Consider the following 57,671-nt stretch of genomic DNA (forward strand, 5'->3'; position numbering starts at 1 on the left):
ACCGATGTTGACGCGCACGCCGTTGACCGAGACGTGGCCATGGTTGACGAACTGACGGGCAGCAAAGACCGTCGGAACGAACTTGGCACGATAGACGATCGCGTCGAGGCGCGATTCCAGCAGGCCGATCAGGTTTTCAGACGTGTCGCCCTTGCGGCGGTCGGCTTCGGCGAAGATCGCGCGGAACTGCTTTTCGCGCAGGTCACCGTAGTAGCCCTTGAGCTTCTGCTTGGCGCGCAGCTGCACACCGAAGTCCGAAAGCTTGCCCTTGCGGCGCTGGCCGTGCTGGCCCGGGCCGTATTCACGGCGGTTCACCGGGGACTTCGGACGGCCCCAGATGTTTTCGCCCATACGGCGGTCAATTTTATACTTGGACGATTCGCGCTTGCTCATCGTATTTCCTTTCAAAGGTTTATGACGGTTTGTTGCCAAACCGCACGAAGGAAACACGCCCTCCTCTGGTCTTTTCTAAGACCTGACAGGATGTTCCGGTTAGCGAACAGGAACGATCCACGGGACATGTCAAATGAAACACCGGGCATTGCTGCCCGGTGCTTGCGGCGGTCTTTAGAGGCCCGTCATGAAAATGTCAACAGCAGCAAACTCCGAAAGCGCCACTATTCCGCCGCCAGCGGTTGGTCGCCCGTGTCGGGTGCGTTGGCGTCGCCCGGCGCCGTCTGGCAGTCCATATCAGGGAAAGCGACGATACGTTTGCCGGAAAAATCGGCGTGCACGACGATAATACCCTGCTCCTCGAAATAGCCAAGCAGGCGGCGGGCGCGGCGGGCGGAATGGGTGCCGTAGGCGCGGGCGATGCGGGCGTCCGACGGACACGGCTCACCGCAGACAGCGGCCTTGGCGAGCATCAGGAAAACGCCCTGCAGGTCGTCGGTGACACCTGAAGACAGCGACAGCGCCGTCGCCCAGGCATCGGTTGCAGCCGTTGTCGCATCGACGCCGGAACGCGAGATTGCCACGCGCCGGCGGAAATCCGGCAGCGCGATCGGCGGCCCCGGCACCCGGCGCATGCGCAGCCTTACCAGAAAATCCTGGTAGAGTACCGAATCGGTACGGAAGGCGGAGGTGGGATCGTCCAGTATCTCGGCCAGCACGCTGGCAAGGCGCTCCTCCCGCTCTTCGGCGGAGACTTCCACCTGGCTCGCCCTCGCCTCGGCTGGCGCGGCTGACGCTGCCGGCGTCGAGCGCGAGAGTTCGGCCAGGATATCGGTCGTCGGCCGCGGCGCCGGCGGGGCGCGGCGCACCAGCGGGCGCTGGAATTCCTCCGGATCGGGCGTGAAGATCAGGTCTTCGACATCCTGCGGCGCATCCGGCAGCGGCATCAGCTTCGGGCTGGAGGAGCGCGCCGAGGTCTCCACCGCACCGATCTGGATCGGCAGCGGGCGGCGCGACAGCGCCGGTCCGAGAGCGACGAAATTGCCGCGCTTCAGATCGCGGAACATCTCGGCCTGGCGCCGGTCCATGCCGAGCAGGTCGGCGGCGCGCGCCATGTCGATATCGAGGAAGGTGCGGCCCATCAGGAAGTTCGAGGCCTCGGCCGCGACGTTCTTGGCGAGCTTGGCAAGCCGCTGCGTCGCGATCACGCCGGCAAGGCCGCGTTTACGCCCGCGGCACATCAGGTTGGTCATCGCGCCGAGCGACATCTTGCGCGCATCTTCCGAGACATCGCCGCCGACCGACGGCGCAAACATCTGCGCCTCGTCGACCACGACGAGAACCGGATACCAGTATTCGCGATCGGCATCGAACATGCCGTTGAGGAAGGCGGCGGCAGCGCGCATCTGGTCTTCGAGATCGAGACCTTCGAGCGTAAGCACGCAGGAAACGCGATGCTGGCGAATGCGGTTGGCGATGCCGGCAAGCTCCGCCTCGGTCCGCTCGCCGTCGACCACGACATGGCCGAACCTGTCGCTAAGCGTGACGAAATCACCCTCGGGATCGATGATGACCTGCTGCACCCATTGCGCCGATTGCTCGAGCAGGCGGCGCAGCAAATGTGACTTGCCCGATCCGGAATTGCCCTGCACGAGCAGACGGGTCGCCAGCAGCTCCTCGATATCGAGCGTCGCCGGGCTGCCGGACGCCAATCCCATATCGATGCCAACCTGCAATGCACATCCTCGCGGCGAAGAGACTCACATGAACGAAGCGCCATTCTTCCGAAACGGCATCGCTCCGTCTATCAAAGAATGCATTGTCTTTCAGGACCAGATTTCACCAACCCACAGGACAATTCCGGGCATCGTCCGAGAAGCTGATCCATCGCCGTGATCGGGCATCTCTTCGCCGAGCTACGCCCTCAAACCGAAGCCCTGCATCAGCCGCCGTGTGGCGAAATCGGGATTGCCCGAGGTGAGCACCGCGAAGTCGAAATTGTCGGGATGTACAGCGTCCGCGACCAGCGGCACCAGCGTGCGGGCGCGCCGCGCGATCGCTTCGGCGGGGTCGAGCCAGTCGACCGGCCAGGGCGCAAGCCGGCGGAAGAGGTTTGCCATGAAAGGATAGTGCGTGCAGGCAAGCACGACGATATCAGTCTTCTGACCGTCCTTCTCGACGAAGCATTGGTCGATTTCGGCAAGCACGGCGTCGTCAGAGACGGCATCACCGCGAATATAGGTCTCTGCCATGCGCGCAAGGTTCTCCGAGCCGACGAGGCGGACATGGCATTGCTGCGCAAAGGACTGGATGAGATCGCGCGTATAGGCCCGCTTGACCGTGCCGGGGGTGGCAAGCACTGAGACGAGGCCGGAGCGCGTACGCTCCGCCGCCGGCTTGATCGCCGGCACTGTGCCGACGAAGGTCATCTGGGGAAAGGCGGCGCGCAGACCGGCACCAACAAGCGTGAAGGCGGTGTTGCAGGCGATGATGCAGACCTCGGGGTCGTGCTCTGCGAGCAACCGGCCGAAAAGCCCGATGATGCGTTCCTTCAGCGCCTGTTCCTCCCAGCCGCCATAGGGAAAGCCGGCATCGTCGGCGACATAGATGAAGCCGCGTTCCGGCATCAGCACGCGTGCCTCGCGCAGGACGGTCAGCCCGCCGATGCCGGAATCGAAGACGAGGACGGGTTTCAGCTCATGCGTCGGCGCTGTCATCTGGCGGTGTTTCCTTGGTCGCGGTCGGGAACCGGCCGCCGCGCGGGCTCTTGCGCGAGAAGCGGTCGAGGGAAGAGATAACGCCGCGCAACACGCTGATTTCCTGCTCCGTGAAGGCCCGGCGGGATAGAACAGCGCGCAGATTGTCGATCATTTTCGGCTTTTTCCCGGCAGGATGGAAATAACCACGCGCGTCGAGCGCCTCTTCCAGCTGGTCGAACAGGCCAAACAGCTGTTCCTTGGTCGAAGGTGTCTGCCCCATCGCCTGGAAGGGCACGGCGCCGAGATCCTCCATGCCGGATTTCATCCATTCATAGGACATCAGCAGCACCGCCTGGGCGATGTTCAGCGACGCAAAGGCCGGATTGACGGGAAAGGTGACGATCTCGTCGGCAAGCGCCACCTCCTCGTTGGTCAGCCCCCAGCGCTCGCGCCCGAAAAGGATGCCGGTGCCCTCGCCGGCGCGGAACCTCGCCCGAAGCGTCTCGGCGGCGATGATGGGCGAGCGCACCGGCTTGTAGCCATCACGCTCGCGTGCCGTCGTCGCATAGACGAAATTGAGGTCGGCGACCGCCTGCTCCAGCGTGTCGTAGACCTTGGTCGCCTCGATCACGTGATCGGCCTTGGAGGCGGTCGCCAGGGCTTTCTCGTTCGGCCAGCCGTCGCGCGGATTGACGAGGCGCAGTTCAGCAAGGCCGAAATTCGCCATGGCGCGCGCCACCATGCCGATATTCTCGCCCATCTGCGGCTCGACCAGTATGATGGCCGGGCCTTCGGCCAGAAGTTGACGCTCGCTGTTCGTGCCTGCCATGGTCTTATCCCTGTTTCGAGCGCGCAATAGCCTCGCCCGGTGCAAACGGCAAGACGTCTGCGTCAGGATAGAGCCTTTCCAGCGCCGAACCGATCATTTCGAGCCCGAGTTTCGCGCCCTCGCGCGACAGCGGCAGGTGCCGGCCTGTTGTCCGCGATGCCTTGCGCTGAATGAGGAAACAGGCCGAGCCGCGCGGCGCTGCATTATCGATCAGCGCCAGATCCGCCGCGATCAGCGTCTTCAGATTGTCGTCAGCGGCCGGCGCGTCATAACTTTTCGCCAGGATACGCGCCCAATAGGTGCAGGACAGGAAGATCGCCAGCGTCTGGCGGATCTGGCCCGGGCGCGTCACCACCGACCAGGACGAGCCGAGCGGCCGCGCCGCCACCGTCACGTCGCGGTAGCAGGCATCGATCGTCTGCGACAGCGCCATCAACTCGAAACCGCTCTTGCCCTCGCCGATCCCGGCAAGCAGGTCGCGCAGCGCCTGGAACCAGCGGGCGAGTGCAGTATCGAGCGCGCCGCGCGTGCGTGTGGGGAAAACGACGAAGGCGACCGCCGTTCCGGCCGCCGCCCCGATCATGGTCTCCCCGATGCGCAGCTTCAACAGATCGAGCGTCAGCACGCCGGTCATGCCGTAGACCAGGCAGAGCACGATCGAGATGAAGAAGGTCATCGTCGCATAGGAAACTTGCAGGAAATAGAAGGCGAGGAAGATGCAGATGGCGGCAACCGGAATGGCAATATCAGGCTCGCCCGACATCATCGTTGCCAGCACGAGGCCGATGGCGATTCCGAACACGGTGCCGAGCGAGCGCGATAGTGCCCTCATCGCCGTATCGCCGCGCGAATTGGTATTGGTGAAGACGAGGAAGGAGGCGAGCACCGCCCAGAACCAGCGCTCGCGCGACAGCAGCAGACCGAAACCCATGGCGATCGCCGAGGCGAGCGTGATCTGCAGCGCCAAGCGCAGCAGGGGATTGGCGAACGAAAAGTCGATCGGCTGAGCTTGCGCCGTATCCATGACGGCATCAATGCCGGAGAAACCGGAGGCCTGCCCCTCGCCGATCGCCTGCGTCAGTTGCTGCCGGGCCTTGCCGAGCCAGAGAAGCGCACGCACGGTCTCGCCCTGCGGCTGGTCCTTGATGGTTTCGGCCATTTCCTCATACCTGCCAAGTTCCACCGCATCCGCCTCGATCACGGCATGCACGAGCGCAAAGGCCGGCGGGCTCTGGAAGCTCAGCACGATCGCGCTCTCGGCAGCAAGATGCGCATCGAAGAGCCGGATCGCCAGCTCCGCGGCGGGATCGGCGGCATCGAAAACCCCGCCAGGCGGGCGCGGAATAAAGGTCTCCGCCATCAGCACCACTTCCTTCAGCCGGTCTTCCAGCTGGCGCAGCTCCTGCCGGTCGGCTTCGCCGATCTCGGCACCGCCGGCAAGGGCGGCGAGCTTGAAGAGGATCTGGTTGATCCGGCCGCGCACACTTTCGAGCGAGCGCAGCAGGTCTCGTCGCCAATCGTCCGGCAACAGCACTGCTCTCACCAGATGGCCGACGAGCACCGAGACGACGGGGCCGATTGCCACCGCCGGCAGCTCGGCAAGGGAAGGCCGGAAATAAGACCCCATGAAATAAGAGGTGAACGCGAACATGCCGATCGCAAAACCGCGCGGCCCAAACACGCGGCCCGCCGATGCGAGCGCGATCACCACCAGGAAGACGAGATCGGAGAGAAAACGCCGATCCTCGAGGCCTGCCGCGATGGCAACAACGCCAAGGCTTGCCACGCAACCGAAGAGCCGCGTCACCAGCTGTCGCGTATTGCCCTTGTCGCGAACCGCCACCCCGCCCTCGATCGACAGCACGATGCCAAGACCGAAGGCCGCCGTCGGCAACGGCAGGATGAACATCTGGATGGCGAGAAGGACTAAAAACGAGAAAACGATCGTCAGCGTCACCCGCGAGGCCATGCGCAGACGCGAAAGCGCCGGATCGTTGGCAAGCAGCCAGTCGCGGAACTGAAAACCGGAAAACAAATGCGAGAGCCCCTCATGCCGCCCAGGGATCAACAGATACCGCCGCAAGAGCGAAAATCAAACTGCCGAGATCGAATCTCGATGCTCTCGAATGTCGCGCGCCTATTGGCCCTTGGCAATCAGCGCCATCGTCGTCTTCAAGGAATCGCGCGCCTGCGTTTCGATATTCTCGGTGACGATATCATCGATGACGGGCTTGCCACCTTCCTCGACCACTTCGAAACGAACGGTCGTATAGTCCTTGGCATCGGGCGCATCCGAGCAAGCGGATTTCTTGAAGCGCACCGTCACCTCGGCCACCCCATCGACCACAGGCGCTGCCGCCATCGTCAGATCCTCCAGCGGACAGGCATCCTGGCCGTTGACGATGACGTCGTAGTCGAAGGGCGATATGCCGTCGTCGTCGATGGCGGGAAACTGCGCAGCCGCCTGGTATTTCGCAACGAAATCGCGGCTGTAGAGATGGTCGAGCCGGCTCGCATCGAAGATGTCGGTCCAGTCGCTGTTGTTGTCGGCCCAGTTGCTCCTGGTCGCCTCCATGATCTCCTTCACGGGAGCGGTAATGTCAGCGGCATCACCGATGCCGCCGGCAGCGTGGCTGATGCCTGAAAAGGCGATAAGGCTTGCGATAACAACGGCGATTGTCTTCATGGTCGAATGTCCGGAGCGGCAGATCGAGGCGGACACTAGAGCATGATGCCGAAAAGTGTGAGCGGTTTTCGGACGACATCATGCTCTATTTCTTTGATTCAGATCCGGATTCAGATTTTAGGCCGAACGGACCTAAAATCATCCGGATCTGGCTAAATTTCAGCGCTTGGCAATGGCGGCAAAAACGCATTGTCGAACCCCTTGCAGCTTTGCGTTCCCGGTTCACAATGCTATAGCGCTCCGGATCATATCACCCACCCGGGACCCCGTCCCCATTCAAGCTCGAACGAGGCAGATACATGAACAAGATCAAGGTCGCCAATCCCGTCGCCGATCTCGACGGCGATGAAATGACGCGCATCATCTGGCAGCTGATCAAGGATAAGCTGATCCATCCGTATCTTGACCTCGACATCGACTATTTCGACCTCTCCGTCGAAAACCGCGACGCCACCAACGACCAGGTCACCGTCGATGCCGCCAACGCCATCAAGAAGTACGGCGTCGGCATCAAGTGCGCGACGATCACGCCGGATGAAGCCCGCGTCAAGGAATTCAACCTCAAGGAAATGTGGAAGAGCCCGAACGGCACGATCCGCAACATTCTCGGCGGCGTCATCTTCCGCGAGCCGATCATCTGCAAGAACGTGCCGCGCCTTGTTCCCGGCTGGACCAAGCCGATTGTCGTCGGCCGCCACGCCTTCGGCGACCAGTACCGCGCCACCGATTTCAAGTTCCCCGGCAAGGGCAAGCTGACGATCAAATTCGTCGGCGAGGACGGCACAGTCATCGAGAAGGAAGTCTTCAACGCACCGGGCGCCGGCGTCGCCATGGCCATGTACAACCTCGACGAATCGATCCGCGAATTCGCTCGTGCCTCGATGATGTACGGCCTGATGCGCAAGTGGCCGGTCTATCTGTCGACCAAGAACACCATCCTCAAGGCCTATGACGGCCGCTTCAAGGACATCTTCGAGGAAGTCTACGAGACCGAATTCAAGGATCAGTTCAAGGAAGCCGGCATCACCTACGAACACCGCCTGATCGACGACATGGTCGCCTCGGCGCTCAAGTGGTCGGGCGGCTACGTCTGGGCCTGCAAGAACTACGACGGCGACGTCCAGTCCGACACCGTCGCCCAGGGCTTCGGCTCGCTCGGCCTGATGACCTCGGTTCTGCTGACACCCGACGGCAAGACGGTCGAAGCCGAAGCCGCTCACGGCACGGTCACCCGTCACTACCGCCAGCATCAGAAGGGCCAGGAAACCTCGACGAACTCGATCGCCTCGATCTTCGCCTGGACCCGCGGCCTGGCGCACCGCGCCAAGCTCGACGACAATGCCGAGCTCGCCCGCTTCGCCTCGACGCTGGAAAAGGTCTGCGTCGACACTGTCGAATCCGGTTTCATGACCAAGGACCTGGCGCTGTTGATCGGCCCCGACCAGCCGTGGCTCTCGACCACCGCCTTCCTCGACAAGATCGATCAGAACCTGCAGAAGGCCATGGCGTAAGCCGGCCTTTCCAAGATAACATCGACGCGGCGGGGATTTCCCCGCCGTTTTCATTTTGGGAGAATGAACCGATGACGGCCATCCTGCGACCGCTTGAATCCTCGGACCGCGCCGCTTGGGAACCCCTATGGGAGGCCTATCAGCGCTTCTACGAAGTGGTCATCCCGCCTGAAACCACGGATCTCACCTGGGCTCGCTTCCACGATCCTGACGAACCGATGCACGCGCTCGGCGCCTTTGACGAAGATGGCCGTCTCGTCGGCATCGTCCATGCCATTTTTCACCGTTCCTGCTGGCTGCCGCAATGGACCTGCTATCTGCAGGATCTCTATGTTGACAACAGCCAGCGCGGGCTCGGGACCGGTGCCGCTTTGATCGAGGCCGTCGCTGACCTCGCCCGCGCAAACGGCGCAGGCAGGCTCTATTGGATGACACACGAAGCGAATGCAACGGCGCGGCGGCTCTACGATAGGATCGCCGAGCGCTCGGGTTTCATCCAATACCGCAAGGCGCTTTGAGGGCCTGGGGTTGCACAAAGGCCCCGCCGCACTATTGATTCCGGGGAACAGCAAGGCAGCAGAAAAACGGGAACACGAGGAGGATCTCATGACTGAAGAACTGGTATTCTATACGAACCCCATGTCGCGCGGCCGCATCGCGCGCTGGATGCTGGAGGAGATCGGCCAGCCCTATCGCACCGAAGTCCTGACCTTCGGCGAAACCATGAAAGCGCCCGAATATCTCCAGGTCAATCCGATGGGCAAGGTACCGGCAATCCGCCACGGCGATACCATCGTCACAGAATGCGCGGCGATCTGCGCCTATCTTGCCGAGACCTTCCCCGAAAAGGCGCTGGCCCCGAGGCCGGAGGAGCGCGCCCGCTATTACCGCTGGATGTTCTTTGCCGCCGGCCCGCTCGAATCGGCGGTGACGATGAAGGCGCTCGGCTTCGAAATTCCGAAGGAACGCCTGCGCATGGCCGGTTGCGGCGGCTTCGGCGACGTCATGAACACGCTCGAAATGGCGGTCTCCGGCTCCACCTACGTCACTGGCGAGCGCTTCACCGCCGCCGACGTCTATGTCGGCTCGCATATCGGCTGGGGCCTCGGTTTCGGCAGCATAGAGAAGCGCCAGGCCTTCGTCGATTATTTCGGCCGCATCAGCGAACGTGAGGCCTACAAGCGCGCAAATGCGCTGGACGACGAGGCCGGCAAGACGATGCAAGCCGCCTGACCGCCAATCCCCGCGCGGCCAGACCGGCGCGCCGGGAATATCAGCCGTCAGACGAGCGGCATGTGAATGTCCGTCAGAAGCTCGGTCGGCGGCACCTCGCGCGGGTTGTTGAGATATTCCTCGAACATGACCCTATCCTTCAGCTGCCGGCCGGATTTCGGCAGCCATTCGGCAAAGAGCCACTGATAGGACTTGGGCATATTGGCATAGGGACCCTTGTGGCGCAGCACTGCATAACCGCCGCCCTCGATCGTGCGCCGCTCGAACGGCGCATCGGCCGGCACGTCGGCAGCGCCGGTGACGCAGGCGATCGAGCGCAACTTTTCGAGCGGCACGATATCGGGATCGTCGAGATAGACGCCGATCATCCGCATGTCGGGCTTGGCGAGGCCGCGGGCGTAAAGCGTGCCGAACAGCGTCTCGAAGGCCTTGTCGATCTGCATGTAGGAACCGGTATGGGCAACGCCGATCAGCTCGATCGGCGCGATCTCACGTATGGTAACGTCTAACATGATTTTGGTCTTTCCGTTAGGTGAGGGCTCATAGGCTGTGTGGCTTCCCTCTTTCCGGTAGCGGGCCGGCGGCATGCCGTAGACCGACTTGAAAATACGATTGAAGGATTGGAGATTGGGATAGCCTGATCGCTTCGCAATTTCACTGACGGCAAGTTCCGTGCGGACGATCTCGCCCGCCGCGTGATGCAGCCTGAGCCGCTTGACGGTGGCCGCCAGCGTCTCGCCGTAAATCGCCCGGTAGATCCTGTGCCAGTGATAGCTCGACATGCAGGCGATTTCGGCAAGGCGCTCCATATCCAGCTCCTCGTCCAAGTGGTCGTGAATATAGGCCGAAACCCGTCTCAGACGGTTTTCATAAAGTGCCCATGCCGTTTCGCCATTCATTTGGGAACCTCGTGCAAATCGATCGGCTTGAGAGAACCATAACCCGATTTGACAAATCCTGCGGACTTGAACCTTCGGCGAATCCTGCGTAGACCGGAATTCCGGCTCGAACCCAAAAGGAATGATAGATGCCGGATTTTTCAACACTAATGATCTTTGCCGCCGCAGCGCTGGTGCTGACGGCCACGCCCGGCCCCGACATGCTGCTGATCGCCTCCCGCAGCATCAGCCAGGGACGCGCTGCCGGTTTCCTGACCTATGCCGGCATCGCGCTCGGCACCTATTGCCACGCCCTTGCCGCAGCCTTTGGGCTGTCACAGCTCTTCATGGCCGTGCCGGCCGCCTATGAAACAGTGCGCTGGGCCGGCTGTTGCTATCTTCTCTATCTCGCCTACAAGACGGTCCGCTCGGAAGGCGCCGCCTTTCAGCCCGCATCGACGCTGAAGCGGCTGTCGGGCCGGCGTATCTTCTTTGCGGGCCTTGCCACCAATCTGCTCAATCCGAAGATGGCGCTCTTCGTCATGGCGCTCTTTCCGCAATTCGTGAATGCGTCAGCCGGATCGCTGACGATGCAGATGCTGATACTCGCAAGCGTCCTGAACGGTATCGGCCTCGTCGTGAATGGCGCCGTGATTTTCCTCGGAAGCACGATCCGTTCGAGACTTCAATCGGCGAGCCGTTTCCCGAAGTTGCCGCAATATATCCTTGCAACGGTCTTCACCGGGCTCGCCTGCCGCCTTGCGTTGCAGCCGCGAAACTGAACATCGAGTGACCACCGTCGTTGAAAACAAAACCGGCTGCGACATCCATGATCTCGCAGCCGGTTTGAATTTCAAACTGTTGTCAGGCGGCAGTTCAGCCGGCAAGTGCCACGGCAACCGCCTCGATCGCTTCATCGGCCTTCGATCCGTCGGGGCCGCCGGCCTGCGCCATGTCGGGGCGGCCGCCGCCGCCCTTGCCGCCGAGGGCGGCAGATGCGATGCGGACGAGGTCGACGGCGCTGTAGCGCTGCACGAGATCCGGTGTCACCGCCACGACAGCACTAGCCTTGCCGTCGTCGGACACGCCGACGAGGGCAACGACGCCGGAACCGATGCTGGTCTTGCCGTCATCGGCAAGACCCTTCAAATCCTTGGGATCGACGCCCGAAATCGCCTTGCCGAGGAACTTGACGCCGGCAACTTCGCGCACGGCATCGACCGAGCCGCCCTGCCCGCCGCCCATGGCGAGTTTGCGCTTGGCGTCAGCCAGTTCCTTTTCGAGCTTGCGGCGCTCGTCCATCAGCGCTTCGACACGCGACAGCACTTCCCCCGGTTGCACCTTCAGCGAGGCAGCAAGCGTCTTCACGCGCTCGTCCTGTTCGGCCAGATATTCGCGCGCCGATTCGCCGGTGACGGCCTCGATACGGCGAACGCCGGCACCGACGGCACTTTCGCCGAGAACGCGGATCAGACCGATCTGGCCGGTGGCCCCGACATGCGTGCCGCCGCAGAGTTCGATCGAATAAGGCTTGCCGGCCTTGGCGCCGCGCACGCCCTCGCCCATCGCCACGACGCGGACTTCATCGCCGTATTTCTCGCCGAACAACGCCATTGCGCCTTCGGCGATCGCATCGTCGACGCTCATCAGCCTCGTGGTAACCGGTGAATTCTGCAACACGATCTCGTTTGCCATAACCTCGACGATCTTCAGCTCCTCGGCCGACATCGGCTTCGGATGCGAAACGTCGAAACGCAGGCGCTCGGGCGCGACCAGCGAACCCTTCTGCGCCACATGGGTGCCGAGCACTTCGCGCAAAGCCTCATGCAGCAGATGCGTTGCCGAGTGATTGGCACGCAGCCGCGAACGGCGGGCATGATCGACCGTCAGCACGACCGCATCGCCGTCCTTGACCACGCCGTCGATGACAGTGCCCTGATGCACGAACAGGCCTTCGCCCCTCTTCTGCGTATCTGAAATCTCGATCTTGCCGTGGTCGGACGAGATCACGCCGGTATCGCCCACCTGGCCGCCGGATTCGCCGTAGAACGGCGTCTGGCTGACGACGATCTGCACCTTGTCGCCGGCCTTGGCCTCGGCAGCGACAGCGCCGTCCTTGACGATTGCCTGCACGACGCCTTCAGCCGTTTCGGTGTCGTAGCCGAGGAATTCGGTGGCACCGTGTCTTTCCTTAAGCTCGAACCAGACGGTTTCCGTCGCCTTCTCGCCGGAACCGGCCCAGTGCGAGCGGGCTTCGGCCTTCTGGCGCTGCATCGCATCGGTGAAACCGGAGATGTCGACGCCGATCTCACGGGCACGCAGTGCATCCTGCGTCAGATCGAGCGGGAAGCCGTAGGTGTCGTAGAGCTTGAAGGCGGTCTCACCATCCAGCATATCGCCCTTGGAAAGATCCGTCGTGGCGTCCGACAGAAGCGACAGGCCGCGTTCCAGCGTCTTGCGGAAGCGGTTTTCCTCGAGCTTCAGCGTTTCCGAGATCAGCGCCTCGGCGCGCACCAGTTCCGGATAGGCGCGGCCCATCTGCTGCACCAGCGTCGGCAGCAGCTTGTAGACCAGCGGTTCCCTAGCGCCGAGCAGCTGTGCATGGCGCATGGCGCGGCGCATGATGCGACGCAGCACATAACCGCGGCCCTCATTCGATGGAAGCACGCCGTCGGCGATCAGGAAGGCCGAGGAGCGCAAGTGGTCGGCGATGACGCGATGGCTGGCGCTGCCTTCCGCCTTGACGCCCATCGTGTCCTCGATGGTGCCGATCAACGTGCGGAAGAGATCGGTGTCGAACACGCTCTGAACGCCCTGCAGAATGCAGGCCATGCGCTCCAGCCCCATGCCGGTATCGATCGACGGGCGGGGCAGCGGGTTGCGAACGCCAGGTTCGGTCTGCTCGAACTGCATGAAGACGAGGTTCCAGAATTCCAGGAACCGGTCACCATCTTCCTCCGGCGAGCCCGGAGGGCCGCCCCAAACATTGTCACCCTGGTCGATGAAGATTTCAGAGCACGGGCCGCAGGGGCCGGTATCGCCCATCTGCCAGAAATTGTCAGAGGTCGGGATGCGGATGATCTTGTCGTCGGAAAAGCCGGCGATCTTCTTCCACAGCGTCGCAGCTTCTTCGTCCTCGGAATAGACGGTCACCAGCAGACGGTTCTTCGGAAGGTCGAAGCCTTCGGTGACCAGCTTCCAGGCAAGCTCGATCGCATTCTCCTTGAAATAGTCGCCGAAGGAGAAGTTGCCGAGCATCTCGAAGAAGGTCAGGTGGCGTGCAGTATAGCCAACATTGTCGAGGTCGTTGTGCTTGCCGCCGGCGCGCACGCATTTCTGCGAAGTCGTCGCCGTCGAATAGGGACGCTTTTCGAGGCCGGTGAAGACGTTCTTGAACTGCACCATGCCAGCATTGGTGAACATCAGCGTCGGGTCGTTGCGCGGCACGAGCGGGCTCGACGGAACGATCTCATGGCCGTTCTTCTTGAAATAGTCGAGGAAGGTCGACCGGATATCGTTCACACCGCTCATGCTATGCCCTTCAATGCTGCCGGAGGCAGGTAAATTTAAATTCATCGGCTTTTAACGTTCGCCCCCGCCACTGTCCAGCAGACAAACAAAACCGGCCGCATTCTCATCAGGAATGCGGCCGGTTGGAACTGTCCGATGAGTTTAAGCGCGAAAATTACATTTCCGCAGCGGCATCGCCATCGCCGTCATCCGGGTCCGGTCCGCCGTTCTGCAGGAAGCGGTCGGCGATCAGGCCGGCATTCTGGCGCAGCGACAGTTCGATCTCGCGGGCGAGATCCGGATTGTCGCGCAGGAAAGTCTTGGCGTTTTCACGGCCCTGGCCGAGACGCTGGCTGTTATAGGAGAACCAGGCACCCGACTTTTCGACGATGCCGGCCTTGACGCCGAGATCGACCAGTTCTCCGGTCTTGGAAACGCCCTCGCCATACATGATGTCGAACTCGACCTGCTTGAAGGGCGGCGCCATCTTGTTTTTGACGACCTTGACGCGGGTCTGGTTGCCGATCACCTCTTCGCGCTCCTTGACCGCGCCGATGCGGCGGATGTCGAGGCGCACGGAGGCATAGAATTTCAGCGCATTGCCGCCTGTCGTCGTTTCCGGCGAACCGAACATGACGCCGATCTTCATGCGGATCTGGTTGATGAAGATCACCATGGTGTTCGACTTCGAAATCGAAGCGGTGAGCTTGCGCAGCGCCTGGCTCATCAGTCGTGCCTGCAGGCCGGGAAGGCTGTCGCCCATCTCGCCTTCGATTTCGGCACGCGGCGTCAGTGCGGCGACCGAGTCGACGACCAGAACGTCGACGGCGCCGGAGCGCACCAGCGTATCGGTGATTTCGAGCGCCTGTTCGCCGGTATCGGGCTGAGAGATCAGAAGGTTCTGCAGGTCGACGCCGAGCTTGCGGGCATAGACGGGATCGAGCGCATGTTCGGCATCGACGAAGGCGCAGATGCCGCCCTTCTTCTGCGCTTCGGCAATCGTCTGCAGTGCAAGCGTCGTCTTACCAGAGCTTTCCGGCCCGTAGATCTCGATGATGCGGCCCCTCGGCAGGCCACCAACGCCGAGTGCAATATCGAGACCAAGCGAGCCGGTCGAGATCGTCTCGATCTCGACAACATTCTCGTTGGAGCCGAGTTTCATGATCGAGCCCTTGCCGAACGACCGCTCTATCTGTGAGAGTGCCGCTTCAAGCGCCTTGCTTTTGTCCACCGATTTGTCCTCTACCAGCCGCAATGAATTCTGAGACATCCGATCCACCTTTAGGTTATTGAAGCCGCTCAAGCAATGTCGAGTTTGTACCCTATTTGTTCCATTTTCGCAATAGGCGATCAAATAATTGAAAGAAAAAGGTAAAACGGCCCGTGTTCTGTATTTGTTTTATCAATGAAAAGCAACGACTTAGGTCTGAAGCTCTGGCACGAGCGGTGCAAGGCGCATCCCATCGATTCGCATTCCGGGCATCAGGAAAGCGGCTCGGATGACGAAAAAGATTCTTGTTCTCGGCGGTGCCCATATCGACCGGCGCGGCCGCATCTCCGGCCAGACGGCGCCTGGCGCCAGCAATCCCGGCACATGGTTCGAGGAGCCGGGCGGCGGTGGCTTCAATGCGGCGCGCAACCTCGCAAGGCTCGGTTTTCAGGTGACGATGATCTCGCCACGCGGCGGCGATCCGATGGGCGAGACGGTTGGAGAAGCTGCCGATTTCGCCGGCATCGACGACCGGCCTTTCGTCTTCCTCGACCGCAAGACGCCGAGCTACACGGCGATCATCGAGAAGGACGGCAATCTGGTGATCGCCCTTGCCGACATGGATCTCTACCGCTTCTTCGTGCCGCGGCGTCTCTCCATCCGCTGGGTGCGGGAGGCCTTCGCCGCCCATGATTTCATCCTCCTCGACGCCAACCTGCCGGAAGAGACGATCGCGGCGATCGTCGCGAAGTCTCGTTCGCTCGCCAAGCCCGTTGCGGCAATCGCCATCTCGCCGGCCAAGGTCGTCAGGCTGAAACCTTGCATCGGGGATATCGACTACCTGTTCCTGAATGAGGCTGAAGCTGCCGCCCTTGCCGGTAAGCGGCCGGAAGAGGCTGCGGGCTGGCCGCCGTTGCTGAATGAAATTGGTATCAGGAACGCCGTCGTCACCCGCGGCCGGCGCGAGCTCGTTGCGCTTTGCGACGGCCGCGCCGTGACGCTGCAGCCGCCGATTGCCGACACCGTAGCCGATGTCACCGGTGCCGGCGATTCCCTTGCGGCCGGCACGCTCGCCGCATTGATATCAGGCCTGCCGCTCGAAGAAGCCGTCCGCCACGGCACTGCGGCCGCCATACTGACCCTGCAGTCGCGGCACGCCGTTAATGAAAATCTGACGCCCGATCTGCTGAATGAGGCGCTTGCCCTTGTTCCCCAGGTCAGAATTCTGCATTGAAGCGGCGAATTAAATAGTTGAGCATGATGTCGACCGAAAACCGCTCACACTTTTCGGCATCATGCTCTGTCGATCACAGGACAAGACCATGACCAAGCCCATCTCCCCTCTTCTGCCGATCGCCTATTCGAAGGAAGTCGCCAGCGCCAAGCAGCGCGGCGCGCCGCTGGTGGCGCTGGAATCGACCATCATCACCCACGGCATGCCCTATCCCGGAAATATCGAGATGGCCCGCAGCGTCGAGGCGATCATTCGCGAACAGGGTGCGGTGCCGGCAACGATCGCCGTCATTCACGGCACGCTGCATATCGGCCTTGAAGCTGCGGAACTGGAGCAACTCGCCAAGGCGACCGACGTGATGAAGGTGTCGCGCGCCGATCTCGCCTTCGCCATCGCCGAGCGCCGCACCGGCGCTACCACGGTCGCGGCGACGATGATTGCGGCGGCGCGCGCCGGCATCCGTGTCTTCGCCACAGGCGGCATCGGCGGCGTGCATCGCGGCGCCGAGGAAAGCTTCGATATCTCAGCCGACCTCGAGGAACTGGCGCGCACCGGCGTCATCGTCGTCTGCGCCGGCGCCAAGGCGATCCTCGATATTCCAAAGACGCTGGAAGTGCTGGAAACCCGCGGCGTGCCGGTCGTCACCTATGAGAGCGAGGAATTCCCCGCCTTCTGGTCGCGCTCCTCGGGCATCCGCAGCCCGCTATCGCTGAACAGCCCGGCCGCCATCGCCAATTTCCAGACGGTGCGCGAGCAGCTCGGCGTCGACGGCGGCATGCTCGTCGCCAATCCGGTACCGGAGGCCGACGAGATCGCGCGCGAGGAGATGGAAATCTATATCGAGCGGGCGCTCGATAGCGCCGAGCGTGATGAAGTGACCGGTAAGGCGGTAACGCCCTATCTTCTCTCGACCATCTTCGATCTGACGGACGGCCAGAGCCTCAAGACCAATATCGCGCTCGTCGAAAATAATGCGCGGCTTGCCGCTGAAATCGCGGTGGCGCTGGGGGAATGAGGACTACCGGCTGCCGACGATGCCAGGCAAGCGCCCCTTCTGCCCTGCCGGGCATCTCCCCCACGGGTGGGGAGATTAGCTGGAAGCACCGGCTTTCTGAACAAATGTCCCTTTCAACTCGGTGAAGCGTTGATGTAATGGCAAGCGTTCGCCCCTCGTGATCTCCCCACCTGTGGGGGAGATGCCCGGCAGGGCAGAGGGGGGCTTGCACGGCACAGCTTCCCCGACAACCATCCCTTCCCTCACCCGTCCAACGTCTCCTTCACCACAACAGCGAGCTGCTTCAGCGAGAAGGGCTTCGGCAGGAAGCCGAATTTCGACTCCGGCGGCAGGTTGCGGGCAAAGGCATCTTCGGCATAGCCGGAGACGAAGATGAATTTCATGTCGGGATAGGTCTTGCGCAGTTCGCGCAGCAGCGTCGGCCCGTCCATTTCGGGCATGACGACGTCGGAGACGACGATGTCCACCTTGCCCTCAAGCTCCTCCATGATGGCGAGAGCCTCGACGCCCGAGCCCGCCTCGTGCACGGTGTAGCCGCGCGTCTCCAGCATGCGCTTGCCGCCACGGCGCACCGCCTCCTCATCTTCGACGAGAAGGATGACGGCCGATCCCGTCAGGTCCTCCGGCTGCTGCGGCGATACCGGCAGCGGCACCACTTCGGCCCCGGCGATAGCGCCGTCGATCGAGCCTGCTTCGGCGGCCACCGCCGGCTCCGGGATGTGGCGCGGCAGGAAGACGCGGAAGGTCGTGCCTTTGCCGACTTCGGATTCCGGCTGGATGTAGCCGCCCGATTGTTTGACGATGCCGTAGACCATGGCGAGCCCAAGGCCGGTGCCCTTGCCCACATCCTTGGTGGTGAAGAACGGCTCGAAGATCTTGTCCATGATCTCGGGCGCGATACCGGTGCCGTTATCCGCGACTTCGATCAGCACCATGTCCTCGGCCGGCATGTAGGAGTAGTTGAAGGCGGAGACCTCGGCGGCAGTCAGATTGCGGGTGCGCAGCGTCAGCGTGCCACCCTCGGGCATAGCGTCGCGCGCATTGACGCAGAGGTTGATCAGCACCTGCTCGAACTGCGAAAGGTCTGTTTTGACAGGCCAGAGGTCGCGGCCATATTGCACGTCGAGCTTGACATTGGTGCCGGAAAGCAGCCGGTCGACCAGCATGCGCAGGTCGCCGACGACATCGGTGAGGTTCAGCACCGAGGGCCGCATCGTCTGCTTGCGCGAGAAGGCGAGCAGTTGGCGCACCAGCACGGCGGCGCGGTTGGCGTTGCGCTTGATCTCTATCAGGTCGGCGAAGCTGGCATCGGCCGGCCGCGCCTGCAGCAGCAGATGGTCGGAGGAAAGCAGGATCGCCGTCAGCACGTTGTTGAAATCATGCGCGATGCCGCCGGCGAGCGTTCCCACCGCATTCATCTTCTGCGTCTGCGCCATCTGCGCTTCCAGCGCCTTCTGCTCGGTCACCTCGACGGCATAGACGATCGCTGCCTCCTCGGGCGCCTCGTCGCTCTGGTCGATGACGGCATTGACGTAGAAGCGGAAATAGCGCGCCTCGTCGGTCGGTGTGCGGGTGTCGAGAGGCGCAATATCGCCCTGCCGGTCCTTGGCCGCCGCCAGCGCCGCGGCAAGCTGTGGCCGATCGCTCTCCTGCACGATGGTTTCAAGATGCGGCGCCTTTTCGAGATCGTCGCGCGAGACGACACCGGAGAACATCTTCAGGAATGGTGCATTGGTGCGCAGGATGCGCCCGTCGCCGTCAACCGAGGCGATTGCCATCGGCGTGTTGTTAAAGAAGCGGGTGAAGCGCATGGCGGCGGCCGAAGCGGACTGGCCGCCGGCATCGCTCTTTTCACGTGCCAGCACGATCGTCCGGCTTTCGCCGGGTGCGCCGTCGCGCATCGAGGTGACGCTGTGGATGATCTGCACGGGCAGGCTCTGGCCATTGCTCTTGCGCAGGTCGAGATCTAGCGTCACGGTCTTCTTCAGGCCGGGTTCGGCCTGCACCGACTGAATCAACGCCAGCCCCTCGCCCGCCACGACGTCGCCGATCGTCATCGAGCCCGGCACGAACTTGGTGAGGTCGAGACCCAGCCACTCGGCAAGCGTCGCATTCAGGTAGAAGATCTCGCCCTTCCTGCCGGCGGAAAAGAACCCAGCCGGCGCATGGTCGAGATAATCGATAGCGTTCTGCAATTCCTTAAAGAAGCGCTCCTGGTCGTCGCGCTCAGTGGTGATGTCGGTGATCTGCCAGATCTGCAGCGGCTGGCCGCCGTTCTCCTCCGGCTGCAGCAGCCGGGCCTTCAGCCGGTACCAATGGGCGCCGGAACTGTTGCTGCCGGGGCCGACGGCACGCAGCAGGCGGAATTCCTCTCGGCCTTCCTTGCCTTCGCGCAAACCGTTGACCAGCCTGTAGAGCGCCTCGTTGGATTCGCGATGGCGCGACAGCAGCGTTTCCAGCGTCTGCACCTCGGTCGCCTTGCGCGCGCCGGTCAGCGCACCATAGGCGGCATTGGCATAGATGATCCGGCCCTTTTCGTCGGTGATCAGCGTTCCGTCGGGATGGCTGTTGAGAAAGGCGCGCGCCAGGCTGTCGGACTGGCGCTGCGGCATCACCTCGATGAAGCCGATGACCGAGGATACAAGGAAGAAGATGCCGACCATGGCGAGCACGCCGAGACCGCCAAGCACGACCTCGTTGTCGAGCGACTTTTTGAAGAAGACGAAGGCGCCGGCGGCAGCGATCAGCACGAGCGCCAGCAGAAGAATGCGCAAGACCGTGCCAGAGCGCCCCCCACGATCCACAAGCGGTGCGTTATAGTCGTCGGCCTGACGCGGTTTCGTCATATATTCCTCACATAAGCCCTCCCGCTTCGTAGCACGAACACGAAGCAGGAATCAGGCACTCTTTCCTTCTTAGCAATTTGCCGCGTCGGCAAAAACACCGCTAGCCGGCAAGACTGCTTGAATTCACAGGCAACAGCGCCATCTGCCCCAGAAGCCCAACGCTGCTGCTCGTGCCCAAGGTCGCCGAGTGCCTGGCAGCGGAACACGAAATCGCGTTCTCCCGTGACTGGACAGTATCGGCGGCCCTTGCCTAAGGAACGGAAAAGTCGTCAATATGTGCCGAATGCGAAATGGAGTGAGTGACTATGTTGGATGATGTTGTCGGAGCTTATGGCAGCCGTTTCCTGCTTGCCGCCGGTGGCGTCGGTCTGGCGCTTCTCCTGCTCATCATCGTGCTCTGGGTGATCCGCAGCCGGGCGCCCTCGCCCTTCGTGCGCGGCGGCCGCAACCGGCAGCCCCGGCTGCAGGTGCTGGATGCCGCAGCCGTCGATGCCCGTCGCCGGCTGGTGCTGGTGCGCCGTGACGACGTCGAACACCTGATCATGATCGGCGGCCCGAGCGATATCGTCATCGAAAGCCGTATCCTGCCCGCAGCGGCCGAACAGCCGGAAAGCGTCAGCGGCACGCAGCAGCCCGCCGAGCAGCGTCCGATATCGGTCGCGCTGCCGGAAACACCGCCGGTCTCTCCACCGCGCCCGCCGGTCGCAGCCCGTGTCGAGCCGGCCGCCGAGCCCACTTTCTCTGCGCCGGTTTCGCCAGAGCCGCGCCCGCGCCCAGAACCACCGGCCCAACCGCCGTCTCAGCCTGCCGTGGCACCGCCGGTGGTCACGAGCCCTCTTCCGGCAGAGCCCGTGACAGCTCCGCTGTCGGCCGAACGCGACAATCCTCTGCGCGCCGTCCCGCCCCAGCCGCGCCCGCAGGAGCGTCCCGCCGCTCCCCCAGCCGCGCAGCCCGCACCGTTTCACGATGCCTCAAGTGCCGCCGAGATCCTCGATGCCGCCCGCCAGCGCGTGCTGCCGCAACAGCGAATCGAACCCGAGGTCTCCGCCCCGCCTGTCCAGGAGATGCCGGCGGCCACACGCGCCGCACCTGGAACGGCCGAAGACGAGGCGGCTGCGCAGTCGGCAGCGGCGATCCGTCATGATTTCCAGCGGGTGCTGGAAGAGGAAATGTCGAACAATCTGACGGCCGAACGCATCGTGCCGGCGCCGGCAAACCAGGCGCCTCGCCAAGCGGTGCCGCAGCCGGCCAACCTGCCACGCCGTGATCCCGAGCTTGCCCCGATCACCGGCGCCGATACCGAGCTGCAGAAGGAAGTCGCCCGCATCTTCGGCGAAATGAGTGTCAATCGCGACAAGTGATGTCGGATTGCTAGAGCGCCCCTCCTTCATCACTAAGTTGCATAAAAGCCGCATTGCCCTGGCTTTCAGCACCCCGAACGGGCTTGGGGGCTCCCTTTCATGCCGATCATTTGTTATCCCTAGGGTTGAAGAGCGTTGGCGCATTCGAGGTTGCACTTTGCCTAAGTAAATACCGGTCTCACTCCAGTTTCACCCGTACTGCCGCAGAGCGATACGCTGGCGGCATGCGAACATGTTCATCGGGTGGTGGCGAGAGACCGGTTTGGCATTGTTACAATGTGCCATGTGCAGCTCCGCTGTCTCAGCTCTTCAGCCGCCCACAACATCGCCACACCGCGCCCGCAAGGGGTTTTCTCATGCACCATCTTGGTGGACTTCCGAACGGAAGACCAAGACGGTATGTGCAATACGCTTCGGGTCCGATGGACCATTATTCCCAAGACAGCTCCCCAGCCTTGGATTGCATGCGGCGGATGCGGAGGCCTGAGAGCCTTCCAATCCAGCGGCAAGATCCGGCTCAACGCCAACGGTCGCAAGCTCGACGCTTGGCTTATCTACAAATGCCTGACCTGCGAAAGGACATGGAACCGGCCAATCATCGAGCGCCGCAATGTTCGCGACATCGACCCTGCAATCCTTGACGCGTTACAATCCAACGATCCCGACTGGATCCGGGCAGAAACCTTCAACCTCGAGGCTCTCCGGCACAAGTCGCAGCGTGTGGACGAGTTTGCTGAATTTGAAATCGCAAAGGAGATTCAGCAGAAAACTGCAGATTGGACGAGATTGGCAATCGAACTGATGGTCCCGTTTCCAACCAGCACACGGCTTGACCGTCTGCTGGCCTCCGAGTTGAAAGTTTCGCGCTCGCGGCTGCAGGCTCTTCATAATCAAGGCATGGTTCTGACAAATCCTCACCCAGCAGACGTGATGCGGCGGCGAATCAAGAATGGCACCCTTATCGTGATCGACCTCGCCATGCAGGCCGATCGAGAGCAATGGTGGAAACCTCTGGCATCAGGGGATCCGCTGTAATCGCGGAAATCCGCGGCCACAACGGCTCGATCCTGGGCCTTTGTGGCTTGTTATCCAACACACCGGGATAAGGATAAACGAAAAAGCGCCACGATCAGATCGCGGCGCCTATTCTGCTTTCATGCCCGCATGAAAACTCTCATTCGTCGCGATAGACCTTTTCGCGGCGTTCGTGACGCTCCTGCGCCTCGATCGACAGTGTCGCGATCGGGCGGGCGTCGAGGCGCTTGAGGCCGATCGGTTCGCCGGTTTCCTCGCAATATCCGTAGGTGCCGTCTTCGATGCGCTGCAGTGCCGCGTCGATCTTCGAAATCAGCTTTCTCTGTCTGTCACGGGCGCGAAGTTCGATCGCCCGGTCTGTTTCCGACGACGCCCGGTCGGCGAGGTCGGGATGGTTTGCGCTTTCCTCGGCCAGATGGTCGAGTGTCTCCCGCGCTTCTCTAAGGATATCATTTCTCCATGCAACCAGCTTCGCCCTGAAGTAGGCACGCTGGTTTACGTTCATGAATTCTTCCTCTTCCGAGGGAACGTAATTGCTAAGATCGATCTTCTCACTCAACGCGATTCTCCTGAAGAACATCTCATCTGGCCGGGTGTATATCCCAAGCGCTAGTCGCGATTCAAGCCAAATACGACAGGTAAACAGATTTTTAAATCTGTCACAGTTTTCGGCTAACAGACTATTTTCTCATCATTATTCCGGCTTGCGTTTTTTGCTTCGCCTTCAAAACGCCGTGTTGTCAGCCGCGTTTTGGCCAGCTGGAGCAGCGCCGACGGTTGACGCCGGCCGATTGCAACCGCTACTGAAAAGGCTCGCTGGATCCTGGATTTGCCCATGACCGTACCCCTGCCTCCGCCCAACCGCATCTATCTCCTGCGCCACGCCGAGGCCGCCTGGGCCGAACCCGGACAGCGCGATTTCGACCGGCCGCTGAACGAAAAGGGTTTTGGCGATGCCGAAATCATCGCCGACAAGGCCGCCGACAAGGGCTACCGTCCCGATCTTCTGATCAGTTCGACTGCGCTGCGCTGCCGCGATACCGCCGATGCGGTGTACCGGGCGATAGGCCTCACGCTCGAGGTTCGTTATGTCGACGCGCTCTATAATGCCACGGTCGACACCTATCTCGAGATCATCGATGCGCAGGACGAATCTGCCGTCATGCTGGTCGGCCACAATCCGACCATGGAGCAGGCGCTGGAGGCGCTGATCGGTCACGAGGCGATGGCAAGCGCCCTTCCCGGCGGCTTCCCGACGGCTGGCCTCGCTGTCGTCGATTACGACGCTTCCGCCACCGTCTGGCGCCTCACCGATTTCGTGGTCGTCTGAAGACTTTCGCGCCGCTTCTTTTGCGGGCGGCGCGCCCTCCCTATATTGCGGGGCAGTCACCAACCGGAATCGCGCCTTGCCGCCACGCCTGACATCCTTTGCCGATGACGCCCGCATCGCTTTCGACAATCTCGCCGATCGGGCGAGCGGCCTCGTCAATCCGACGGTGCGGCTCGGCGTCACCGGCCTCTCCCGTTCTGGCAAAACGGTCTTCATCTCCTCGCTGGTCCACAATCTGTTGAATGGCGGCCGTCTGCCGCTGTTCGAGCCGGTCCAATCTGGCCGCGTCTCGGCGGTGCGGCTGGAGCCGCAGCCCGACGATGCCGTGCCGCGCTTTCAATACGAGGACCATATCCGCGCGCTGGTGAAGGACCGTATCTGGCCGGATTCGACCCGGGCCATATCCGAACTGCGCATCACGCTGGATTATCAGAGCGCCAGCGGTTGGAACCGGCTGTTTTCGCCCGGCCGCCTGTCGATCGATATCGTCGATTACCCCGGCGAATGGTTGCTGGACCTGCCGCTGCTCGGCAAGGATTATCGCACCTTCAGCGAGGAAACGATTGCGCTTGCCGAAACCGGCGTCCGCTCCGAGCTGTCGCGCCAATGGCTGGCGCTGACGCGCGCCGCCGATATCCACGCCGGCGCCGACGAGATGGTCGCCCGCGACCTCGCCACCGCCTTTGCCGATTATCTCAAGGCCTGCAAGGCCGACGAGCGCTCGCTTTCCACCCTGCCGCCTGGCCGCCTGCTTCTGCCCGGCGATCTCGACGGGTCGCCGGCGTTGACCTTCGCGCCGCTGGCTCTGCCGCCGGACGGACGTCCCGGCCGCGGCTCGCTCTGGACGATGATGGAGCGGCGCTACGAGGCCTACAAATCGGTCGTCGTCAAACCTTTCTTCCGCGAGCATTTCGCCCGGCTCGACCGCCAGATCGTCATGGTCGATGCGCTGCAGGCGATGAACCGTGGCCCCGAAGCCGTGCAGGATCTGGAACGCGCGCTGACCGATGTGCTGGCCTGTTTCCGTCCCGGCACCAATTCGCTGCTTTCCTCCCTGCTCGGGCGCCGCATCGACCGCGTGCTGGTCGCTGCCACCAAGGCCGACCATCTCCACCATGAAAGCCACGACCGGCTCGATGCGCTGACCCGCCGTCTTGTCGATCGCGCCATCGACCGCATCGGCATGGCCGGCGCCGGCATCGACGTCATGGCGCTTGCCTCCGTGCGCGCCACCCGCGAGGCGACCGTCAAACGTGATGGCCATGAACTGCCGGTCATCGTCGGCACGCCGATGGAGGGCGAAACCATCGCCGGCGAGCGCTTTGACGGCCAGAGAAAGACCGCGATCTTCCCCGGCGACCTGCCGCAGGATCCGGAAAGCCTGTTCGATCGCCTCGCTGCGGGCGACACCGGCCTGCAACTGCCCGATGTCAACGTCGTCAGGTTCCGCCCGCCGCAACTCGAGGAAACCGGCGGCGGCATCAAGCTGTCGGTGCCGCATATCCGCCTCGACCGCGCCATGCAGTTCCTGTTCGGAGACCGTCTCGCATGAGCAAGCCCCCGTCCGATCCGCCGCGCCGCGCACCCGCTGCCTTCACCTATGAGGACGAGGCTGCCGAGCTGCGCGACAACGGCCGGCAGGGAGAGCAGCGGCGCAAGCCGGAAAGCTTCTCCGAAAATATCGTTGTCACACCTGACGAGGACGATCCTTTCCTCAATCCCGAGAAGGATCTGAGCGCGGTCCCCGTCGCAACGCCGCTGAGACGTCGGACCTCCTTCGGCAAGATCGCCGCCGGTGCCTTCGGCATCCTGCTGTCGCTCGCCATCGGCCTCTGGACCGATAGCCTGATCCGCGATCTCTTCACCCGCGCCGACTGGTTGGGATATGCAGCCCTTGCCGTGCTGGCAGTCGGCATCCTTGCCGTGCTGGCGCTCGTCACCCGCGAAACCGTCGGCATGATGCGCCTTGCCGCCGTCCAGAAGATCAAGGCCGAAGCCGAGGCAGCGATACTTGAGACGCGGCCGGCCAAGGCGCGCGCGGTCGTCGCCCAGCTGACCATACTGCTGTCGGCAAATCCTGAAACATCGAAGGGCCGCGCGACGCTGAAGGCGACCGAAGGCGAGGTCATCGATCCCCCGCATCTGATTGCGCTAGCCGAACGCGAACTTCTTGCTCCGCTCGACCGCAAGGCCAGGGCGCTCATCGTCAACGCCTCCAAGCGTGTCTCGATCGTCACCGCCGTCAGCCCGCGCGCCGTCGTCGATCTGCTCTATGTGCTCTACGAGGCGGTACGCCTCATCCGCGCCATGGCCGAGCTGTACGGCGGCCGTCCCGGCACCCTCGGCATGTTCCGCCTGCTGCGCGACGTGCTGGCACATCTGGCCGTCACCGGCTCGATCGCCGTCGGCGACAGCCTCGTCCAGCAGGTGCTCGGCCATGGGCTTGCCTCGAAGCTCTCAGCCCGACTCGGCGAAGGTGTCATCAACGGCCTGATGACCGCCCGCATCGGAATCGCGGCGATGGATCTCTGCCGCCCGCTTGCCTTCCACGCCCTGAAGCGGCCGGGAATCGGTGATTTCATCGGCGATCTCACCCCCTCCATGTCGCCGCGCGGCAACAATCCTTGAACGAAGCAGCGTTTCCGCAGCTTTCGCCTCCCCTAGCGTAATACCGGCGAAATTTAAGTAGATTCAAGGCTCTAGTGATGGGAATTTAAAATCGCCGTCGCGCGAAAGCCGTGCGCTGCCTCGCATTTCGGCACAATCGAAAGGAAGGATTAACCATTATTCGGCAAAACTTGCAGCCAGATCGTGAGTGGTGTTTGCCAAGGAAAATCCATGTATTCGCGCAAGTTTCTCATCGTATGCGGCCTGGCCGCCGCGGCATTGTCTCCCGTCGCAGATGTCGCTCCGGCAGCCACCGCTGCAACCCGTGACAAGGCCTTCTTCGATTCCGTCGCCGGCTCATGGAAGGGCCCCGGCGAAATCGTCGCCGGCAAGTACAAGGGCACGAAATTCACCTGCAACCTGATCGGTGAGCCCACCGGCGACAGCAGCGCCGGCATCAAGCTCGACGGCACCTGCCGCGTCGGCGTCTTCAAGCAGCCGATGACCGCTGTCATCTCACAGTCGGGCTCGAGTTATAAGGGTAAGTTCCTCGACGGCGCCGCCGGCAAGGGCCTTGACGTCGTCTCCGGCGCCGTCTCCGAGGATACTGTCGTCGTTGGCATCAACCGCGCCAAGCTGAACGGTGCGATGATCGCCCGCGTGCGCGACGACAAGACGATGAACGTCACCGTTTCGGTCAAGGTCGAAAGCCAGATGATCCCGGTGATCGGCCTGACGCTGACCCGCCAGGTCGACGAGATGGCCGTCGGTTCTATCCAGTAGACAAACCGCACAGCGGATTTTCCTGAAGCGGCGGGTTTCCCGCCGTTTTCCGTTTCAGCTTCCCTGCTTCAAGCGCTCCGCCACCAGCCGCGACTGTCGTCGGCAACCTCGATGCCGGTCACCTCGGCATCCGACAGCCAGTCACTGACCGCCCTGCCCCTGACGAGAAGACCCGGCGCGATATCGGCAAGCGGCATCAGCACGAAACCGCGATCGGTCATGCGTGGATGCGGCAGTTCCAGCCGCGGCGCATCCTGGATCACGTCGCCATAGGTCAGCACGTCGATATCGAGCGTGCGCGGCCCCCAGCGCTCGATGCGCTCGCGTTTCATCTCACGTTCGATCGACAGGCAGACATCGAGCAAAGCCTCGGGTTCCAGCCTGGTCTCGACCGCGGCGCAGGCGTTGAAGAAGAAGGATTGGTCGGTCTTGCCCCAGGGCGGCGTGCGATAGAGCCGCGACACCGCCGTAACCCGGCAGTCGTCCCGCCCGTCCAGCCTCTGCAGCGCGGCTGCCATCGCCTTCACGGGGTCGCCGATATTGCCGCCGAGACCGAGTGTGGCGGATTGCAATGCGGCCTCAGGCAAAGTGCTCAACGCTCACCTGCACGAAATCAAGCACGCCGGGCACCGGCGCGTTCGGCTTGCGCACCGTGATCTTCGCCCGCCGGATCTGCGGGAATGTCTCGCAGAGCCCCTTGGCGATATCGAGCGCCAGGGACTCGATCAGGTAGCGCCGCTTGCCGGTGACGATCTGCTCGATCACGGTGAAGGCGATGCCGTAATTGACGGTATCGTTGATCGAATCGCTTTCTAGTGCCTCGCCGGCGACGACATCGAGCTCGGCATCGACGAAGAAGCGTTGGCCGAGGAATTCCTCCTCGTCATGCACGCCGTGGCGCGCAAAAAAGGCGCAGTTCTGCAGCGTGATCGTGTAGGTGGTCATGTCGGCCGCTTCCTCTCGAATTCCTGGCGCGCATTGAGCATAGCATCGGCGATATCGAGCGCATCCCTGTTGATTGCGACATTGTGCACCCGGAAAACCGCAGCCCCTTGAAGTCTGAGCAACACGCTGGTCACAGCCGTCGCCGCATCTCTGTCCTGTGCCTCACGGCCCGTCACCGCGCCGAGGAAGCGTTTGCGCGACGTGCCGGCAAGCAGCGGCAGGCCGAAGCGGGAAAGTTCGGAAAACCGCGCCATCAGTTCCAGGTTCTCCTCCGCCGTCTCCTTGGCGAAGCCGAAGCCCGGATCGAGGACGATGCGGTCGCGGTTGACGCCTGATACAGCGGCGATCGCAAGCGACCTTTCGAGAAAATGCACCTGATCGTCAATCACATCGACGAGTTTTACTCTGTCGCGGCCGGTGTGCATGATACAGAGCCCGGCTCCGGTCACCGCAGCAATATTGGCAATATCGGGCTCCTTCTGCAGCCCGAAGACGTCGTTGACGATATGGGCGCCGGCGCCGATCGCAAGTCGTGCCGTCTCGGCGCGATAGGTGTCGATCGAGATCAGCGCCTGGGTGCGCCCGCGCAGTGCCTCGATGACGGGCAGCACACGCGCCTGCTCCTCGGAAGGGCTGACGGTTGCTGCGTTCGGCCGGGTCGATTCGCCGCCGATATCGATAATGCCGGCACCCTCGCTCACCGCACGCAGGGCGTGTTCGACCGCCGCATCGACGGTTTCAAAGCGACCGCCGTCCGAAAAGGAGTCCGGCGTCACGTTGATGATCGCCATGATCGTCGAACGACGGCCGAGTTCGATCTCCCGGCCATGGCCGACACGCCATATACTGCCTTCGAGCCCTGTCACCAGACTTATCCCATTGATGACGAAAAAAGCGCCATCCGATATTGCGCTTGGGGTGGCTATGCCCCAAGCTCCTGTCGATTTCAACACGGGTTGCGTTCAGAATGCCGCTTGCAGTGCGTTATATGGTCCTTCCTATCGCCTTTTCCATTGCTCTTTCCCTTTGCAGCCCCGTGGCAGCCGAAGTGATCGCATCGAAAAGCTATTCCTATTTCGACATTCGCGGCAAAACCGCGGATGAGCTCGACCGCGAACTCAGCCGACGCGGCCCGACGGCGAGCGGTTCCTCGGCGCGCCATCCCGGCGCCACGAAGATCCGCTTCGGCGGCGAGGCAACCTATATCCAGGATAACGGGCGTTGCCGCGTCGGCAACGTCAAGGTCACGGTCCACACCCAGATCATCCTGCCGCGCTGGAGCAGCCGCAAGGGCGCCAGCAAGGAGCTGTCGATGATCTGGGACGCGCTCTCGAGCGATATTAAGCGCCACGAGGAACGCCATGCCGAGATCGCCCGCGATCAAGCCCGCGCCATGGAGCGTGCCATTCGGGCGCTACGGCAGCAGCGCAGCTGCGAAGCCATGCAGGAACTCGTCTCCGACGAATCAGCTCGCGGTATAGAGGAGCACGACCGGCAGCAGGCGCGATTCGACCGGGTCGAGGCGGTTAATTTTCAGAAGCGAATGTTGAGGTTGCTGAATAATCGAATCAACGGTCGAGCCGGCGAAAAATAAGGCTTTTTCAATCTGGTTGCGAGCGGAAAACCTTAGCTGCACAACGAAACTTGTGCGAAACTTGCCCCCTCCCCAGCGATTGAATGGTCATTTTTCATCCTGGCAGACTCAACCGGAACGCGTTAATATGAACACATTCGAAAGTTCAGGTACGGCATCTGCACTTTCATCGCTGGGTTCTCCTGGCGCGTTCCGAAGCCGCGGATGTTCCTCCCTCATCCGTAGGTAATGCGCCCGCCTCGCCTCGCTCGCTCAAGCGCGCGAGGCGTCTTTTTTTGATATCGAAATTCTTGGCGACGTTTGAAGCGTAACCTGCTTTAGGCTTGGCGTTCCGGCACGTGGACCACAAGCCCGTCATAGACAGCCTTCATCCGGATCTGACAGGACAGCCGCGAAGTCGGGCGTACATCGAAGGCGAAGTCGAGCATGTCCTCTTCCATCGCTTCCGGCTGGCCGACCTTCTCCGTCCACTCCTCGTCGACATAGACATGACAGGTCGCGCAGGCGCAGGCGCCGCCGCATTCGGCCTCGATGCCGGGCACCGAATTGCGCACGGCATTCTCCATCACGGTGGAGCCTTGGTCGACGTCGAGGTCGAAGCGCGTGCCGTCGAAGGCGACGATGGTAAGTTTGGGCATCAGGACTATTTCCGGTCTTCAGGTGGGTGGGCGGATTTTCTTCCGACAATTCGGCGCGTCAGTCAATATTGGCGAAATCCGCCATAGCCTCGCAGATCGGGCCTTCGCCCGCCGTCTTCAAAGCGTCATGCGGGACGTCGCAAAAAGACCCGCGGTTCCGCAATGGAACAACGGGCCTCGTTAAAACACTATCTCCTACATGTCGCCTAAAAATGTGCAGCGGTTTTGGGACAATGACATGCATTAAATAAAGGCCTAGAGATCAGCCGCGGCAGAGCTTCAGGATGAAATTTTCGGCGTCGATGACGGCGGCACCCAGCGCTGCCGTCGCACCGGCATCGCCGCCGGTTTCCTCGACGGCTTCCGCCGTCTGCGACACGCGGAACGCGCCGACCGAGCTTGCTGCGCCCTTCAGCCGATGCGCGGCTGCGCCGATACGGATGGTTTCACCGCTGGCAATATCCTGGAGACATGCACGGGCCTGGCGCGCAAACATCTGAAGGACTTCGATTTCCAGCGTCTTGTCGCCCATCGTCTGCTTTGCGAGATGGACCAGATCGATCGGCCGGACCTTCGAGGGACACGGTCCCTTTGCATTATCCGGCGCCTCGAATACGATGTTCAATGCTGCCATCTGGGCTGCCATTGCCAATTCTCCCGTCTCTGTCGTCCGCAGTTGCAACAGTTCTGCGTCAGGAGGGTGGCTATCACGTTAAATTCCGGCACACTCCAGCCGGAAATCTCGCCATATGGTTAACGTCCGTTAAACATCCCTAAATTATTGGTTTTTAAGCCGTGTCTAGGATTCAAAGATGTTAACAACGGGTTAACGGGCCGTGAATCTCAAGCCTTCATTAATTGTGTGAAGAGCCCAGATGTGTCACTACGATACTGGTGGAGCGGGTTTATGGTACGCGCCTTTGCCGAGCGAGTGGATAATGGTAGTGTTTTGATACCTTCCGTTTGAAAAAGCGGCTATCTACTCTGAAATGACATGCTTATCCGTCCTTCGTTGGGATGGGAGGCTGGAACGGCAAAGTTGTTCCCGGGTGAGGCGGAAGCCCCGGATGCGCGGTTGGGCCGGCTGACAGTAACGAGGCATACCCGAATGGCGAACAACAAATATAACGAGTCGATTGAGGACAAGGCGTTCAAGGCATTGGACGAGGCGCTCCAGATCGACTTTAGCAAGGATAACGTACCGTCTCGCCGCGGCGACGCGCCCCAGGCCCCGGAGGCTAATGTGTCTGATCCAGTAAATGCGCGCAATCAGCAGGCCCAGGAAGAAGCGCAGCGCCGCAGCCGCCGCGGTGCCGCCGGCGAGCAGACTTCCAGAGGCCCGACCTTCGCGCCCGCCAACGATGCCAGCCGCAATACGCCCGCCTCGATCCTGAAATCCTTTGACGGCGCCTCCAGCCGCTCGGCGGTGCGCACCGCCACCCTGTTTTCCGTGCTTTGGGTCATGGCCGGCCTCGGTCTGATGTCGCTGCTTTATTCTCCGCAGATCTGGCAGATCCGTTCGCTCGCCGATCTCGTCGCCCTGCCCGGCGTCATCGCCGGCCTCGTCGGCATCATCATTCCCGTGATGATGTTCTATGCCTTCGCCATTATGATCTCCCGCGCCCAGGACATGCGCAACGCCGCCCGCTCCATGGCAGAGGTGGCATTGCGCCTGGCAGAGCCGGAAACCATCGCCTCCGAGCGCATCATGACGGTTGGCCAGGCCGTGCGCCGTGAGGTCTCGGCCATGAATGAGGGCATCGAGCGCACCATCGCCCGTGCCTCCGAGCTGGAAACGCTTGTCCATTCCGAAGTCAATGCCCTTGAACGTTCCTATGCCGACAACGAATTGCGCGTGCGCGGCCTCGTCCACGAACTCGGCTCCGAGCGCGAGGCGATTGTCAATCATGCCGATCGTATCCGCACCTCGATCGGCAGCGTACACGACCAGTTGAAGGAAGAGCTGTCGCTTGCGACCGAAGAGATCGCGGTGCGGCTTGCCACATCGGGCGAAGCCTTCGCCTCGCTGATCGATACACGCGCCGCGACGATCCTGGAGAAGTCGGACAGCGCCCTGCAGTCGATGGGCAGCCTGCTCGCAGCCAAGACCGATACCCTGTTGCAGACACTGAACGCATCGGGTTTTGCGCTGGCCACCGAATTCGACAACCGCCTCGAAGCCCTCTCCGTCAATCTCAACGATCATGGCGAAAGGCTGCTCAGCCAGTTCGAGACGCGCGCCTCGACCATGGACAGCAGCACGGAAAAGCTGAATGCGGCACTGAACGAGCGTACGCACCAGCTCAACGAGATCCTGATTGCCCGAACCCGCGAAATCAACGAGAGCCTGACGTCAGGCGAACGCACGATCGGCGGCACGCTCGACGACGTGCTGTCGAAGCTGAACAGCGCCCTCGACGAAAAAGGTGCAAGCTTCCGCCAGAGCCTGCAGACGACCGCCGACGACGCCGTCATGGATCTCGACGTGCGCTCCGGCTTCTTCGAGGAGCGGCTGCAGACAACTGTCGCCCAGCTGTCGACCGCCTTCGACGAACGCGTCGCCGAATTTACGAGCGCCTTCGACAAACGCACAGGCTCGCTGGACACCAAGCTGATGGAGAGCCTCGCTCGTATCAACGAGACGCTGACCGGCGGCTCGGATTCGATCGACGGCATCCTGAATTCCGGCATCGACCGCCTTGGTTCGTCGATGACCGATCAGTCGCTGGCACTCGCCACCGCGCTCGCCACCAGCCACGAAGTGCTGGAAAGCACGCTCGGCAGCCGCGCGGACGAAATCACCACAGCACTCACCAGCCGCACCGGCGAACTGACCTCGGCGCTGCAGAGCGCTACGTCTGACATCGCGCTGACGCTTGCGACCGGCACCTCCGAGCTGCAGAACAACCTTCAGACACGCTCGGCCGAATTCCGCGACACGCTGCGCACCACCACCACCGATCTGACGACTGCCGTTGCCGCCGGCACCGAGCAGGTGACCGCTGCCTTCGGCGGTCGCGCCGAGGAGCTGAGCGGCGTGCTTGCCGCGCGTGCGGCCGAAATCAGCGAAGCGCTCGGCACGGCCCACGGCCGTATTGACAGCGTCATGGCAGAACGCGGTGGCGCACTTGTGGAAGCGTTGACCAGCCATCACGGCCGCTTCGAGGAAGCGCTGGCGACCCGCTCCGACGCCATCATCAACGCCGTCTCCGGTACCCATGACCGTCTTGCCGAGACGCTCGACGAAAAGGCGATGGCGCTGGCCATTTCGCTCAACGAGGGCCATGCCCGCATCGAAGACACGCTCGAGACCCGCTCCGAAGCGCTGCTGAATGCGGTATCAAGCACGCATGACCGCCTCTCCGAAACGCTCGACGAGAAGGCGATGGCGCTGGCCATTTCGCTCAACGAAAACCAGGCCCGCATCGAGGATACGCTCGAGACCCGCTCCGAGGCCTTCCTCAACGCCGTGTCCGGCACCCATGATCGCCTGTCAGAAACGCTGGACAGCAAGGCGGCCGCCCTTACGACCTCGCTCGATGAGCGCCATGCCCGCATCGAGGATGCGCTTGGAACGCGCGCCGAGGCGCTGCTGAACACCGTGTCCGGCACGCGCGACCGTCTTGCCGAGACGCTCGACGAGAAGGCTATGGCGCTGGCCATTTCCTTGAACGAGAGCCAGGCCCGCATCGAGGATACGCTCGAAACCCGTTCCGCGGCCCTGCTGAACGCCGTCTCCGGCACCCATGACCGCCTCTCGGAGACTCTGGACGGCAAGGCGGCAGCTTTTGCCACCTCGCTGAGCGAAGGCCAGGCCCGTATCGAGAATACGCTCGAAACCCGCTCCGCAGCTCTGTTGAATGCCGTCTCCGGCACCCATGATCGCCTCTCCGAGACGCTGGACGAAAAGGCGATGACGCTCGCCATTTCGCTCAACGAAACTCAGACGCGTATCGAGGAAACGCTCGACGAAAAAGCGACGGCGCTCGCCGCCTCCCTGAACCAGGGCCAGAGCCGCCTGCAGGACACGCTGGAGAGCCGCTCGGAATCCTTCCTCAATGCGGTCTCTGCCACCCACGACCGCCTGTCCGAGACACTCGACGATCGGGCGATGGCGCTTGCCATCTCGCTGAACGAGAGCCAGAGCCGTCTCGAGGAGACGCTGACAACAGGCGCGGAAGCGATCACCAATGCGGTCTCCGGCACGCACGAAGGCCTGAACGGTGTGCTCGACCGGAAGGCCGCCGCCCTTGCCGCCTCGCTGAACGAAGGCCAGGCCCGCCTCGAGGAAGCCTTGGGGCACCGCACCGCCGCAATCATCGGCGCCGTGACGGCAACCCATGACCGGCTCACCGATACGCTCGATGAAAAGACCATGGCGCTCGCCATTTCGCTCGACGATAACCAGAGCCGCTTCGACAGTGTGCTCGAAGCCCGCAGCAACTCCATCATGGAGGCCGTCTCCGGTGCCGAGGCCCGGGTCGCCGGCGCCTTCTCCGACAAGACCGATGCGATCCGCACCGCCTATACCGACAATCAGCAGCGGCTCGAAAATGCGCTTTCCGAACATAGCGCCGCCCTCTCGGGCGTTCTCGATGTCGGCGGCGCCCGCTTCGAGGATCTCGTCGGCGGCTTGACCGGCCGCATCGAAGGCCGCCTGACCGATGCACAAACACGGCTCGGGGGCCTCGCCGACGAGGCTGCAGCGCGCATCGAGGGTGGCCTCGCCTCTGCCCACGAGCGCATCCGCACGACGCTCGAAGACCGCGCCAACGCCATCGACCTATCGCTGAACCAGGCGCATGCGCTGATCAGCGATACGCTGGCCGAACAGGCGACCAGCATCGGCACATCGGTGGCGACGAGTGTCGGCATGCTCGAATTGTCGCTGGAGCACCGTGAAGCCGCGATCCGCCAGGCGATCGATGCCGGCGCCCAGACATTGGAAGATCGCATGCATGCCGGCGCCGGCCAGATCGCCAGCCGCTTCCAGGAGGCGGCACATGCGATTTCGAGCTCCACCCAGAATTTCTCCGCCCATCTCGATCGGTCGGTCGAAAGCCTGACGGGCCGTTTTGAAGAAACCGGATCACGTGTGGAAACCGGTCTCGCAGCGATCGAGACCCGTATCCGCGACGGCGTCGGCGGCGTCGCCGAAAAGGTCGAAGCGGCCAGCGGCCAGTTGTCCGGCGTGCTTGCCGACGGCGTCTCCCGTCTCGGCGCGCTCAGCGACGACGCCACTCGGCGCATCTCCGCGACGCTCGAAGGCAGTGCCGCAAACCTCACCCAGGCGATCGACAGCCGCACCGCCAATCTGGCCGAGACGCTGGACAGCCGCGCCACCAGCCTGACTGGCGCCATCGACGGCCGCACCGCGAGCCTCGGCGAAACGCTCGACCGCGGCAATGAACGCATCGAGGAACGCCTCTCCACCATGGACCGTGCGTTGACCGTCGGCCTCGAGGCCGTCAACCGCACCATCGAAGGCAAGGCCGCCGGTCTCGCCTCGACGCTGCGCAGCGCGGTTGCCGACGCGGCCCAAGGAATGGAAGGCGAAGCGACGAGAACCACCGAACTGCTTGGCAAGACCGGCCAGCAATTCGCCGAGGATCTCAATGCGAAAAGCGACGAATTCACCCGCACTATGGATGAGCGCTCGTCGCAGATCGTCACCCGCGTCGCCGAAGCTCAGAACCGGCTGGCAAGCCAGGCCGCTGCCGTCGCCCAGACCTTCTCGGAAGCCGGCAACGCCATCGTCAACAAGGTTGCCGAGGCCGAGACCATCGTCGGCACGCAGGTCAACGCCATCTCCAAGGTGCTGTCGGATGTCGGCCAGTCTCTGGAGACACGCGGCAATGCCATCCGCTCGACGCTGTCGGGCGCCGGCAGCGAGATTTCCGCCACCATGGCGGATGTCGACCGGGCGCTCGAAGCCCGCAGCAGCGCCATTCGCACCAATCTCGAGGAGCGTGCCCGCGAGATCGATACGACGTTCTCCGACATCGACCGGGCGCTCGAAACGCGCGGCAACTCGATCCGCTCGACGCTCGAAGAGCGCACCCGCGACCTCAACTCGATGCTATCAGGCCGTTCGGTCGAATTGACGCGCATCCTCGACGAAACGGCCCGCCCGATCATCGACCGGTACACCGATGCCGGCGAGCAGGCTGCTGCCCGCATCACCGCCGCGGCAAACCTCAGTGCCGACCGTCTGCGCGCCGAAAATGAAGCGCTCGCCAGTGCCGTTGCCGCCCGCACCGAGAACGTCGCCGCTGCCGTCAGCGCCATCGAAAACAGCCTGGTCGGCAACGTCAATGGCCTCGTTCAGCGCATGTCGGAAAGCAGTGCGGCGATGGCGATGATGATGAACCGCTCCGCCGAACAACTGGCCAGCGTCGACGGCCGTCTCGGCGACACCACCACGCGCTTTGCCGACTCCGCCACCAAGGCCGCTGAAATGGTCTCCGCCTCGACCCGGCTCCTCGAAGGCAAGATCGACCGCCTCTCCGACATCTCGGGCCAGACGCTGGCGCAGGTCGGCGGCATCATCGGCCGCTTCGACGAACACTCCAAGGTTCTGACCCAGGCTTCGCAGCTTCTCGGCGCCGCCCAGTCCAACCTCGCCTCGACGCTCGAAGAGCGCGAGAGCGCTCTGCAGACGCTCTCGGTCGGCCTCGTCTCGCGCTCCGCAGAGATCGAAAAGACCATGCAAGGCCTCGGCAGCATGATCGAGACCGTGTTCGAGCGGGCAGAGCAACGCTCCAGCCAGGTCACCGGCAATTTGCGCCAGGGCGTGCAATCCTCCTTCGCCGATATCGGCCGCATTCTCACCGAAACCGAGAAGCGCGCCCAGGAAGCGGCAGAGACGATGCGCGAGGCAATCACCCGCGCAGGCGACGAGGCCAATACGACGATCGACGGCACCTTTGCCAATGTCGAGCGCCGTTCCGGCGATCTCTCCAATCGCATTCGCGGCGGTCTCACCGCCTCGCTGTCGGACGTCGAGCGCATGCTCGGCGAAGCCGGCCGCGCCTCCGACGGCGCCGCCCAGCATATGCGCGAAGCGCTGCGCGAAGCGATCGATGATGCCGTCGGCCGTTTCTCCGGCGCCACCGAGGATATCCGCCGCTCCGCGGCCGACATCCGTAACGAGCTCGACGCCACCCGCGCCGAGCTGAAGCGTGGCGCCTTCGATCTTCCCGAGGAAGCCAAGGAAAGCGCCTCGGCCATGCGCCGGGCCGTTGCAGAGCAGATCAAGGCACTGCAGGATATCTCCCAGCTCGTCGGCCGCTCCAGCCAGCAGCTCGAGATCTCCGAGCCTGTCGCCCGCACACTCGCTCAGGTGCAGCCTGCCCCGCGTCCCGCCCAGCCGGTCGCAACCCAGCCGGTCGCCGCCCAGCCGCCCCAGCCGGCAGCACCCCCGCCGATCGAAGCGACGGGTCTGCGCGGAACGATCGGACCCTCTGCGCCGGCTGCCCAGCGCGCCGCCCCGCAACCTGCCCCCACTCGCCAGGAAACAGGTCGCCAAGAGCCGGCTCGTCCAGAAAGCGGCGGTTGGATCAGCGATCTGCTGCGTGGCGCATCGCGTGAGGAGGCAGCCGACGAGGCCGCGGCCGCCCGTGTTCCGGCCCGCCCGGCGGAAACTGCCGCACCGGCCGCGCGCAGCAACGACAGCCGCAATCCACGCCACGTCGTCGAATCGCTGAACTCGCTCTCGGTCGATATCGCCCGCGCCATCGACCATGACGCCTCGGTCGATCTCTGGCGCCGTTATCAGCGCGGCGAGCGCGACGTCTTCACCCGTCGCCTCTACACACTGAAGGGCCAACAGACCTTCGACGAGATCAAGCGCAAATACGACCGCGAACCGGAGTTCCGCACCGCCGTCGACCGCTACATCGGTGATTTCGAAAAGCTGCTCGCCGACGTCGCCCGCACCGACCCGAACCGGACGGTGACGCAGTCCTACCTCACCTCGGATACGGGCAAGGTCTACACCATGCTCGCTCATGCTGCAGGCAGGCTCGGCTGAACCTGACTGACACCTCGGGCGAAAACCGCCAGAGCAAACAAAAGCTGATTTGATCGTAGAATTGGAGAAAGCCGCTTGAACTGACGTCAGGCGGCTTTCGTTTGTGACCATGGGCCGCGGTCTGGACCTGGAAACTGGGGCAGCAGTTCGTAGACCGGATTTGATGCTGCCATCTTTCTATTGAGCATTGCCGCCATCGGTCCGGGCCAGATCATCTGACGCCCAAGCCTGAATTGCCTGATTGAACACACGCTCACCATCCTCGCCCTTTTCAAGTGTCAGCAGCGCTCGTGTGCCGTCCTGATAAGAAATCGGCAAATCAATCCATTGGCGTTCAAGCAGTTCAAGGTTCTTGGCACGAGCCTCAGGCAGATCATTGAGCGCCAGCATGTAAAGTTTGTCCGTGACCTTGGCGGGCACGGCTATCAATGTGTCACCGCGATCGCTTTCCGTCGCCTTCATTGACATGTGCCGGAGACTGTAAACTCCACCTCCCTTAAATCCTGGCGCGATCTGAAACGACAATTCAATGAGGTGGCTTGCGGAAACGGAGGGATCTGCATTCCGTTCCAGTGTCAGCACTGCAGTGAGGTGACGCTTCGGCACCGCAATGTGCGCTTGGATAACAGGATCGGAGTGTCCCCTAGCGTCGGTGCGCATATCGATTGACCACGTGACAGAACCGGGAACCGTCGTCGGCTGTGCCCTCTCCGGTCTCTCCTCATACAGAAACATTTGAGGAACTAGCGAACGCGGGACGGAGCGTCCGGATGACGCAAAGGCGGAAAAAGCTGAAAAAACGAGCACACATATGCCAACGACCAAAACCATTGCCGAGCGCATCATAAAAGTCCCACCCCTCGCAGCATAACGCTGTCTCCTACCGTATAATTTCTTAAATCTGAATTATGCAGCGATTCAAAGTGCTGCAGAAATTCGTGAACAACCGCAGCGGCGAAAACCGGGACCGCAATGCGGTCCCGGTTCTTCATCTTTTACCGGTCGGCCGCCATGTTCCAGTTGTAGACGCATCGATCGAGACCGATGGCGATCTCAAGCACGAGCACGTCATGGTCGACGGCCGCTCCCTTCTTCGTCTGCGACCGGTAGCGCTGCGGAAAATCCGTGCGTCGCGAGATCGAGCAGACCTCCATCCACTTGTCGCCATTGTCGACCTCGATATCTACAGTCACCTCGGAATAGGCGGGCAGCCGGTCGGAGGGTACGATCCGCGTCGGCAAATGGATCAGCGATGCGATCATGCGGCGGATCGGCTCGAGGCAGGCTGCGTGATAGTCGTTGCCACTGTCGGCCGTGAAGGCGCATTGGAATTCGAGCTGCCAGAATTCCTTCAGCCGCATGTGTTTGGTCGATTGCTCCTGCTCGCGACGATAGGATTTTCCGGCCTGCCAGACGCAGAGCGGCAGCCGTGTCTTCGAGTGATTGCCGAGAATATGCTGCATGTAGATGTAGGTCGACGGCGTGGTCTCCGGTCTCAGCACCAGCATGGGATCGCTGGCGGAGAGCTGTTCCTGAACCCAGATATCGACGTTCGAATAGGCGCTTGAAACCAGCGGCCGCGGCATCAGCGCCGGCGCCTCGACCCTCCTGACATCCCAGGCTGGATTGACGGATCTGAGAAAACTGCGGACCTCTTGCGAGAAGAAGCCGATCATATGATCGCGCAGATGGATCTCGCGCTCCTCCCAATGGACGAGCGAATTGACATGATAAATACTGAGCACGGTGCCTGTCTCCCTGGCAGCCTTGATTGACGTGGTGAGGGGCTTTACGTCCAGCAGCGCGCCGGACGCCTGAGCGCCCTGACGTCACAACAGGACGCGAAGACCTCGTCCGCCAAAAGCGCGCGCGATCGCGACCTGCAGGCAGGTGCTGATATCACGGGAGAAAGGCGCGCTCTTCATGCTCATGACGAGTTTTCTACGAGCCGCGCGCATCATTGTCAAAACCGAAGAGGCTGAGACAAAAGGAATCAGCTGTGGATGACCCTTTTTTATTGCCCCCTGTCCTTCATTCCGTCACAAACTTTTCTGATCCGCTCACATTAAAGCGAATGGCTCACTCCACCATCCAAACGATAGAGACAGCAACATTGATGACCAAGACGACATCCCGACTCCTTGCCACCGCGCTCTCTTCCGTTTTCCTGATGGGCGCTTTCACTCTGGCTCAGGCAGGCCAGGCAAGCTTCGTCGTTGATGTGCAGTCCGGTCAGGTCCTTGAAGGCTCCAATCAGGACGATCTGAACTATCCGGCGTCGCTGACCAAAATGATGACGCTCTATCTCGCCTTCGAGGCCCTGCATGACGGACGCCTCAACTGGGAACAGAAGCTCACCATGTCGGAAAATGCCGAGAGCAAGGAGCCTTTCAAGCTCGCCGTCGGCGCCGGCCGCAAGGTGACGCTGCGCGAAGCGGTCGAAGGAATTGTCGTGCTGTCCGCCAACGATGCGGCTGTGGCGATCGCCGAGCAGCTTGGCGGCTCCGAACCGGCTTTCGCCAAGGCGATGACCGACAAGGCTCGTCAGCTCGGCATGAAGGATACGGTCTTCAAGAATCCGTCGGGCCTTCCCGATCCTGAGCAGGTCACCACGGCGCGTGATATGGCGACACTCGGCGTTTCGCTGATGCGTGACTTCCCAGAGGAGTTCAAGCTCTTCTCGATGCGCGGATTCCAGTTCCGCGGCATGAAGCTGCGCGGCCATAACAACCTCATGTATCGCTATGACGGCGTCGACGGCATCAAGACCGGCTACACCGACGCATCGGGCTACAATGTCGTGACGTCGGCGCTGAAGGATGGCCGCCGCGTGGTCGGCGTCGTCATGGGCGAAAAGACCGCGAGCATACGCGACGACAAGATGGCAAGCCTGCTGGACAGCACTCTCTCGCCGTCATCGACCGCCACAGCTTCCACGACACCGGGCAGCCAGCCGGGAGCGACGATGACGGATTCGCAGCCAACCAAATAGGCGCGATGAGCAGAGACTTGCCGACGGGTTATCTGAAAGCCACTTCCAGATGCTGCCGGTCTTGCGCGATCACCCTGCAATTCGTTTCGAATCCTTCGCCTTTGATGGCCAGAATGAATTCCAAAGGAATGCCTGATGTATTGGAGACCGAAATGCCGGCGCTCTCCGATCCAATGGATTTGACGGTGCAGTCGATGGTCGAGCGCCGATCGTTGAACAGGATCGAACCCGCCTTCAGCACCCGTCGTCGAGCGCCAATGGCGTGATCGGCGTGGATCGAGCTCCACGACACGCAACGATTCCGTCCGCCATGCTTGGCCTGATACATCGCCGCATCCGCCTGAGCCAGCAGGGTCTCGATCTCTTTGCTGACGATCGAGAGTGCCGAAGTTCCGAAGCTGGCTGTAACGGTCAGAGCGCCATGATCGCCGCGAATGATCTCAGAGGCGATGGCGGCTCTGAGTTTCTCGGCGACTGCGACGGCACCTTCCCGATCGACATGCGGCAGGATGACGGCAAACTCCTCGCCGCCAAGACGGCCGAACAGATCACCGGCTCGAAGGGTCGCCTTGCAGGTCGATGCCACCGCCTTGAGGACCTCGTCTCCGGCCGCATGTCCATGCGTATCGTTCACCTTCTTGAAATGATCGATGTCGAAGACGATGCATGAGAGGTCGTGCTTGTGTCGCAGAGCGAGCGAAATGAGCTGATCGGCCTCCTGCTTGAAGGCACGCCGCGTCATCGCCTCGGTCAGGCTGTCGATGGCCGCCGACTGCATGAGCTCGATGCGGTCCATCGCAGCTCCCGCCAGCTCCTCGAGAATGCTGAGGTCTCTGTTGCCGAACGATCTTGGCCGGCGGTCGATCGCGCATACGGTTCCGATCATGTGCCCGGCTTTCGTTCTCAGCGGCACACCGGCATAAAAACGAATATTGTCCTCGCCCGTCACCGAAGGATGCTGTGAAAACCGCGAGTCCTTGGTAGCGTCCTGAACGACGACAGGCCTTTCACAGTCCACGACGTAGCGGCAGAACGTGTCTTCGCGCGAAACCTCGTCGGCCGAAAGGCCTGAGCAAGCCTTGTACCATTGCCGATGCGCATCGATCAGTGAGACGATGCCGATGTCGATGGAAAATATCTCCTTTATAAGGCGTACGATCCGCTCGAAGCCCTCGTCCCTCGGAGTGTCGAGGAGATCGAGCTGCTGCAGCGCAGCCAAGCGATCATTTTCGCGTTGGATCGCCTCCAATGACGATTTCCCGAATACTCGTGCAGCCACCATGCAGCATTCCTCCTGAAAGGGACTGTATGATGCGTTCCATAAATTCGTGAATAAATTGAATACGATGACGACCCCTATGCCATGGGGTCAAATTTTTTTCAGAATCGACAACCCCCGATATTCAAGGGGCGGCCTCGGAATTCGAGTTCAGATTGAGCGCAGCGTCCAGCTGACAATCTCGGAGGCGACCGTGGAGAAGGCACGGTCGAGGCCTTTGACGAAGCCGTCATTGTCGCCGCCGGCCGGCGCCATGGCGCGGAACACCTTCTGGGCGCGCACCGAGCCGTTGCGGTCGTTGAGGATCTTGGCGGAGATCTCGACCACCGCCTGGTTGCCGTTCGAAGCGTCGATCTCGAAGGCGCGGATGTCGGTGACGATCTGGTAGTCGATCGCCAGCCCCTGCCCCGGCATGCCGACGCCGCCGAGCTTGCCGGAATTCTCGAAGGCTTCCACCAGCTTCGACTGCACGATGCGCGGCAGCTTGTCGCCCCACTGCGCCTTCGAGAGATACTGGATTTCCGAAGGCGAAACACGGATGACGATCTGCTCGCTATCGAGCGACCTTAGCGCCGTCGGGCTGGCGATCAGGATCTGGCGAGATTTGGCCGCGGGTCCGCTGCCGTCGACGGCAGCGGGCAGGTCATAGGTGTCGTTCTTGGCCGCGGTGCCGCACCCCGAAAGGATCAACGCCGTCAGCGGCAGCGCGATCACCGTTCCCCTGATCCGTGAACGGCGCGACAACAGATGCGATGCGACCATATTAGGCTACCCCTGACTTCCCAGTTAACGCCGCGTCCGGCCGTCATATTGCTTCACCGTTTCCCCGCCGAAGATCAGGCGTTGCGGATTGCGGTCGAAGTTGGTGATCGTATCGTTCAAATTGTTCACGGTTCCGCGCATGTCGTTGACGAGAGTCTGCACGTCGCGCAAGCCGCCGCTCGAGAATTTCTGTAGATTGTCGGCGATCGGCCCGATGCGCGAATTCAGGTTGTCGGCCACCTTCTTGAAGGATTCCAGCGTATCGCGCGCTTCCGTGAACAGCGATTGCGTATTGTCGGTGCCGAGCAGCGCATCGACCTTGATGAGAATGCCGTCGATGCGGGTCGAGGCCGAATTCAGCTTGTTGGAAAGCTGCGACACGTCCTGGATCGTCTGGTCGATATCTTTCTGACGCGCCGAAACCGTGTTGGCGACATCGCGGATCGAGGCGACGGCGGCGCGCGCATCCTTGGTCGCCTGCGCGATATCGTCGACGGAGCCCTTCACCTTCGCCGGATCGATCTGGGCAACGAGCGTATCGACCCGGTCGAGTGTCGCCTGCGCCTGCTTGCCGAAATCATTGAAGGTGGTGGCAGTCTGGTCGAACTTCTGGATCGCGCCCTTGAGGTCGCCCGAGGCATCGGCGACATTGGCGGAAATCTTCTCGGCATTGGAAACGATGTTGTCGATCTTCTGCGCATCGACTGCCTTGACCAGCGATTCGACGGCTTGAAGCGTCGAGTCGACACGACCGGAAACCGCCTTCACCGTCTCCGAGAGCTGGCCGACGCTCTGCAGGAAGGAGTCGATATTGCCGGAATTCTTGGCCAGTGCATCCGAGAACGTCTCGGCATTCTTGAACGTCTCGGTCAACGGCCCGCGCGAATCCTCGATGAAACCCTGAAGTTCGCCGACCGCGTCGTTAGCGCGATCGAGGATCTTGTCGGCCGTCGCCAGAAGATTGGTGACGCTCGACTGGTCGGCGACGATGACGGCGCGTTTGCCGTTGTCGATCGCATGCTGGAGGATGCTTTCCTCGCCCTTGCGGCCACCTGACAGTTCGATATAGGCAGCCCCGGTCAAACCCTGGATTTCCAGCGCGGCCTTGGTGGAGGGGTAGATCGGCGCATCGGTGCGCACCTGAGTGAAGGCCAGCGAATACTGCGGATCGTCGGCATCGATCGACAGCGTCTGCACCGAGCCGATCTGGATGCCGTTGAAACGCACCGGCGAGCCGACGCTGAGGCCGTTGGCCGAGCCCGGAATACGAACGATCAGTTCCGTCATCGGACCGCCGCGGCCATACTCGGCCATCCAGTAGACGAAGCCGAAGGCAGCCGCGATCACCAGCACCGTGAAAAAACCGACAATCGTGTAATTGGCTTTGGTTTCCATCTTATCCGGTCACTTTCCGCTGCTGTCGTGCCGCGCGGCAGCATCGTTCTGCGGCACGATCGACCGCGCGCGTTTGCCCTTGAAATAGGCCTGCACCCACGGATCGTCATAGGCCAACATGTCGTCGATCGTGCCTTCCACCATTACTCGCTTCTTTCCGAGCACGGCAATACGGTCGCAGACCGAAAACAGGCTGTCGAGGTCGTGCGTGACCATATACACGGTCAATCCCAGACTATCGCGCAGGTTGGCGATCAGTTCGTCGAATTCGGCCGCACCGATCGGGTCGAGGCCGGAGGTCGGCTCGTCCAGGAAGACGAGTTCCGGATCGAGTGACAGCGCGCGCGCAAGGGCTGCGCGCTTGATCATGCCGCCGGAGAGTTCGGATGGATATTTGTCGGCGGCATCGGCGGCAAGCCCGACCATGCGGATCTTCAGATGCGCCAGCTCGTCCATCAGCGAGGTCGGCAGGTCGAGATATTCGCGCATCGGCACCTGGATGTTTTCCTTGACCGTCAGCGACGAGAACAGCGCCCCCTGCTGGAACAGCACGCCGAGCCGCATGTCGAGCGCGTTGCGCTGCGGCTCGTCGAGTTCGTCGAAATCCTGGCCGAGGATCTTGATCGTGCCGGAGCGGCGCGGCAGCAGCCGGAGCACGGTGCGCATCAGCACCGATTTGCCGGTGCCGGACGCGCCGACGAAGCCGAGGATCTCGCCGCGGTAAATATTGAGGTTCAAATTGTCGAGCACGACCTTGGAACCGAAGCCGACGGTGACGTCGCGCGCCGACAGCACGATGTCCCTTTCGTCCTTGTCTTCCGTATCGATCGGTTTCTCGTCCACGCGGTCCGCCATCCTAGAAATCGATCGCTGCATAGAACATCGCAAAAAGCCCGTCCATCAGGATGACGACGAAAATCGCCTTCACCACCGCGGCCGTCACATGCTGGCCGAGCGATTCCGCGCTGCCACCGACCTTCAGCCCCTCGACGGCGGCGACGATGCCGATGACCAGCGCCATGAACGGCGCCTTGATCATGCCTGAGAGCACCGTCGACAGGGTCACCGCCTCGTGCAGGCGCGACAGGAAATTGGCGAAGGTGATGCCGGAATAGCCCCAGGCGACGGCGGCAGCACCCCCGAGCGAGGCGAAATTTGCGAGCACCGTCAAAAGCGGCAGCGCGATGGTCAGCGCCACCAGCCGCGGGAAGATCAGCACGCCGATCGGGTTCAGGCCCATCACCTTCAGCGCGTCAATCTCTTCGCGCATCTTCATCGAGCCGATTTCGGCAGTGATGGCGCTGCCCGAGCGGCCGGCGATCATGATCGAGGTCAGAAGCACGCCGATTTCGCGCAATTGCAGGATGCCGACGAGATCGACGACGAAAACCTCAGCGCCGAAGTAACGTAGCTGGAAGGCGCCCTGCTGGGCGATGATCGCCCCGATCAGGAAAGACATCAGCAAGATGATCGGAACGGCGCGAACGCCCATATGGTCGATCTGGTTGACGATCGAGGCCGGCGAGACACCACTGCCGCGGCCGAACTTCATCTGCGCGCCACGTACCGCCGAGCCGAGGATATACATGGCGGCGGCGAAATTGTCCCAGACCTCGTAGGTCATTTTGCCGATCGGCGCGAAGATGCGCGCGGCAAGCGAGACTTTCTCCGTCTGCTCGGGCTCGGGCTTGGCCGGCTCCTCGGAAAACATCTCCAGCATTTCGTCGATATGCGGGTTGGTGCCTTCGAAGCGAACCGTCCGCCCGCCCGCCTCTTCTTGCTTTTTCAGCCGGCACAGCAGCCAGATGCCGGCGGTGTCGATCTCCGAAATCTCCGAGAGGTCTACCGTCAGGTCGCCAGTCTTCTTCTGCAGGAGCTTTTCGAAATCGCGCAGCACCAGATGGATGTAGGCGCTGCGCCAATTTCCCAGAAGACGCACACGCTGTCCCGAGCCATCAGCCTGGTCGTCCACATCAAGGGAGGCGGCGTTGCGATTCTCGGCGTTCAAGATACTTGTGTCTTTCAAGGCTTACAGCGACATTGCCGAATCGCGAAACAGATCATTCGTGGCCCGGCGCGTTAATATACAGAAGCACCGTGCGATTTCCATGCTTGCAGGACAGCAATAATGCCGCGCACCCTCGATATCCAGATGAATTCCTTTCCGATTGCCGGGACCTTCACCATCTCGCGCGGGGCAAAGACCGAAGCCGAGGTCATCACCTGCGCGCTTGTCGAAGCGGGTGCGCAGGGCCTCGGCGAATGCGTGCCCTACCGCCGCTACGGCGAGACCATGGAGAGTGTTTTCGCCCAGATCGAGGCGGCGCGACCGCTGATCGAGGCCGGCATTTCACGCAGCGACCTGCTGTCGGCCATGCTGCCGGGTGCGGCCCGCAACGCCGTCGATTGCGCCCTCTGGGATCTCGAGGCGAAGCAGACAGGAAACAGCGTCGCCGCCCGCCTCGGCCTTTCCGCTCCGCAGCCGCTCACCACCGCCTACACCATCTCCCTCGGCGAACCGGAGGTGATGGCCGCCCAGGCGCGCGAGCATGCCGGCCGCGCCCTGCTCAAGGTCAAGGTCGGCACCGGCGACGATGAAAGCCGCATCCGCGCCGTCCGTGCAGCAGCACCCGATTCCGAAATCATCCTTGATGCCAATGAGGGCTGGCCGGAAGCAGTGTTGGAACGCCACCTCAATATCGCGGCGCAAGCGGGTGTGGCCCTCGTCGAGCAGCCGCTTCCGGCCGGCCGCGATGGGCTCCTCGCCGAAATCCGCCGCCCGCTCCTCGTCTGCGCCGACGAGAGCGTCCACCACACCGGCGATCTCGCAAGCCTTGCCGACCGCTACGACGCGATCAACATCAAGCTCGACAAGACGGGCGGCCTGACGGAGGCCCTGGCAATGAAGGCCGAGGCCGAACGCCTCGGCTTCAGCATCATGATCGGCTGCATGGTCGGCACCTCGCTTGCCATGGCGCCCGCCGTATTGCTCGCCCAGAACGCCGATTTCGTCGATCTCGACGGCCCGCTGCTGCTGGCCCGCGACCGCGAACCCGGCCTGCGTTACGCCGCTTCCCTGGTCTTTCCGCCCGAAAGCACCCTCTGGGGCTGAAGATAATAGGCGAAGATGACGATGCCGAGGCCGGAGAACGCGACCACGGCCATGACGTAGTAGCTGACGACGCCGAGCCAGGCATAGAGATAACCCGACGCCAGGGTCATCAGCGCCATCGCCATGCCGACATAGAAGAAATACGCGCCCTGCGCCGATGATTCCTGCGTTTCCTGCACGGTCACCACGATCCGCCGCTGCACGCCGGTATGCACGAAGGCGTAGGTGAAGCCATGGAAACATTGCAGCAGGAAGAAACCGGCAAAGCCTGTATTCATCGGAAACAGGATCCAGCGGCAGACACTGATGGCGCAGCCGAAGCGGATCAGCGTCCAGGCGTCGAAGCGACGGTTGAGACGCTTCGACAGGAAGAACACCGTCACTTCCGAAGCGACGCCGGCGCTCCAGAGCACGCCGACTTGCGTACCGGAGAAGCCGAGTTGATGCCAGTAGATCGAGGAAAAAGCGTTCAGCACCGCATGGCTCGACTGCTGGATGGCGACGCCGATCAGAAGCAGCAGAAGGTGCGGCTCGCGCAGGCCACTGCCGGTGGCTGCCGGAATGTTGATCGGCTGGCCGCGCCGTCGCGTCGGTCCGATGCGCGGACAGAAGATCGCCATGACCACGGTCATGATAAAGCCGAACACCATGACCGGCAGCACCATTTCGCCGCCCCACCGACTGATCAGCTGGCCGCCGACCAGCGTCGAGACGATGAAGGCGATCGAGCCCCATACGCGCATCGATCCGTAGTCGAGCCCCCAGCGGCGCACGCCCGAGATGACGATCGATTCAACGACGGGCACATAGGGCGCAAAGGTGGCGCCCTGCAGCGCATAGACGATCGTCACGGGCCAGAAGGTCGTCGTCCAGAACAGCGCGATCGCCGTCAGCAGCGACAGGCAACCCGACCAGAGCAGCACGTCGGCACGCTCCTTCAATCGATCGGCGATCATGGCGACGACAGGCGCTACCAGCACCCGAACCACCATCGGTATGGCAAGGATGATGCCGATCTCATGGTCGCTGAAGCTGTGGGTTGCGAGCCACACGGGAAAAAACGGCAGGACGATACCGTTGACGAGCAGCGGCGCGCAGTAGGAAAGCGCGCTGAGCAACCGGAAGCGCGGCGGCGCTCCCTCACCCGTCGGGGAATTTTGAGCGGGAATCATTGGTGGACCTGAAGGAAACTGGACGTTGTCCTAACACACCACCCTGGAGGCGACTATTGCGAGAAATAGCCGTTCTGAAACGTTTTAGAAAATAAATAGGGCCTGTCGCCTAACGGTAACGGCTAAATTCGAGGGAGCGCAGGCGCGGATGCGCCGGCGCCAAAATCAGGCGGCCTGTGGAGCCAGTTCTGCGTCTTCCCGCTCGACGGCGGCAAGTGCTGTCACACTGCTGGCGAGCGCCCGCCAGGTGATCAGTTCGAACGTGCCGTCCTCGTGCTCGGCCACCGCCGTGCAGCTTTCCACCCAATCACCGGTGTTGATGTAACGGATACCGTCCATGTCCTGGATGATGGCATGATGGATATGTCCGCAGATCACCCCGTCGGCGCCGTTTTTACGGGCTTCCTCGGCCACGACGCGCTCGAATTCGCCGATGAAATTGACGGCATGCTTGACCTGCAGCTTCGCCCAGGCCGAAAACGACCAGTAGGGCATGCCGAGCCGGCGGCGCACCGCTGCCAGGATGATATTGATGCGGATCGCCGTGTCGTAGGCCCAGTCGCCGAGATAGGCGAGCAGTCGGGCGTTGCGGACGACGACGTCGAACTCGTCGCCGTGCAGGATCAGGTATTTTCTGCCGTCAGCGCCGTCATGCATCATGCGCTCGACGACCTCGATGCCGCCGAAATGCATGCCCGGGAAGGCCCGCAGGAATTCGTCGTGATTGCCGGGAATATAGACGACCCGTGTGCCCTTGCGCGCCTTGCGCAACAGCTTCTGGACGACGTCGTTGCAGACCTGCGGCCAATACCAGCTGCGCTTCAGGCGCCAGCCGTCGACGATGTCGCCGACGAGCACGATCGTATCGGCCTCATGGTGGCGCAGGAAATCCAGCAGGAAGTCGGCCTTCGCGGCCTTCGAGCCGAGATGGACATCGGAAATGAAGAGCGTGCGGAAATGTCGGGGTTCCATCATGTCTTTCACGAGCTGCCGCTCATGTCCCATCTTTCATCTAGCCTTCCAAAATCAGACTCGTGTTTCAGGAAGATGACAAGGTGTGGAAAAGCGCTGCAAACCCGATCATCCCGCGCTGGCAGAATGCCTGTCGCCGCGCTGGCAGAATGCCTGTCGCCGCGCTGGCAGAATGCCTGTCGCCGCGCTGGCAGAATGCCCGTCGCCGCGCTGGCAGGATGCCCGTCGCCGCCAGGCCTGCCGGCCATGTTGCCCTGCGCATTCAGGGCGTTCATGATGGCGGCGATTCATATCCGACAATGCGGGATGGCTGATGCGTCTTTTTCTCGTTCGCCACGGCGAATCCCTCGGCAACATCAACGAACAGGCCTACCGCCAATTCGGCGATCACAACGTGCCGCTGACGCGGTGGGGCCATCGGCAGGCACTTGAGGCAGGCGGCGTGATCGCCTCCTATCTCAAGGCATTGCCGAGCGCCGGTTTCGGCAAGCTGCAGATCTGGTATTCGCCCTTTCTGAGGACGCGGCAGAGCAAAGATGCGCTGCTCGAAGCCCTGCCGGAAAGCGTCGTCGGCGATATCAGGGAAGATTATCTGCTGCGCGAGCAGGATTTCGGTCTCTTCACCGAAATCTATGACCACGCCGAACAGAAGCAGAAGTTTCCCGAGGAGTTCGAAAAATGGGCGAGGCTGCGCAGCAACAGCGGCAAGTTCTACGCACGACCGCCGGATGGCGAAAGCCGGGCGGATGTGGCCCAGCGGGTGCGCCTGTTCCTCCAGACCGTCATGCACGACGCCGAAAATAGCGACCACAACCTCGTGATCGTCGGTCATGGCGTCACCAACCGGGCGGTCGAAATGAATTTCCTGCACCGCCCTGTCGAGTGGTTCGAGCGCTCCGACAATCCTGGCAACGCCGATATCACGCTGATCGAGGGGACGCGCTCGCAAGGATACGAGTCGATCCTGCTGCATCAGGCCGCCGACCGGCAGCCGGGACAGGAAGGCGAACTGCGCGATGCCTATGGCGCCGACGTGACGCTTACGCCGAAGCCGATTGCATAACTCCTTAAATCGAACCGCCGCAAAGGTCTGTGGCGGGTTGCGCAAGGCAACCCGCCAACTCTTCACCTCAGCTCGGCGACGTCACCGGCGCAGCTTCCTGCCCGGCCGGAGCCTCCTCATTCACAGTCTCCGGCCGCTTCGTCCTCAAGAGACGCAGCACGAAGACGAAGAAGACGGGAACGAAGAAGATCGCCAGCACCGTCGCCGAGATCATGCCGCCAAGCACGCCCGTGCCGATGGCATTCTGGCTCGCCGCACTTGGCCCGGTGGCGATCGCCAGAGGCACCACGCCCAAAGTGAAGGCGAGCGAGGTCATGATGATCGGCCGGAAGCGCAGACGGGCGCCTTCGATCGCGGCATCCATCAGCGACTTCCCCTCAGCAAACCCGTCCTTGGCGAATTCGACGATCAGGATGGCGTTCTTCGCCGACAGCCCGATGATCGCGATCAGGCCGACCTTGAAGTAGATGTCGTTAGACATGTCGCGGCTCATCACCGCGAGCACGCAGCCGATGACGCCGAGCGGCACGACCAGCATCACCGACAGCGGGATGGACCAGCTCTCGTAAAGCCCCGACAGCAGCAGGAAGACGAAGAGAATGCTGAGGCCGAACAGGAACGGCGCCTGCGATCCTGATCTGAGCTCCTCCAGCGACTGGCCGGTCCATTCGAAGCCGAAGCCGTCGGGAAGTTCCGAGGCCAGCCGCTCCATTTCGACAATTGCCGCGCCCGATGAATATCCAGGCGCCGGAGCGCCCGAAATGCGCACGGAGGGGTAGCCGTTATAACCGACGATCTGCGCCGGTCCCTTCTGCCATTCGGCGACGGAGAAGGACGACAGCGGCACCATGCCGCCGCTCGCATTGCGGACATTGAGCTTCATCAGGTCTTCCGCCTGAAGCCTGCTCTTGTCCTGCGCCTGCACGATGACGCGCTGCATGCGGCCCGAATTCGGGAAGTCGTTGACATAGCTCGATCCGAGATTGGCGGTGATCGTGCTGTTGATGTCGGCGAAGGCGACGCCGAAGGTATTTGCCTTTTCGCGATCGATGACCAGCACGAGCTGGGCCGAGTCAGGCATGCCCTCAGGGCGGATACCGGCGATGATGGGATTCTCAGATGCCTTGCCGAGCAGCATTCCCGCCGCCTCGGTCAGTGCCGCCTGGCCCTTCGCCCCGCGATCCTGAAGGCGGAAAGTAAAGCCGTTGGTCGTGCCGAAACCTTCGATCGGCGGCGGCGACAGCGCGAAGGACGTGGCATCCTTCAGGCCGAACAGCTGCATATTGGCGCGGTTGGAAATCTCCTGCACCGAATTGCCGGCGCCGCGTTCGGCCCAGTCCTTGAGCGTGACGAACACCAGGGCGGCGTTCGGTCCCTGCCCGGAGAAGCTGAAGCCCTGGATCGCGACGACATTGGCAACGGCCGGCTCCTTCTTGAAGATCGCCTCGATGCTTTCGAGCGAGGCCACCGTGCGGTTGCGGCTCGCCTCCGGCGGTCCCTGCACGTCGACGATCAGGAAGCCCTGATCCTCATCCGGCACGAAGCTGCTCGGCAGGTTGACGAAGAGATAGCCAAGGCCGACGAGCAGCGCGACATAGACGGCCATGACCCGCCAGGAGCCCTTGGCCAGTCCCCCGACGGTGCGGGCATAACGGCCGGTCAGGCGGTCGAAGTTGCGGTTGAACCAGCCGGCGATGCCCTTCTTCTCATGATGTCCTTTGATCGGCTTCAGGAAGGTGGCGCAGAGCGCCGGCGTCAGTGACAGCGCCAGGAAGGCCGAAAACAGGATTGAAACAACCATGGTCAGGCTGAACTGGCGATAGATGATGCCGGTTGAACCCGGGAAGAACGCCATCGGCACGAAAACGCAGGAGAGAACCAGCGTAATCCCGAGGATCGCGCCGGTGATCTGCCGCATCGCCTTCTTGGTCGCGTCCTTCGGTGATAGCCCTTCCACCGCCATCAGCCGCTCGACGTTTTCCACCACCACGATGGCGTCGTCGACGAGAATGCCGATGGCAAGCACCATCGCGAACATCGTCAGCACGTTGATCGAGAAGCCTGCGGCATACATGACGGCAAGCGTCCCGAGCAGCGCGACGGGCACGACGAGCGTCGGAATGATCGTGTAGCGGAAGCTCTGCAGAAAGATGAGCATAACGACGAAGACGAGCGCGACGGCTTCTGCGAGCGTATGCGCCACCTTCTCGATCGATGCCGAGACGAACGGGCTGGTATCATAGGGAACGGAATATTCGACACCCGCCGGAAAGAAGCGTGAGAGCTCCTCCATCTTCGCCTTGACCAGGTTGGACGTGTTGACGGCATTGCCCGTCGACGACAGCTGGATGGCGATGGCAGCACTCGGCTGCCCGTTCAAGCGGGTGGAGAAGCTGTAGCTCTCGCTGCCCTCTTCGATGCGCGCGACATCACGCAGCCTGACATTTGATCCGTCGGCATTGGCGCGCAGCACGACGTCTCCGAACTCCTTGATGTCGGTCAGTTGCCCCTTCACCAGCACCGTCGCCGTCAGGTCCTGCGAGATCGGATTGGGCGCCGCGCCGATCTGGCCAGCTGCGACCTGGGCGTTCTGCGCCGATATCGCCGCGCTGATGTCGGATGCGGTGAGGTTCAGGCCGACCATCTTGTCGGGATCGATCCAGATGCGCATCGCCCGCTGCGACGCAAACAGCTGCGCGCGGCCGACTCCGTCGAGACGGCGCAGCTCGCCGATGACGTTCCGGTTGAGATAGTCGCCGAGCGCCACCTCGTCGGTCTTCCCGTCCGTCGAGGTCAGCGAGATGAACATCAGGAAGCCGGACGATGCCTCCTCGACCGTGATGCCCTGATCCTTGACGGATTGCGGCAGCCGCGGTTCGACGCGGCGTATCGCGTTCTGAACGTCGACGGAGGCCTGGTCTATATCGGTGCCGGCCGCAAAGGTCGCGGTGATCGTCATTGCGCCCGATGTATCCGACGTCGACTCGAAATAGGAAAGGTGCTCGACCCCGTTCAGCTCTTCCTCGATCTGGCGGGTGACGCCCTGATAGATATCCTGCGGCGATGCGCCGGGATAGCTGGTGGTGATGCTGAGCTGCGGCGGCGCGACCTTGGGATATTGGGCGACCGGCAGGAACGGCAGCGCGATCAGGCCGGCGATGGAGATGAAGATCGCAAAGACCCAGGCTAGGATCGGGCGATCGATAAAGAAACGTGCCATCGACCTTACTCCGGCTTCTTGGCGTCACCGGACGCGAGCTGACCATCCCGCCACTCTTCCGGCGCGACCTCTGCGCCCGGCTGCAGCTTCTGGCCGCCGTCGACGACGAGACGTTCGCCTGCCGACAGGCCGCTTTCGACCACCCACTCATTGCCGGCGGATTGACCAAGCTCGACGTCGCGCGGTTGCGCCACATCTCCCTCCTGGACGACATAGACCTGCGCCTTGCCGTCGGCCGTGCGGATGACGGCGCGCTGCGGGATGAGGATTGCTTTCTCCCGGACGGCTTGCTCGATGCGGACACGCACATAAAGGCCCGGCAGCAGGTCGCCCTTCGGATTGGGGAATTCACCGCGAAGGGTGACCTGACCCGTCGTCGCATCGACGCTGGCGCTGCTGAAGAGAAGCTTACCGGCTTCGCCATAGTCCGTGCCGTCGTCGAAGACGAGTTTGATGTCGGCCTTGCCTGGCTCGGTCGATGTGAGGCTGCCGTTCTCGACTGCCCGCTTCAGTGCCAGCAGGTCCCCGGAGGATTGCATGAAGTCGGCATAAACGGGGTCGATCTGCTGGATCATCGCCAGCGCATCGCCGCCATCGGCCGTCACCAGCGCGCCTTCCGTCACCAGCGCGCCGCCGATGATGCCTGATATAGGCGCACGAACTTCGGTATAGCCGAGATTGATCTTCGCTTCGTCGAGTGCGGCCTGCGCCAGCGCGACATCGGCATCGGCCTGGGCAAGGGCGACGGCTGCCGCATCGTATTCGATACCGCTTGCAACATCGCGGTCGCGCAGCGACTTCTGCCGGTCCAACTGCTGGCGGGCATTCAGCTGCGTCGCCTTGGCACGCTCGAGGCTTGCCTCGGCACTTGCCACCCGGACCCGAAATAGCGCCGGATCGATCCGGTAGAGCACGTCGCCCCGATGAACGAGGCTGCCCTGCTCGAAGACCCGTTCCTGCAGGATGCCGGAAACCCTGGCCCGCACTTCCGAGACGCGCGTTGCGGCAATGCGGCCGGGCAATTCGCTGACCACGGGAAGCGGGCGGGCACTGAGCGTCAGGACGCTGACGGCAGCAGGCGGCATCGCGCCACCTTCCTGTGCGTGAGCCGGAAGACCTGCGCCCAGGAAAAGTGCCAGCGTTAGCGCGTAACACAATGATTTCGTACGAAGAAGCATGTTCAAAGGCCTTCCCGATGGTCCCGCTGGGATCCAAAAAAGCACAGCCCGCCGACATGACGTTCGGCGGGCCTCCTGAGCCGACAGATAGTCGATATTTTTTCGCTTTTCAAGATACCTACCGGTCGGTATGATAGCATTATCATATTTGGAGTTCCCATGGCCCGGCGATCCCGGGAGTGATACTGATCCTCTCGGGCGCCTCGGCGCGAAGCTTATCTCGAACACAGGTCATGCATTGGTAGATAGCCCCCGCAACAGAAAGAAACAGCCGGATGTCGTGCGGCAGGCTCTTCTCGATTGCGCCACCAAGCTGGCGCTGGAACATGGTCTGGCCGCCGTCAGCTTGCAGGCGGTCGCAAGTGCTGCCGGCGTGACCAAGGGAGGTCTGTTTCACCACTTCCCCAATAAGCAGGCGCTTATAGAGGCCGTGTTCGACGGCATGATGGAAAGCCTCGACCGTGAGATCAATGGAGAACTGGAAAAGGATAAGGGCGGCCGCGGCACATTCACCCGCGCCTATGTCCGCACCCTGTTTGCTGATCGCGCCCTCAACAACAGCCCGTGGTCGGCGCAGACGATGACCGTGCTTGCCGACCCCTACTCCAAGTCTCTGTGGCATAGATGGATGAATGACCGGCTTGTCAGGCACGCCGAAACAGACGTGGGAATGCGGCTCGAGATCGTTCGCCTGGCGGCGGACGGAGCATGGCTTGCCCATGTTCTGAAGCCTGACGACCATGCCGGTTCGGACGACACGGCGCTGTTGCAGGAATTGATCGAACTCACCGAAGGGTGACAAGCGATTGGCGCCTCATCCCGCGCCCGAGTATATCACCCGAGCGCGGGCATGGTCGGGCTAGGCAGCGCGCACCGCCGCCATCGGTTTCACGTTCTGGTTCATCCGGAACAGATTGTTCGGATCGTAGCGCCGCTTGGCTTCGGCAAGACGAGCGTAATTGGCGCCGTAGGCTTCTTCGACGCGATCACCTTCATCATCAGGCATGAAGTTGATGTAGGCGGTTCCCACAGCATGCGGCTTGGTGGCCTCGAAAAGCTCCCGCGCCCAGCCGGTACAGCTTGCGTCCATCCCCGGTTCCCGCCAGCGCGCATGAACATTCATGACGAAATGCGAGCTGCGCTGCGGAAATGCGGTGGCCTCGGTCGGCACACGGCCGGCCGCGCCGCCGATATGGGCGATGAAGATCTCGCATTCCGGGCCGGGCAGCTTGCGCACGGCGTTGAGCAGCACGTCGATCGCCGCATCCGGAAGGGAGGCGAAATCCTGGCTCTTCCAGTAATTGCGCGCACCGGGCGTGAGCAACGGGTCGAATGCCTGCTGCCAGCCGGTGAACGGCACCGGACCGACGACATCGGCAATCGGTTTTCCGATCGCCCGCAATCTGGCCGTCGCCTTTTCGCCCGCCGCGATGTCTCCGCAATAACACATGGCGAGCACCATGATCTCCTTGCCGTGCCATTCGGCCGGAAGGAACGGCAGCGGCGGCGCCTGGCGCATCACCACCCAGCAGGTCAACTCGTCAGGGGCCGTCTCCAGCGCCTGCCGGTACTCCTTGAGCACACTTTCCGCGTCAGCGAAGGGATGCACGACGAGCCCCGCCAGAACCTCTGTGTTGAGAGGATTGAGCTTGAACTCGAAGGAGGTGACGACGCCGAAATTGCCGCCGCCGCCGCGTAGCGCCCAGAAGAGATCGGGCTTCTCAGTCTCGCTCGCCTTGACCAGCTCGCCATCGGCCGTCACCACATCCACCGAGAGCAGATTGTCGATGGTCAGCCCGAATTTGCGGGTCAGCCAGCCGAAACCGCCACCGAGCGTCAGGCCGGCGATGCCGGTGGTGGAATTGATACCGGTCGGCAGCACCAGCCCGAAGGCCAGCGTTTCCTGGTCGACATCGGCAAGTGTTGCACCCGGCTCGATCCTGGCGCGCCGCGTTTGCGGATCGACCCGCACCGATTTCATCGCTGACAGGTCGATGACGACACCGCCCTCGCAGACGGCATTGCCGGCAATGCCGTGGCCGCCGCCACGCACCGAAAGGAGCAGATTATTGTCGCGTGCAAACCGCACCGCCCGCACAACATCGGCAGCACCGGCGCAACGCGCGATAAGCCCAGGCCGGCGGTCGATCATCGCAT

Annotated in this window: 46 protein-coding genes (2 of these 46 running past the window's edge); 18 read left to right on the forward strand and 28 right to left on the reverse strand. The window is 62.3% G+C overall.

The window, feature by feature from the left end; all coding sequences use genetic code 11:
* The 6 genes from rpsD to CUJ84_RS11380 form a co-directional block, all read right to left on the reverse strand.
* Window positions 1–393, reverse strand: the 5' portion of a protein-coding gene (gene rpsD / locus CUJ84_RS11355) for a 30S ribosomal protein S4 (protein WP_003540107.1). 225 nt of this gene lie to the left of the window's left edge; 393 of the gene's 618 nt are visible here — the first part of the coding sequence; it begins with the start codon at window positions 391–393; its stop codon lies beyond the left edge, outside the window.
* Window positions 394–617: 224 nt separating this feature from the next.
* Window positions 618–2,129: an ATP-binding protein gene (locus CUJ84_RS11360; RefSeq protein ID WP_105006280.1), complete on the reverse strand. Its 1,512-nt coding sequence runs from the start codon at window positions 2,127–2,129 to the stop codon at window positions 618–620.
* Between the two features lie 180 nt (window positions 2,130–2,309).
* The gene (gene murI / locus CUJ84_RS11365; RefSeq protein ID WP_105006281.1) at window positions 2,310–3,110 is read right to left on the reverse strand and encodes a glutamate racemase; all 801 of its coding nucleotides are present in this window, start codon (window positions 3,108–3,110) and stop codon (window positions 2,310–2,312) included.
* Window positions 3,091–3,921: an RNA methyltransferase gene (locus CUJ84_RS11370; RefSeq protein WP_105006282.1), complete on the reverse strand. Its 831-nt coding sequence runs from the start codon at window positions 3,919–3,921 to the stop codon at window positions 3,091–3,093. The genes murI and CUJ84_RS11370 overlap by 20 nt, the downstream gene beginning before the upstream one ends.
* Before the next feature lie 4 nt (window positions 3,922–3,925).
* Window positions 3,926–5,956, reverse strand: coding sequence for an FUSC family protein (locus CUJ84_RS11375; RefSeq protein WP_105006283.1), 2,031 nt, complete (start codon window positions 5,954–5,956; stop codon window positions 3,926–3,928).
* A 102-nt stretch (window positions 5,957–6,058) separates the two neighbouring features.
* The gene (locus CUJ84_RS11380) at window positions 6,059–6,607 is read right to left on the reverse strand and encodes a hypothetical protein (RefSeq protein WP_105008158.1); all 549 of its coding nucleotides are present in this window, start codon (window positions 6,605–6,607) and stop codon (window positions 6,059–6,061) included.
* Between the two features lie 299 nt (window positions 6,608–6,906).
* On the opposite strand from CUJ84_RS11380, the gene CUJ84_RS11385 reads away from it, so the two are divergent.
* The 3 genes from CUJ84_RS11385 (at window position 6,907) to CUJ84_RS11395 (ending at window position 9,351) form a co-directional block, all read left to right on the forward strand.
* The gene (locus CUJ84_RS11385) at window positions 6,907–8,118 is read left to right on the forward strand and encodes an NADP-dependent isocitrate dehydrogenase (RefSeq protein ID WP_018242215.1); all 1,212 of its coding nucleotides are present in this window, start codon (window positions 6,907–6,909) and stop codon (window positions 8,116–8,118) included.
* A 71-nt stretch (window positions 8,119–8,189) separates the two neighbouring features.
* Window positions 8,190–8,636 (forward strand): GNAT family N-acetyltransferase, encoded by a 447-nt coding sequence (locus CUJ84_RS11390; protein WP_105006284.1) that lies wholly within the window; start codon window positions 8,190–8,192, stop codon window positions 8,634–8,636.
* Window positions 8,637–8,724: 88 nt separating this feature from the next.
* Window positions 8,725–9,351, forward strand: coding sequence for a glutathione S-transferase family protein (locus CUJ84_RS11395; protein WP_105006285.1), 627 nt, complete (start codon window positions 8,725–8,727; stop codon window positions 9,349–9,351).
* A gap of 47 nt (window positions 9,352–9,398) precedes the next feature.
* Here CUJ84_RS11395 and CUJ84_RS11400 read toward each other — a convergent pair whose 3' ends face one another.
* Window positions 9,399–10,250, reverse strand: coding sequence for an AraC family transcriptional regulator (locus CUJ84_RS11400; RefSeq protein WP_105006286.1), 852 nt, complete (start codon window positions 10,248–10,250; stop codon window positions 9,399–9,401).
* 149 nt (window positions 10,251–10,399) lie between these two features.
* Here CUJ84_RS11400 and CUJ84_RS11405 point away from each other — a divergent pair, with 149 nt between their 5' ends.
* Window positions 10,400–11,011, forward strand: coding sequence for a LysE family translocator (locus CUJ84_RS11405; RefSeq protein WP_199788822.1), 612 nt, complete (start codon window positions 10,400–10,402; stop codon window positions 11,009–11,011).
* A gap of 94 nt (window positions 11,012–11,105) precedes the next feature.
* On the opposite strand, the gene alaS is transcribed toward CUJ84_RS11405, so the two are convergent.
* Entirely contained in the window at window positions 11,106–13,760 is a 2,655-nt protein-coding gene (gene alaS, locus CUJ84_RS11410; protein ID WP_105006288.1) for an alanine--tRNA ligase, read from the reverse strand.
* Window positions 13,761–13,914: 154 nt separating this feature from the next.
* On the reverse strand, window positions 13,915–15,009 hold the full coding sequence (recA, locus tag CUJ84_RS11415; protein ID WP_026230491.1) for a recombinase RecA: 1,095 nt from the start codon (window positions 15,007–15,009) through the stop codon (window positions 13,915–13,917).
* A 229-nt stretch (window positions 15,010–15,238) separates the two neighbouring features.
* Between recA and CUJ84_RS11420 the strand changes: the two genes are divergently transcribed.
* Both CUJ84_RS11420 and CUJ84_RS11425 read left to right on the forward strand, forming a co-directional pair.
* Window positions 15,239–16,183 (forward strand): carbohydrate kinase family protein, encoded by a 945-nt coding sequence (locus CUJ84_RS11420; RefSeq protein ID WP_105006289.1) that lies wholly within the window; start codon window positions 15,239–15,241, stop codon window positions 16,181–16,183.
* A gap of 88 nt (window positions 16,184–16,271) precedes the next feature.
* Entirely contained in the window at window positions 16,272–17,198 is a 927-nt protein-coding gene (locus CUJ84_RS11425; RefSeq protein ID WP_105008159.1) for a pseudouridine-5'-phosphate glycosidase, read from the forward strand.
* Between the two features lie 242 nt (window positions 17,199–17,440).
* On the opposite strand, the gene cckA is transcribed toward CUJ84_RS11425, so the two are convergent.
* Complete coding sequence (gene cckA / locus CUJ84_RS11435) at window positions 17,441–20,044, reverse strand: cell cycle histidine kinase CckA (RefSeq protein ID WP_105006290.1); 2,604 nt, start codon at window positions 20,042–20,044, stop codon at window positions 17,441–17,443.
* A gap of 299 nt (window positions 20,045–20,343) precedes the next feature.
* Between cckA and CUJ84_RS11440 the strand changes: the two genes are divergently transcribed.
* Together CUJ84_RS11440 and CUJ84_RS11450 are read left to right on the forward strand one after the other, a co-directional pair.
* Entirely contained in the window at window positions 20,344–21,405 is a 1,062-nt protein-coding gene (locus CUJ84_RS11440) for a flagellar biosynthetic protein FliO (protein WP_105006291.1), read from the forward strand.
* Window positions 21,406–21,804: 399 nt separating this feature from the next.
* Window positions 21,805–22,440 (forward strand): DUF1062 domain-containing protein, encoded by a 636-nt coding sequence (locus tag CUJ84_RS11450; RefSeq protein ID WP_105006293.1) that lies wholly within the window; start codon window positions 21,805–21,807, stop codon window positions 22,438–22,440.
* Between the two features lie 139 nt (window positions 22,441–22,579).
* On the opposite strand, the gene dksA is transcribed toward CUJ84_RS11450, so the two are convergent.
* Window positions 22,580–22,999, reverse strand: coding sequence for an RNA polymerase-binding protein DksA (dksA, locus tag CUJ84_RS11455; RefSeq protein WP_017964517.1), 420 nt, complete (start codon window positions 22,997–22,999; stop codon window positions 22,580–22,582).
* A 276-nt stretch (window positions 23,000–23,275) separates the two neighbouring features.
* Here dksA and CUJ84_RS11460 point away from each other — a divergent pair, with 276 nt between their 5' ends.
* The 4 genes from CUJ84_RS11460 (at window position 23,276) to CUJ84_RS11475 (ending at window position 27,160) form a co-directional block, all read left to right on the forward strand.
* The gene (locus tag CUJ84_RS11460) at window positions 23,276–23,770 is read left to right on the forward strand and encodes a SixA phosphatase family protein (RefSeq protein WP_105006294.1); all 495 of its coding nucleotides are present in this window, start codon (window positions 23,276–23,278) and stop codon (window positions 23,768–23,770) included.
* Between the two features lie 76 nt (window positions 23,771–23,846).
* Window positions 23,847–25,322: a YcjX family protein gene (locus CUJ84_RS11465; RefSeq protein WP_105006295.1), complete on the forward strand. Its 1,476-nt coding sequence runs from the start codon at window positions 23,847–23,849 to the stop codon at window positions 25,320–25,322.
* The gene (locus tag CUJ84_RS11470) at window positions 25,319–26,398 is read left to right on the forward strand and encodes a YcjF family protein (RefSeq protein ID WP_105006296.1); all 1,080 of its coding nucleotides are present in this window, start codon (window positions 25,319–25,321) and stop codon (window positions 26,396–26,398) included. Before CUJ84_RS11465 ends, CUJ84_RS11470 begins: the two co-directional genes overlap by 4 nt.
* Window positions 26,399–26,608: 210 nt before the next feature.
* The gene (locus tag CUJ84_RS11475) at window positions 26,609–27,160 is read left to right on the forward strand and encodes a hypothetical protein (protein ID WP_003540146.1); all 552 of its coding nucleotides are present in this window, start codon (window positions 26,609–26,611) and stop codon (window positions 27,158–27,160) included.
* Between the two features lie 68 nt (window positions 27,161–27,228).
* Here CUJ84_RS11475 and folK read toward each other — a convergent pair whose 3' ends face one another.
* The 3 genes from folK to folP are packed head-to-tail and all read right to left on the reverse strand — an operon-like array spanning window position 27,229 to window position 28,971.
* Window positions 27,229–27,747 (reverse strand): 2-amino-4-hydroxy-6-hydroxymethyldihydropteridine diphosphokinase, encoded by a 519-nt coding sequence (gene folK / locus CUJ84_RS11480; RefSeq protein ID WP_105006297.1) that lies wholly within the window; start codon window positions 27,745–27,747, stop codon window positions 27,229–27,231.
* Window positions 27,740–28,105, reverse strand: coding sequence for a dihydroneopterin aldolase (gene folB / locus CUJ84_RS11485; RefSeq protein ID WP_003540148.1), 366 nt, complete (start codon window positions 28,103–28,105; stop codon window positions 27,740–27,742). Before folB ends, folK begins: the two co-directional genes overlap by 8 nt.
* Complete coding sequence (gene folP, locus CUJ84_RS11490) at window positions 28,102–28,971, reverse strand: dihydropteroate synthase (RefSeq protein ID WP_105006298.1); 870 nt, start codon at window positions 28,969–28,971, stop codon at window positions 28,102–28,104. The genes folB and folP overlap by 4 nt, the downstream gene beginning before the upstream one ends.
* Before the next feature lie 101 nt (window positions 28,972–29,072).
* Between folP and CUJ84_RS11495 the strand changes: the two genes are divergently transcribed.
* Window positions 29,073–29,699: a DUF922 domain-containing Zn-dependent protease gene (locus CUJ84_RS11495; protein WP_017994231.1), complete on the forward strand. Its 627-nt coding sequence runs from the start codon at window positions 29,073–29,075 to the stop codon at window positions 29,697–29,699.
* Window positions 29,700–30,016: 317 nt separating this feature from the next.
* On the opposite strand, the gene CUJ84_RS11500 is transcribed toward CUJ84_RS11495, so the two are convergent.
* Window positions 30,017–30,337, reverse strand: coding sequence for a 2Fe-2S iron-sulfur cluster-binding protein (locus CUJ84_RS11500; RefSeq protein ID WP_003540151.1), 321 nt, complete (start codon window positions 30,335–30,337; stop codon window positions 30,017–30,019).
* Between the two features lie 262 nt (window positions 30,338–30,599).
* Complete coding sequence (locus CUJ84_RS11505; protein ID WP_017964526.1) at window positions 30,600–30,983, reverse strand: Hpt domain-containing protein; 384 nt, start codon at window positions 30,981–30,983, stop codon at window positions 30,600–30,602.
* A 462-nt stretch (window positions 30,984–31,445) separates the two neighbouring features.
* Between CUJ84_RS11505 and CUJ84_RS11510 the strand changes: the two genes are divergently transcribed.
* Window positions 31,446–38,369 (forward strand): hypothetical protein, encoded by a 6,924-nt coding sequence (locus CUJ84_RS11510; protein WP_105006299.1) that lies wholly within the window; start codon window positions 31,446–31,448, stop codon window positions 38,367–38,369.
* A 177-nt stretch (window positions 38,370–38,546) separates the two neighbouring features.
* Here the strand turns inward: CUJ84_RS11510 and CUJ84_RS38745 are convergent, their stop codons facing one another.
* Together CUJ84_RS38745 and CUJ84_RS11520 are read right to left on the reverse strand one after the other, a co-directional pair.
* Window positions 38,547–38,831 carry a hypothetical protein gene (locus CUJ84_RS38745; RefSeq protein ID WP_245457552.1) on the reverse strand — a complete coding sequence of 95 codons (285 nt, stop codon included), beginning with the start codon at window positions 38,829–38,831 and terminating at the stop codon, window positions 38,547–38,549.
* 533 nt (window positions 38,832–39,364) lie between these two features.
* Window positions 39,365–40,114 (reverse strand): aminoacyl--tRNA ligase-related protein, encoded by a 750-nt coding sequence (locus CUJ84_RS11520; RefSeq protein WP_105006301.1) that lies wholly within the window; start codon window positions 40,112–40,114, stop codon window positions 39,365–39,367.
* A 371-nt stretch (window positions 40,115–40,485) separates the two neighbouring features.
* Here CUJ84_RS11520 and CUJ84_RS11525 point away from each other — a divergent pair, with 371 nt between their 5' ends.
* Window positions 40,486–41,361: a D-alanyl-D-alanine carboxypeptidase family protein gene (locus CUJ84_RS11525; RefSeq protein WP_105006302.1), complete on the forward strand. Its 876-nt coding sequence runs from the start codon at window positions 40,486–40,488 to the stop codon at window positions 41,359–41,361.
* A 28-nt stretch (window positions 41,362–41,389) separates the two neighbouring features.
* Here CUJ84_RS11525 and CUJ84_RS11530 read toward each other — a convergent pair whose 3' ends face one another.
* The 5 genes from CUJ84_RS11530 to CUJ84_RS11550 form a co-directional block, all read right to left on the reverse strand.
* On the reverse strand, window positions 41,390–42,643 hold the full coding sequence (locus tag CUJ84_RS11530; protein ID WP_105006303.1) for a sensor domain-containing diguanylate cyclase: 1,254 nt from the start codon (window positions 42,641–42,643) through the stop codon (window positions 41,390–41,392).
* 147 nt (window positions 42,644–42,790) lie between these two features.
* Entirely contained in the window at window positions 42,791–43,402 is a 612-nt protein-coding gene (locus CUJ84_RS11535; protein ID WP_105006304.1) for an ABC-type transport auxiliary lipoprotein family protein, read from the reverse strand.
* 24 nt (window positions 43,403–43,426) lie between these two features.
* Window positions 43,427–44,797, reverse strand: coding sequence for an MCE family protein (locus tag CUJ84_RS11540; RefSeq protein WP_105006305.1), 1,371 nt, complete (start codon window positions 44,795–44,797; stop codon window positions 43,427–43,429).
* Window positions 44,798–44,806: 9 nt separating this feature from the next.
* Window positions 44,807–45,652 carry an ABC transporter ATP-binding protein gene (locus CUJ84_RS11545; protein ID WP_018445167.1) on the reverse strand — a complete coding sequence of 282 codons (846 nt, stop codon included), beginning with the start codon at window positions 45,650–45,652 and terminating at the stop codon, window positions 44,807–44,809.
* Window position 45,653: 1 nt separating this feature from the next.
* Window positions 45,654–46,823 carry an MlaE family lipid ABC transporter permease subunit gene (locus tag CUJ84_RS11550; RefSeq protein ID WP_199788807.1) on the reverse strand — a complete coding sequence of 390 codons (1,170 nt, stop codon included), beginning with the start codon at window positions 46,821–46,823 and terminating at the stop codon, window positions 45,654–45,656.
* 102 nt (window positions 46,824–46,925) lie between these two features.
* Between CUJ84_RS11550 and dgcA the strand changes: the two genes are divergently transcribed.
* Window positions 46,926–47,909, forward strand: coding sequence for an N-acetyl-D-Glu racemase DgcA (gene dgcA, locus CUJ84_RS11555; protein ID WP_105006307.1), 984 nt, complete (start codon window positions 46,926–46,928; stop codon window positions 47,907–47,909).
* Here the strand turns inward: dgcA and CUJ84_RS11560 are convergent.
* Window positions 47,861–49,081, reverse strand: coding sequence for an MFS transporter (locus tag CUJ84_RS11560; protein WP_105006308.1), 1,221 nt, complete (start codon window positions 49,079–49,081; stop codon window positions 47,861–47,863). The two genes, dgcA and CUJ84_RS11560, sit on opposite strands and share 49 nt — an antisense overlap.
* A 165-nt stretch (window positions 49,082–49,246) precedes the next feature.
* Window positions 49,247–50,086: a UDP-2,3-diacylglucosamine diphosphatase gene (locus CUJ84_RS11565; protein ID WP_018242243.1), complete on the reverse strand. Its 840-nt coding sequence runs from the start codon at window positions 50,084–50,086 to the stop codon at window positions 49,247–49,249.
* A gap of 280 nt (window positions 50,087–50,366) precedes the next feature.
* On the opposite strand from CUJ84_RS11565, the gene CUJ84_RS11575 reads away from it, so the two are divergent.
* Window positions 50,367–51,116: a histidine phosphatase family protein gene (locus CUJ84_RS11575; RefSeq protein ID WP_105006310.1), complete on the forward strand. Its 750-nt coding sequence runs from the start codon at window positions 50,367–50,369 to the stop codon at window positions 51,114–51,116.
* Window positions 51,117–51,183: 67 nt separating this feature from the next.
* Here CUJ84_RS11575 and CUJ84_RS11580 read toward each other — a convergent pair whose 3' ends face one another.
* The gene (locus CUJ84_RS11580) at window positions 51,184–54,336 is read right to left on the reverse strand and encodes an efflux RND transporter permease subunit (RefSeq protein WP_105006311.1); all 3,153 of its coding nucleotides are present in this window, start codon (window positions 54,334–54,336) and stop codon (window positions 51,184–51,186) included.
* 5 nt (window positions 54,337–54,341) lie between these two features.
* Window positions 54,342–55,514 carry an efflux RND transporter periplasmic adaptor subunit gene (locus CUJ84_RS11585; RefSeq protein ID WP_105006312.1) on the reverse strand — a complete coding sequence of 391 codons (1,173 nt, stop codon included), beginning with the start codon at window positions 55,512–55,514 and terminating at the stop codon, window positions 54,342–54,344.
* A 238-nt stretch (window positions 55,515–55,752) separates the two neighbouring features.
* Here CUJ84_RS11585 and CUJ84_RS11590 point away from each other — a divergent pair, with 238 nt between their 5' ends.
* Window positions 55,753–56,313, forward strand: a complete 561-nt coding sequence (locus CUJ84_RS11590; protein ID WP_105006313.1) for a TetR/AcrR family transcriptional regulator — start codon at window positions 55,753–55,755, stop codon at window positions 56,311–56,313.
* A gap of 60 nt (window positions 56,314–56,373) precedes the next feature.
* Here the strand turns inward: CUJ84_RS11590 and CUJ84_RS11595 are convergent, their stop codons facing one another.
* Window positions 56,374–57,671 carry the 3' portion of an FAD-binding oxidoreductase gene (locus CUJ84_RS11595; RefSeq protein WP_105008160.1) on the reverse strand. 142 nt of this gene lie beyond the right edge of the window, so the window shows 1,298 of its 1,440 coding nt (coding positions 143–1,440); its start codon lies beyond the right edge, outside the window; its stop codon occupies window positions 56,374–56,376.

The sequence above is a fragment of the Rhizobium leguminosarum genome (genome assembly GCF_002953715.1).
GTDB lineage: Bacteria > Pseudomonadota > Alphaproteobacteria > Rhizobiales > Rhizobiaceae > Rhizobium > Rhizobium leguminosarum_V.

Coding starts and splice junctions, on each gene's coding strand:
- alaS (WP_105006288.1), bottom strand. CDS start 13,760: ATGAGCGGTGTGAACGATATCCGGTCGACCTTCCTCGACTATTTCAAG.
- CUJ84_RS11475 (WP_003540146.1), top strand. CDS start 26,609: ATGTATTCGCGCAAGTTTCTCATCGTATGCGGCCTGGCCGCCGCGGCA.
- CUJ84_RS11560 (WP_105006308.1), bottom strand. CDS start 49,081: ATGATTCCCGCTCAAAATTCCCCGACGGGTGAGGGAGCGCCGCCGCGC.
- CUJ84_RS11575 (WP_105006310.1), top strand. CDS start 50,367: ATGCGTCTTTTTCTCGTTCGCCACGGCGAATCCCTCGGCAACATCAAC.
- murI (WP_105006281.1), bottom strand. CDS start 3,110: ATGACAGCGCCGACGCATGAGCTGAAACCCGTCCTCGTCTTCGATTCC.
- recA (WP_026230491.1), bottom strand. CDS start 15,009: ATGTCTCAGAATTCATTGCGGCTGGTAGAGGACAAATCGGTGGACAAA.
- dgcA (WP_105006307.1), top strand. CDS start 46,926: ATGCCGCGCACCCTCGATATCCAGATGAATTCCTTTCCGATTGCCGGG.
- CUJ84_RS11425 (WP_105008159.1), top strand. CDS start 16,272: ATGACCAAGCCCATCTCCCCTCTTCTGCCGATCGCCTATTCGAAGGAA.
- CUJ84_RS11390 (WP_105006284.1), top strand. CDS start 8,190: ATGACGGCCATCCTGCGACCGCTTGAATCCTCGGACCGCGCCGCTTGG.
- CUJ84_RS11380 (WP_105008158.1), bottom strand. CDS start 6,607: ATGAAGACAATCGCCGTTGTTATCGCAAGCCTTATCGCCTTTTCAGGC.
- CUJ84_RS11370 (WP_105006282.1), bottom strand. CDS start 3,921: ATGGCAGGCACGAACAGCGAGCGTCAACTTCTGGCCGAAGGCCCGGCC.
- CUJ84_RS11510 (WP_105006299.1), top strand. CDS start 31,446: ATGGCGAACAACAAATATAACGAGTCGATTGAGGACAAGGCGTTCAAG.
- CUJ84_RS11500 (WP_003540151.1), bottom strand. CDS start 30,337: ATGCCCAAACTTACCATCGTCGCCTTCGACGGCACGCGCTTCGACCTC.
- CUJ84_RS11495 (WP_017994231.1), top strand. CDS start 29,073: ATGCCGCTTGCAGTGCGTTATATGGTCCTTCCTATCGCCTTTTCCATT.
- cckA (WP_105006290.1), bottom strand. CDS start 20,044: ATGACGAAACCGCGTCAGGCCGACGACTATAACGCACCGCTTGTGGAT.
- CUJ84_RS11450 (WP_105006293.1), top strand. CDS start 21,805: ATGTGCAATACGCTTCGGGTCCGATGGACCATTATTCCCAAGACAGCT.
- CUJ84_RS11585 (WP_105006312.1), bottom strand. CDS start 55,514: ATGCTTCTTCGTACGAAATCATTGTGTTACGCGCTAACGCTGGCACTT.
- CUJ84_RS11470 (WP_105006296.1), top strand. CDS start 25,319: ATGAGCAAGCCCCCGTCCGATCCGCCGCGCCGCGCACCCGCTGCCTTC.
- CUJ84_RS11405 (WP_199788822.1), top strand. CDS start 10,400: ATGATCTTTGCCGCCGCAGCGCTGGTGCTGACGGCCACGCCCGGCCCC.
- CUJ84_RS11525 (WP_105006302.1), top strand. CDS start 40,486: ATGACCAAGACGACATCCCGACTCCTTGCCACCGCGCTCTCTTCCGTT.
- folB (WP_003540148.1), bottom strand. CDS start 28,105: ATGACCACCTACACGATCACGCTGCAGAACTGCGCCTTTTTTGCGCGC.
- CUJ84_RS11540 (WP_105006305.1), bottom strand. CDS start 44,797: ATGGAAACCAAAGCCAATTACACGATTGTCGGTTTTTTCACGGTGCTG.
- CUJ84_RS11505 (WP_017964526.1), bottom strand. CDS start 30,983: ATGGCAGCCCAGATGGCAGCATTGAACATCGTATTCGAGGCGCCGGAT.
- CUJ84_RS11460 (WP_105006294.1), top strand. CDS start 23,276: ATGACCGTACCCCTGCCTCCGCCCAACCGCATCTATCTCCTGCGCCAC.
- CUJ84_RS11545 (WP_018445167.1), bottom strand. CDS start 45,652: ATGGCGGACCGCGTGGACGAGAAACCGATCGATACGGAAGACAAGGAC.
- CUJ84_RS11530 (WP_105006303.1), bottom strand. CDS start 42,643: ATGGTGGCTGCACGAGTATTCGGGAAATCGTCATTGGAGGCGATCCAA.
- CUJ84_RS11420 (WP_105006289.1), top strand. CDS start 15,239: ATGACGAAAAAGATTCTTGTTCTCGGCGGTGCCCATATCGACCGGCGC.
- CUJ84_RS11395 (WP_105006285.1), top strand. CDS start 8,725: ATGACTGAAGAACTGGTATTCTATACGAACCCCATGTCGCGCGGCCGC.
- CUJ84_RS11565 (WP_018242243.1), bottom strand. CDS start 50,086: ATGGGACATGAGCGGCAGCTCGTGAAAGACATGATGGAACCCCGACAT.
- CUJ84_RS11385 (WP_018242215.1), top strand. CDS start 6,907: ATGAACAAGATCAAGGTCGCCAATCCCGTCGCCGATCTCGACGGCGAT.
- CUJ84_RS11535 (WP_105006304.1), bottom strand. CDS start 43,402: ATGGTCGCATCGCATCTGTTGTCGCGCCGTTCACGGATCAGGGGAACG.
- CUJ84_RS11580 (WP_105006311.1), bottom strand. CDS start 54,336: ATGGCACGTTTCTTTATCGATCGCCCGATCCTAGCCTGGGTCTTTGCG.
- CUJ84_RS38745 (WP_245457552.1), bottom strand. CDS start 38,831: ATGAAGGCGACGGAAAGCGATCGCGGTGACACATTGATAGCCGTGCCC.
- CUJ84_RS11400 (WP_105006286.1), bottom strand. CDS start 10,250: ATGAATGGCGAAACGGCATGGGCACTTTATGAAAACCGTCTGAGACGG.